60 protein-coding genes and 1 pseudogene (2 of these 61 cut by a window edge) are annotated in these 55,155 nt (G+C 72.2%); 39 read left to right on the top strand and 22 right to left on the bottom strand.

What is annotated here, in order from left to right; translation table 11 throughout:
• The 5 genes from FGW31_RS14725 to FGW31_RS14705 all read left to right on the top strand — a co-directional run.
• A protein-coding gene (locus FGW31_RS14725) for an FMN reductase (RefSeq protein WP_142193859.1) crosses the window boundary here: on the top strand, positions 1–483 show its 3' portion. The gene continues 168 nt to the left of window position 1, outside the view; only the last 483 of its 651 coding nucleotides appear in the window; the start codon falls outside the window, past its left edge; its stop codon occupies positions 481–483.
• A gap of 73 nt (positions 484–556) precedes the next feature.
• Positions 557–1,276, top strand: coding sequence for a response regulator transcription factor (locus FGW31_RS14720; protein WP_142193858.1), 720 nt, complete (start codon positions 557–559; stop codon positions 1,274–1,276).
• Positions 1,277–2,755: a HAMP domain-containing sensor histidine kinase gene (locus FGW31_RS14715; protein ID WP_142193857.1), complete on the top strand. Its 1,479-nt coding sequence runs from the start codon at positions 1,277–1,279 to the stop codon at positions 2,753–2,755.
• Between the two features lie 109 nt (positions 2,756–2,864).
• Entirely contained in the window at positions 2,865–4,130 is a 1,266-nt protein-coding gene (locus tag FGW31_RS14710) for an ArgE/DapE family deacylase (protein WP_142193856.1), read from the top strand.
• 52 nt (positions 4,131–4,182) lie between these two features.
• Positions 4,183–4,890 (top strand): AAA family ATPase, encoded by a 708-nt coding sequence (locus tag FGW31_RS14705; protein ID WP_142193855.1) that lies wholly within the window; start codon positions 4,183–4,185, stop codon positions 4,888–4,890.
• Positions 4,891–5,134: 244 nt separating this feature from the next.
• Here FGW31_RS14705 and FGW31_RS14700 read toward each other — a convergent pair whose 3' ends face one another.
• From FGW31_RS14700 to map, 4 genes are all read right to left on the bottom strand, one after another.
• Positions 5,135–5,758 carry a DUF4396 domain-containing protein gene (locus tag FGW31_RS14700; RefSeq protein ID WP_142193854.1) on the bottom strand — a complete coding sequence of 208 codons (624 nt, stop codon included), beginning with the start codon at positions 5,756–5,758 and terminating at the stop codon, positions 5,135–5,137.
• A 257-nt stretch (positions 5,759–6,015) separates the two neighbouring features.
• Complete coding sequence (locus FGW31_RS14695) at positions 6,016–6,672, bottom strand: DUF305 domain-containing protein (protein WP_142193853.1); 657 nt, start codon at positions 6,670–6,672, stop codon at positions 6,016–6,018.
• Positions 6,673–6,795: 123 nt separating this feature from the next.
• Entirely contained in the window at positions 6,796–7,425 is a 630-nt protein-coding gene (locus tag FGW31_RS35635) for a DUF6153 family protein (protein WP_142193852.1), read from the bottom strand.
• 98 nt (positions 7,426–7,523) lie between these two features.
• The gene (gene map / locus FGW31_RS14685; protein WP_142193851.1) at positions 7,524–8,306 is read right to left on the bottom strand and encodes a type I methionyl aminopeptidase; all 783 of its coding nucleotides are present in this window, start codon (positions 8,304–8,306) and stop codon (positions 7,524–7,526) included.
• A gap of 329 nt (positions 8,307–8,635) precedes the next feature.
• Between map and FGW31_RS14680 the strand changes: the two genes are divergently transcribed.
• Entirely contained in the window at positions 8,636–9,844 is a 1,209-nt protein-coding gene (locus FGW31_RS14680; protein ID WP_142193850.1) for an MFS transporter, read from the top strand.
• A 314-nt stretch (positions 9,845–10,158) separates the two neighbouring features.
• On the top strand, positions 10,159–10,899 hold the full coding sequence (locus FGW31_RS14675; protein WP_142193849.1) for a VOC family protein: 741 nt from the start codon (positions 10,159–10,161) through the stop codon (positions 10,897–10,899).
• A 91-nt stretch (positions 10,900–10,990) separates the two neighbouring features.
• On the opposite strand, the gene FGW31_RS14670 is transcribed toward FGW31_RS14675, so the two are convergent.
• Positions 10,991–11,410 (bottom strand): arsenate reductase ArsC, encoded by a 420-nt coding sequence (locus FGW31_RS14670; RefSeq protein WP_142193848.1) that lies wholly within the window; start codon positions 11,408–11,410, stop codon positions 10,991–10,993.
• 166 nt (positions 11,411–11,576) lie between these two features.
• Between FGW31_RS14670 and FGW31_RS14665 the strand changes: the two genes are divergently transcribed.
• The 3 genes and pseudogenes from FGW31_RS14665 to FGW31_RS36220 form a co-directional block, all read left to right on the top strand.
• Positions 11,577–11,885: an ArsR/SmtB family transcription factor gene (locus tag FGW31_RS14665; RefSeq protein ID WP_142193847.1), complete on the top strand. Its 309-nt coding sequence runs from the start codon at positions 11,577–11,579 to the stop codon at positions 11,883–11,885.
• Positions 11,882–12,979 (top strand): ACR3 family arsenite efflux transporter, encoded by a 1,098-nt coding sequence (arsB, locus tag FGW31_RS14660; protein WP_142193846.1) that lies wholly within the window; start codon positions 11,882–11,884, stop codon positions 12,977–12,979. The genes FGW31_RS14665 and arsB overlap by 4 nt, the downstream gene beginning before the upstream one ends.
• Positions 12,980–13,030: 51 nt before the next feature.
• Positions 13,031–13,105 (top strand): annotated as a pseudogene (locus FGW31_RS36220) (hypothetical protein); the annotation flags it as partial.
• A 411-nt stretch (positions 13,106–13,516) separates the two neighbouring features.
• Here the strand turns inward: FGW31_RS36220 and FGW31_RS14640 are convergent.
• Positions 13,517–13,882 carry an ArsR/SmtB family transcription factor gene (locus tag FGW31_RS14640; RefSeq protein ID WP_142193845.1) on the bottom strand — a complete coding sequence of 122 codons (366 nt, stop codon included), beginning with the start codon at positions 13,880–13,882 and terminating at the stop codon, positions 13,517–13,519.
• Positions 13,883–13,956: 74 nt separating this feature from the next.
• Between FGW31_RS14640 and FGW31_RS35010 the strand changes: the two genes are divergently transcribed.
• From FGW31_RS35010 to FGW31_RS14620, 4 genes are all read left to right on the top strand, one after another.
• Positions 13,957–14,127: a hypothetical protein gene (locus tag FGW31_RS35010; protein WP_167530066.1), complete on the top strand. Its 171-nt coding sequence runs from the start codon at positions 13,957–13,959 to the stop codon at positions 14,125–14,127.
• A 49-nt stretch (positions 14,128–14,176) separates the two neighbouring features.
• Positions 14,177–15,565: an NAD(P)-binding domain-containing protein gene (locus FGW31_RS14630; protein WP_142193844.1), complete on the top strand. Its 1,389-nt coding sequence runs from the start codon at positions 14,177–14,179 to the stop codon at positions 15,563–15,565.
• A 251-nt stretch (positions 15,566–15,816) separates the two neighbouring features.
• The gene (locus tag FGW31_RS14625; protein WP_308432321.1) at positions 15,817–16,503 is read left to right on the top strand and encodes a hemerythrin domain-containing protein; all 687 of its coding nucleotides are present in this window, start codon (positions 15,817–15,819) and stop codon (positions 16,501–16,503) included.
• A gap of 92 nt (positions 16,504–16,595) precedes the next feature.
• Positions 16,596–17,120 carry a hypothetical protein gene (locus tag FGW31_RS14620; RefSeq protein ID WP_142193843.1) on the top strand — a complete coding sequence of 175 codons (525 nt, stop codon included), beginning with the start codon at positions 16,596–16,598 and terminating at the stop codon, positions 17,118–17,120.
• 102 nt (positions 17,121–17,222) lie between these two features.
• Here FGW31_RS14620 and FGW31_RS14615 read toward each other — a convergent pair whose 3' ends face one another.
• Complete coding sequence (locus FGW31_RS14615; RefSeq protein ID WP_142193842.1) at positions 17,223–17,765, bottom strand: DUF1360 domain-containing protein; 543 nt, start codon at positions 17,763–17,765, stop codon at positions 17,223–17,225.
• 357 nt (positions 17,766–18,122) lie between these two features.
• Here FGW31_RS14615 and FGW31_RS14610 point away from each other — a divergent pair, with 357 nt between their 5' ends.
• Entirely contained in the window at positions 18,123–18,560 is a 438-nt protein-coding gene (locus FGW31_RS14610; protein WP_142193841.1) for an SPW repeat domain-containing protein, read from the top strand.
• A gap of 21 nt (positions 18,561–18,581) precedes the next feature.
• On the opposite strand, the gene FGW31_RS14605 is transcribed toward FGW31_RS14610, so the two are convergent.
• From FGW31_RS14605 to FGW31_RS14580, 6 genes are all read right to left on the bottom strand, one after another.
• Complete coding sequence (locus FGW31_RS14605; protein ID WP_142193840.1) at positions 18,582–19,289, bottom strand: phosphodiesterase; 708 nt, start codon at positions 19,287–19,289, stop codon at positions 18,582–18,584.
• Positions 19,290–19,296: 7 nt separating this feature from the next.
• Positions 19,297–20,472: a zinc-dependent alcohol dehydrogenase gene (locus FGW31_RS14600; RefSeq protein ID WP_142193839.1), complete on the bottom strand. Its 1,176-nt coding sequence runs from the start codon at positions 20,470–20,472 to the stop codon at positions 19,297–19,299.
• Positions 20,469–20,933, bottom strand: coding sequence for a hypothetical protein (locus FGW31_RS14595; RefSeq protein ID WP_142193838.1), 465 nt, complete (start codon positions 20,931–20,933; stop codon positions 20,469–20,471). The genes FGW31_RS14600 and FGW31_RS14595 overlap by 4 nt, the downstream gene beginning before the upstream one ends.
• Before the next feature lie 189 nt (positions 20,934–21,122).
• On the bottom strand, positions 21,123–21,713 hold the full coding sequence (locus tag FGW31_RS14590; RefSeq protein ID WP_142193837.1) for a hemerythrin domain-containing protein: 591 nt from the start codon (positions 21,711–21,713) through the stop codon (positions 21,123–21,125).
• A gap of 9 nt (positions 21,714–21,722) precedes the next feature.
• Positions 21,723–22,922: a hypothetical protein gene (locus tag FGW31_RS14585; protein WP_142193836.1), complete on the bottom strand. Its 1,200-nt coding sequence runs from the start codon at positions 22,920–22,922 to the stop codon at positions 21,723–21,725.
• A gap of 432 nt (positions 22,923–23,354) precedes the next feature.
• Positions 23,355–24,002, bottom strand: coding sequence for a hypothetical protein (locus FGW31_RS14580; protein ID WP_142193835.1), 648 nt, complete (start codon positions 24,000–24,002; stop codon positions 23,355–23,357).
• Positions 24,003–24,302: 300 nt separating this feature from the next.
• Here FGW31_RS14580 and hemL point away from each other — a divergent pair, with 300 nt between their 5' ends.
• The 8 genes from hemL to FGW31_RS14540 all read left to right on the top strand — a co-directional run bounded on the left by hemL (position 24,303) and on the right by FGW31_RS14540 (position 33,573).
• Entirely contained in the window at positions 24,303–25,619 is a 1,317-nt protein-coding gene (hemL, locus tag FGW31_RS14575) for a glutamate-1-semialdehyde 2,1-aminomutase (RefSeq protein ID WP_142193834.1), read from the top strand.
• A 38-nt stretch (positions 25,620–25,657) separates the two neighbouring features.
• Complete coding sequence (locus FGW31_RS14570) at positions 25,658–26,305, top strand: histidine phosphatase family protein (protein ID WP_142193934.1); 648 nt, start codon at positions 25,658–25,660, stop codon at positions 26,303–26,305.
• 471 nt (positions 26,306–26,776) lie between these two features.
• Positions 26,777–28,063, top strand: a complete 1,287-nt coding sequence (locus tag FGW31_RS14565) for a polysaccharide deacetylase family protein (protein WP_142193933.1) — start codon at positions 26,777–26,779, stop codon at positions 28,061–28,063.
• Positions 28,064–28,129: 66 nt separating this feature from the next.
• On the top strand, positions 28,130–28,768 hold the full coding sequence (locus FGW31_RS14560; protein ID WP_142193833.1) for a TlpA family protein disulfide reductase: 639 nt from the start codon (positions 28,130–28,132) through the stop codon (positions 28,766–28,768).
• Position 28,769: 1 nt separating this feature from the next.
• Entirely contained in the window at positions 28,770–29,543 is a 774-nt protein-coding gene (locus FGW31_RS14555; RefSeq protein WP_142193832.1) for a cytochrome c biogenesis CcdA family protein, read from the top strand.
• Between the two features lie 4 nt (positions 29,544–29,547).
• On the top strand, positions 29,548–31,299 hold the full coding sequence (resB, locus tag FGW31_RS14550) for a cytochrome c biogenesis protein ResB (protein WP_142193831.1): 1,752 nt from the start codon (positions 29,548–29,550) through the stop codon (positions 31,297–31,299).
• The gene (gene ccsB, locus FGW31_RS14545) at positions 31,296–32,405 is read left to right on the top strand and encodes a c-type cytochrome biogenesis protein CcsB (RefSeq protein WP_142193830.1); all 1,110 of its coding nucleotides are present in this window, start codon (positions 31,296–31,298) and stop codon (positions 32,403–32,405) included. The genes resB and ccsB overlap by 4 nt, the downstream gene beginning before the upstream one ends.
• 247 nt (positions 32,406–32,652) lie before the next feature.
• Positions 32,653–33,573, top strand: coding sequence for an RpnC/YadD family protein (locus FGW31_RS14540; RefSeq protein WP_142193829.1), 921 nt, complete (start codon positions 32,653–32,655; stop codon positions 33,571–33,573).
• A gap of 109 nt (positions 33,574–33,682) precedes the next feature.
• Here the strand turns inward: FGW31_RS14540 and FGW31_RS14535 are convergent, their stop codons facing one another.
• Entirely contained in the window at positions 33,683–34,027 is a 345-nt protein-coding gene (locus tag FGW31_RS14535) for a PLD nuclease N-terminal domain-containing protein (RefSeq protein ID WP_142193828.1), read from the bottom strand.
• Positions 34,028–34,093: 66 nt separating this feature from the next.
• Here FGW31_RS14535 and FGW31_RS14530 point away from each other — a divergent pair, with 66 nt between their 5' ends.
• The 3 genes from FGW31_RS14530 to mqnP are packed head-to-tail and all read left to right on the top strand — an operon-like array spanning position 34,094 to position 36,929.
• On the top strand, positions 34,094–35,545 hold the full coding sequence (locus tag FGW31_RS14530) for a menaquinone biosynthesis decarboxylase (protein ID WP_142193827.1): 1,452 nt from the start codon (positions 34,094–34,096) through the stop codon (positions 35,543–35,545).
• Positions 35,542–36,009: a hypothetical protein gene (locus tag FGW31_RS14525; RefSeq protein WP_142193826.1), complete on the top strand. Its 468-nt coding sequence runs from the start codon at positions 35,542–35,544 to the stop codon at positions 36,007–36,009. Before FGW31_RS14530 ends, FGW31_RS14525 begins: the two co-directional genes overlap by 4 nt.
• A complete protein-coding gene (gene mqnP / locus FGW31_RS14520) occupies positions 36,006–36,929 on the top strand; it encodes a menaquinone biosynthesis prenyltransferase MqnP (RefSeq protein WP_182675276.1) in 924 nt (307 codons plus the stop codon). The genes FGW31_RS14525 and mqnP overlap by 4 nt, the downstream gene beginning before the upstream one ends.
• Positions 36,930–37,017: 88 nt before the next feature.
• Here mqnP and FGW31_RS14515 read toward each other — a convergent pair whose 3' ends face one another.
• Positions 37,018–37,218: a DUF2191 domain-containing protein gene (locus tag FGW31_RS14515; protein ID WP_142193825.1), complete on the bottom strand. Its 201-nt coding sequence runs from the start codon at positions 37,216–37,218 to the stop codon at positions 37,018–37,020.
• Positions 37,219–37,320: 102 nt separating this feature from the next.
• On the opposite strand from FGW31_RS14515, the gene FGW31_RS14510 reads away from it, so the two are divergent.
• From FGW31_RS14510 to FGW31_RS14475, 9 genes are all read left to right on the top strand, one after another.
• Positions 37,321–37,995, top strand: coding sequence for a UbiX family flavin prenyltransferase (locus FGW31_RS14510; RefSeq protein WP_182675278.1), 675 nt, complete (start codon positions 37,321–37,323; stop codon positions 37,993–37,995).
• Between the two features lie 74 nt (positions 37,996–38,069).
• Positions 38,070–38,528 carry an Lrp/AsnC family transcriptional regulator gene (locus tag FGW31_RS14505; protein WP_142193930.1) on the top strand — a complete coding sequence of 153 codons (459 nt, stop codon included), beginning with the start codon at positions 38,070–38,072 and terminating at the stop codon, positions 38,526–38,528.
• Positions 38,529–38,634: 106 nt separating this feature from the next.
• A complete protein-coding gene (gene mqnE, locus FGW31_RS14500; RefSeq protein WP_142193824.1) occupies positions 38,635–39,798 on the top strand; it encodes an aminofutalosine synthase MqnE in 1,164 nt (387 codons plus the stop codon).
• 88 nt (positions 39,799–39,886) lie between these two features.
• The gene (locus tag FGW31_RS14495; RefSeq protein ID WP_142193823.1) at positions 39,887–40,540 is read left to right on the top strand and encodes a UdgX family uracil-DNA binding protein; all 654 of its coding nucleotides are present in this window, start codon (positions 39,887–39,889) and stop codon (positions 40,538–40,540) included.
• A gap of 16 nt (positions 40,541–40,556) precedes the next feature.
• On the top strand, positions 40,557–41,081 hold the full coding sequence (locus tag FGW31_RS14490) for a GNAT family N-acetyltransferase (protein ID WP_142193822.1): 525 nt from the start codon (positions 40,557–40,559) through the stop codon (positions 41,079–41,081).
• Positions 41,082–41,190: 109 nt separating this feature from the next.
• Complete coding sequence (locus FGW31_RS14485) at positions 41,191–41,496, top strand: DUF4229 domain-containing protein (protein WP_142193929.1); 306 nt, start codon at positions 41,191–41,193, stop codon at positions 41,494–41,496.
• Between the two features lie 150 nt (positions 41,497–41,646).
• Entirely contained in the window at positions 41,647–41,748 is a 102-nt protein-coding gene (locus FGW31_RS36080; RefSeq protein WP_325053529.1) for a putative leader peptide, read from the top strand.
• A 61-nt stretch (positions 41,749–41,809) separates the two neighbouring features.
• Positions 41,810–43,114 carry a dicarboxylate/amino acid:cation symporter gene (locus tag FGW31_RS14480; protein ID WP_142193821.1) on the top strand — a complete coding sequence of 435 codons (1,305 nt, stop codon included), beginning with the start codon at positions 41,810–41,812 and terminating at the stop codon, positions 43,112–43,114.
• 130 nt (positions 43,115–43,244) lie between these two features.
• The gene (locus tag FGW31_RS14475) at positions 43,245–43,973 is read left to right on the top strand and encodes a TetR/AcrR family transcriptional regulator (protein WP_233288637.1); all 729 of its coding nucleotides are present in this window, start codon (positions 43,245–43,247) and stop codon (positions 43,971–43,973) included.
• On the opposite strand, the gene FGW31_RS14470 is transcribed toward FGW31_RS14475, so the two are convergent.
• Positions 43,943–44,800, bottom strand: a complete 858-nt coding sequence (locus FGW31_RS14470; protein ID WP_142193820.1) for a MaoC family dehydratase — start codon at positions 44,798–44,800, stop codon at positions 43,943–43,945. The genes FGW31_RS14475 and FGW31_RS14470 overlap by 31 nt on opposite strands.
• Before the next feature lie 4 nt (positions 44,801–44,804).
• Positions 44,805–46,109 carry a 3-oxoacyl-ACP reductase gene (locus tag FGW31_RS14465; RefSeq protein ID WP_142193819.1) on the bottom strand — a complete coding sequence of 435 codons (1,305 nt, stop codon included), beginning with the start codon at positions 46,107–46,109 and terminating at the stop codon, positions 44,805–44,807.
• 121 nt (positions 46,110–46,230) lie between these two features.
• Between FGW31_RS14465 and FGW31_RS14460 the strand changes: the two genes are divergently transcribed.
• Together FGW31_RS14460 and FGW31_RS14455 are read left to right on the top strand one after the other, a co-directional pair.
• The gene (locus FGW31_RS14460) at positions 46,231–47,517 is read left to right on the top strand and encodes an acetyl-CoA C-acetyltransferase (protein WP_142193818.1); all 1,287 of its coding nucleotides are present in this window, start codon (positions 46,231–46,233) and stop codon (positions 47,515–47,517) included.
• 200 nt (positions 47,518–47,717) lie between these two features.
• Positions 47,718–49,658, top strand: a complete 1,941-nt coding sequence (locus tag FGW31_RS14455; protein ID WP_142193817.1) for an AMP-dependent synthetase/ligase — start codon at positions 47,718–47,720, stop codon at positions 49,656–49,658.
• A 226-nt stretch (positions 49,659–49,884) separates the two neighbouring features.
• On the opposite strand, the gene FGW31_RS14450 is transcribed toward FGW31_RS14455, so the two are convergent.
• The 4 genes from FGW31_RS14450 to FGW31_RS14435 form a co-directional block, all read right to left on the bottom strand.
• Positions 49,885–50,841, bottom strand: a complete 957-nt coding sequence (locus tag FGW31_RS14450) for an IS481 family transposase (RefSeq protein WP_142193816.1) — start codon at positions 50,839–50,841, stop codon at positions 49,885–49,887.
• Positions 50,842–50,942: 101 nt separating this feature from the next.
• A complete protein-coding gene (locus FGW31_RS14445; RefSeq protein WP_142193815.1) occupies positions 50,943–51,752 on the bottom strand; it encodes a class I SAM-dependent methyltransferase in 810 nt (269 codons plus the stop codon).
• A gap of 265 nt (positions 51,753–52,017) precedes the next feature.
• Entirely contained in the window at positions 52,018–52,332 is a 315-nt protein-coding gene (locus FGW31_RS14440; protein WP_142193814.1) for an AzlD domain-containing protein, read from the bottom strand.
• On the bottom strand, positions 52,329–53,051 hold the full coding sequence (locus FGW31_RS14435; protein ID WP_142193813.1) for an AzlC family ABC transporter permease: 723 nt from the start codon (positions 53,049–53,051) through the stop codon (positions 52,329–52,331). Before FGW31_RS14435 ends, FGW31_RS14440 begins: the two co-directional genes overlap by 4 nt.
• 68 nt (positions 53,052–53,119) lie before the next feature.
• On the opposite strand from FGW31_RS14435, the gene FGW31_RS14430 reads away from it, so the two are divergent.
• Entirely contained in the window at positions 53,120–53,686 is a 567-nt protein-coding gene (locus FGW31_RS14430) for a helix-turn-helix domain-containing protein (protein ID WP_142193812.1), read from the top strand.
• A gap of 124 nt (positions 53,687–53,810) precedes the next feature.
• Here FGW31_RS14430 and FGW31_RS14425 read toward each other — a convergent pair whose 3' ends face one another.
• Positions 53,811–54,014, bottom strand: a complete 204-nt coding sequence (locus FGW31_RS14425) for a cold-shock protein (RefSeq protein ID WP_004984723.1) — start codon at positions 54,012–54,014, stop codon at positions 53,811–53,813.
• A 345-nt stretch (positions 54,015–54,359) separates the two neighbouring features.
• On the opposite strand from FGW31_RS14425, the gene FGW31_RS14420 reads away from it, so the two are divergent.
• On the top strand, positions 54,360–55,155 hold the 5' portion of the coding sequence (locus tag FGW31_RS14420) for a menaquinone biosynthetic enzyme MqnA/MqnD family protein (RefSeq protein WP_142193811.1). The gene runs 53 nt beyond the window's last position; 796 of the gene's 849 nt are visible here — the first part of the coding sequence; the start codon lies at positions 54,360–54,362; its stop codon lies off the right edge, out of view.

The following is a 55,155-nucleotide window of genomic DNA, read 5'->3' as shown; positions in this document are numbered from 1 at the left end:
CTCGCCGTGGAGATCGCGCACACCTTCACCAACGGCTTTCCCGCGCCGGCGCTGGCCGACGCGTTCGACGCGGTGTCCGGCGCCGACGGGCTGATCGTGGTCACGCCGGTGTTCTCGGCCTCGTACAGCGGGCTGTTCAAGTCGTTCTTCGACGCGCTCGGCGTCACCGACCCCGACGCCCTCACCGGCAAGCCCGTGCTGATCGCCGCGACCGGCGGCACCGCCCGGCACTCCCTCGTCCTGGACCACGCGCTGCGTCCGCTCTTTTCCTACCTGAAGGCCGTCGTCGTCCCCACCGGCGTCTACGCCGCCTCCGAGGACTGGGGCGCCGAAGGGCTGGACGGGCGGATCGAACGCGCGGCCGGGGAGCTGGCGGCGCTGATGGCGGGGTCGCCCACGGTCCGTCCGGCACCGCGGCGGGACTCCTTCGAGGAGGTCGTGCCGTTCGAGCAGCGGCTCGCCGCGCTGCGCCCCGGCGGGTGAGAGCGCAGTAAGAAGCCGGGCCCCGGTGCTCCGCGCCGGGACCCGGCAGCGGCACGGTTGGCAGACTGGGTGCGTGCCCCACACCGTTCTGCTCGCCGAAGACGACCGCGCCATCCGCAACGCCCTGGAGCGTGCCCTGACCCTGGAGGGATACCGGGTGACGGCCGTCGCCGACGGCGTCGAGGCCCTCGCGCAGGCCCACCGCAGCCGGCCCGACGTCCTGGTGCTGGACGTGATGATGCCCGGCATCGACGGACTCCAGGTGTGCCGGGTGCTGCGTGCCGAGGGCGACCGCACTCCCGTGCTGATGCTGACCGCGCTGGTGGAGACCGCCGACCGGATCGCGGGACTGGACGCGGGCGCCGACGACTACGTCGTCAAGCCGTTCGACGTCGAGGAGGTCTTCGCCCGGCTGCGGGCCCTGCTGCGCCGCGCCGCCCCACCCGAACCCGCCCCCGCCCCCGCACCCGAGCCGGAGCCGGACACCTCCGGGCGGTTCCTGGAGGCGGCCGGGCTGCGCATGGACCCGCAGGCCCGCCGGGCCTGGCGCGGCGCACGCGAACTGGAGCTCACCCGCACCGAGTTCGAACTCCTGGAACTGCTGATCCGCCACGCCGGCGTCGTCCTGGAGCACTCCACCATCTACGACCGCATCTGGGGCTACGACTTCGGCCCCGGCTCCAAGAACCTCGCCGTCTACGTCGGCTACCTGCGCCGCAAACTGGACGAGCCCGGCGCGCCCCAGCTGATCCACACGGTGCGCGGGGTGGGTTACGTGCTGCGGGAGGGCTGAGTGTTCCGGCGCGCCGCCGCGGGCGGCCCGGGCCACGCGCACGGCCGGTCCGTCCCGCGCAGGCGGCTGCGGCTGCTGTCGCTGGGCACCACCTTCGCGGTGGCGTTCGCCGCCGTGACCGCCACCGTCACCGTCCTCGTCGGCATCCTGTCCTACAACGCGGCCGCCCGGCTGGTGCGGGTGGACCAGCTGTCCGTGTTCCACGAGGTCGTGCAGGACGTACGGGCCGAGGTGCGGGAGAACCGGATGGCGCCGGTCGACTTCTCCTCCGCCGCGCCCGGCCACGACCTGGTGCGGCCCGCACGCACCGATGTGCAGGTGCTCGGACCGGACGGCAGCGTCTACGACCCCGGCGACCCCGGCCTGCCGGTGGTGGACGCCGACCGCCGGATCGCGGGCGCCGCCACGGCCGGGCAGGTCGTCGAGCACGCGGACGTCGACGTCGGCGACGACGTCTACCGGGTGGCGACCGTCGCACTCGGTGGCGGCCGGGGCGCGGTGCAGATCGCGCAGGAGTTCAGCAACACCGAGGACCTGCTGCGGGCCCTGCAGCGCCGCACGCTCATCCTGATGGCGGCGGTCGTGGTCGGGGCCGGGCTGTTCGGCTGGTGGCTGGCCCGCCGCATCACGCGCCGGCTGGTCGTCCTCACCAACGCCGCCGAGGACGTCGCCCGCACCCGCCGCCTCGGCATCCAGGTGCCCGTCGCCGGCTACGACGAGGTGGGCCGGCTCGGCCGCGCCTTCGACCGCATGCTGGGCCGGCTCGCCCAGTCCGAGGAGGACCAGCGCCGCCTGGTCCAGGACGCCGGCCACGAACTGCGCACGCCCCTGACCTCCCTGCGCACCAACATCTCCCTGCTGCGCCGCATCGACGAACTCCCGCCCGGCACCCGCGAGGAACTCGTCGCCGACCTCACCCAGGAGGCCCGCGAACTCACCGACCTCGTCAACGAACTCGTCGACCTCGCGGCCGGCCAGTCCGACACCGAGCCGCCGCAGCGGGTCGACCTCGCGGAGATCGCCGAGGACGTGGCGGGACTGGCCCGGCGCCGCACCGGCCGCGAGATCGTGGTCAGCGCCTGCGGCGACACCACGACCGACGGGCGGCCCGGGATGCTCACCCGGGCGCTGTCCAACCTGGTCGAGAACGCCGTCAAGTTCGACCGGGACAGCCGCGCGCCCGTCGAGATCCGGGTCGCGGGCCCGGCCCGGCCCGGCACCGTGCGGGTCGAGGTCCGCGACCGCGGACCCGGCATCGCCGACGACGACCTCACCCGCGTCTTCGACCGCTTCTACCGCGCCGCCGACGCCCGGTCCCTGCCCGGCTCGGGCCTCGGCCTGTCCATCGTCCGCGAGGTCGCCCTCGCCCACGGCGGCGCCCCGTACGCCTTCCGCCGCGACGGCGGCGGCACGGTGACCGGGTTCACGGTGGGCGGCGCAGCGGCCGGCGCGGGAACGGACAGTCCGGCGGAGGGGTAGCGGCGGGCGCGGGAACGGACGGCCCGGGGGAGGCGTAGCGGACCGTCCGGGTGCGCAGGTATGCGTGCGGGGGCGGCGGGGTGCCGTCCCGTCGGTGAGGGGAGGGCTCGTGCTGACGGACGAGGAGCAGGCCGCGCTGGCGGCGGTCGACGAGGCGGCGCTGGGGCGCACGCTGCTGGAGCTGGTCGCGGTGCCGAGCGTCACCGGCAGTGCCGCCGAGTCGGAGCTGCAGCACCTGCTGGCCGGGCGGCTGGAACGGCTCGGCACGGAGGTCGACCTGTGGCCGCTGGACCTGCCCGCGCTGCGCGCCGACCCGGACTTCCCGGGCACCGAGGCGCCCCGCGAGGAGGCATGGGGCCTGGTCGGCACCACCCCGGACGGCGGTGACGGCCCGACCCTGATCCTTCAGGGCCACGTCGACGTCGTACCGCCCGGCGACCCCGCCGCATGGCACGGCGACCCGTTCGTGCCCCGGGTGACCGGGGACCTCGTGCACGGGCGCGGCACCTGCGACATGAAGGCCGGGCTCGCCGCGCACCTCGCCGCCCTCGCGGCGATACGCACGGCCGGCATACGGCTGCGCGGCCGCGTCGCCGTGCACTGCGTCGTCGGCGAGGAGGACGGCGGGCTCGGCGCCTTCGGCACGCTGCGGCGCGGCCACCACGGCGACGCCTGCGTCATCGCCGAACCCACCGCGGGCACTTTGATCACCGCCAACGCGGGCGCGCTGACCTTCCGCCTCGCCGTACCCGGCCGGGCGGCCCACGGCAGTGCGCGCGAGCAGGGCGTCAGCGCCGTCGACGCCTATCTGCCGCTGCACCGGGCGCTGGCCGCGCTGGAGACCGAACGCAACCGGGACCCGGCCCCGCTGCTCGCCGAGTACCCGATCCCCTACGGGCTGTCGGTGGGCACGCTGCGCGCCGGGGACTGGGCGAGCAGCGTGCCCGACCTGCTCGTCGCCGAGGGCCGGTACGGCGTGCGGCTGGGCGAGGACCCGGCCGAGGCGCGCGCCGCGTTCGAGGAGTGCGTGGCGCGGGCGTGCGCCGCCGACCCGTGGCTGCGGGACCATCCGGCCACGGTGAGCTGGCCGGGCGGACAGTTCGCGAGCGGCCGGCTGCCCGAGGGGCACCCGCTGGCGGACGTGGTCGGGACCGCGCACGCCGACGCGACGGGCAGCGCACGGCCCCGGCAGCGCGGGGCGACGTACGGCAGCGACCTGCGGCACTACGCCGGCGCCGGCATCCCCACGCTCCAGTACGGGCCCGGCGACATCGCGGTGGCGCACAGCGAACGCGAGCACGTGAACCTGCGTGAGGTGGCGCAGGCGGCGCGGACGCTGGTGCTGACGGTGCTGCGGACCGTGGGGACGAAGTGAAGGTGCCGGTGGCCGCCCGGCGACGGCCGCCGGCCCGTGGCAGACTCGACCCGTGATCATCGAACGTGTGTACGTGCACGGTGGTGGGTGCGACGAGGGGGAGTGGCCCTGGTCCGTTCCCTGCGTGCGGCAACTCCTCGACGGCGGGCTGCGGTTCACCGCCCCGGTGACGTTCGTCGTCGGGGAGAACGGCTCGGGCAAGTCGACCCTGGTCGAGGCCCTCGCCGAGGGCTTCGGCCTGGACCCCTGGGGCGGCTCGCACGAATGGCGCTACGCGAGCCACCGCGCCAAGTCCGTCCTGGGCGAACGCATCCGCTTCGACGCGGCCCCGCGCGGCCGCCGGATGATGGCCTCCTGGTCCGCCCGGCAGGGCTTCTTCCTGCGCGCCGAGACGGCACTGGACGCCCTCGGCCGGGAAGGTCTCGCGCCCGACGCGCGCAGCCACGGCGAAGGGTTCCTCGCGGCGTTCCGGGACAAGTTCCTGCGGCCCGGCCTGTATGTGCTGGACGAGCCCGAGGCGGCCCTGTCCTTCTCCTCCTGCCTCGAACTGATCGGCCACATCGACCAGTTGACGCGCGCGGGCGCGCAGGTCGTGTGCGCCACCCACTCCCCGCTGCTGACCGCGCTCCCCGGCGCGGACATCGTCGAGGTCGGCGACCACGGCATCCGCCGCACCTCCTGGAACGACCTGGCCCTGGTCGACCACTGGCGCCGCTACCTCACCGACCCGTCGGCCTACCTCCGGCACGTACTGGACTGACGCGCGGGCGGGACGGGCCGACGGGGGCGGCGGGGCGGTTCGGCGGCGGGGGCGGTGGGGCGGTGCGGCGGCGGGGGCGGTGGGGTTGTTTTCGGGCGGGTTGGCCCGGGGGGGTAATGGGGCTGGTTCCGGGTGGGTCGGCCCGGACGGGTGGTTGGGGTCGTTTCCCGGGTGGAGCGGCTCGGAGGGTGGATGGGGTTGTTTCCGGCGGGTCGGTCCGGAGGGGCGGTGGGGTCGGCGGGTGTCAGTGGTAGGCGTGGACCACGGCGTGGCCCTTGCCGCGGCCGATCATCCACTTGTTGACCGGTGTGGTGATCACGAACGCCACGGCGAAGCCGCCGAGCAGCGCCGACCAGAACAGCCCGTCCGACAGGTGCGCGTCCATCGCGCCCGGCGTCAGCGCGATGATCGCGTTGTCGACCAGTTCCATCACCGCGATGGAAACGGTGTCGGCGGCCAGCGCGACCTTGATCGCCGCCTTCAGGGACACCCCGGCGCGGACCACCGCGAAGAGGGTGAAGGAGTAGCCGAAGATGAAGGCGAGCGTGATCGCCAGGGCCATCGTCGGCACGTTGTCCCACAGCAGGGCGGTGCCGATGACCATGCCGAGGATCTCGCCGATCGCACACCCGGTGAGGCAGTGCAGCGTGGCCTTCACGGCGGTGCCCCACGTGGCGCCGTGCGTGTGGCCGGCCGTGTGTGCGGCGTGGTCGTGCGTGGCCTGGTCATGTGTGGCGTGGTCAGGTGTGGGGCCGTCGTGTGTGGCGTGGTCATGTGTGGCCCGGTCATGTGTGGTGCGGTCACGTGTCGTGCGGTCGTGCGCCGTGTGGTCGTGTGCGGCACCGGAGTGGTGCGTGCTGTGGTCCATGACCGTCATCCCCATTCGGCTTTTCTGTGGGACCCGTGCGGGACCTTGTCGGCCCCACGACGGAAACCGTATACCCCCCAGGGGTATTCCGGTAGGGGTCGGGAACGTACCCGGAGCGGGGTCGGCGGCGTACCGGAGCGTGCGGTGCGGGGCCGTACCGGCAGCGTGCGGGGCGGGCACCTCGGGTACCCGCCCCGCGCCGGGGCGATCGTGCGGCGACCGGGCCGCGGTGGAGTGGTGATCCGGGGATCGAGTGATCAGCCCTTGCCGAGGAACTCGTTCATCTGCTCGATCTCGGCGCTCTGCGAGGCGATGATCCGGGCGGCCAGCTTCCGCGCCGGGGCGTGCGCGCCGTCGGCCTGCTCGGTCTCCGCCATCTCGACCGCACCTTCGTGGTGCTTGATCATCATCTCCATGAAGGCGGTGTCGAAGGCCTCGCCGGAGAGGCCCTCCAGCTCGCCCATCTCCTCGTCCGTCATCATTCCGGCCATGCCGTGCGCGCCGTGCCCGGAGTGGTTCGGGGCGCCTTCCGCCGGGACCTCCTCGCCCCACGAGGTCAGCCAGCCGGAGAGCGTCCTGATCTCCGGGGCCTGGGCCTTCTTGATGTCGGCGGCGAGCTTCTTCACCTCGGCCGAGCGGGCCCGGTCGGGCGCGAGGTCGGCCATCTCGACGGCCTGGCGGTGGTGCGGGATCATCCCCTGCGCGAACGCCACGTCCGCGGCGTTGTGCCGCCCCTGCGAGGCGGACGGGGAAGCGGGCGTGGAGGCGGACTCGGACGCGGAGGCGTGGTGCCCGCCGTGTCCGGCCGCGCCGGTGTCGTCTCCGTCGCCGCCGCAGGCGGCCAGGACGAGCGCCGCCGCGCCCGCGGTGACGACGGCGGCGGTACGGCGGAGGAGGGAACGCTTGCGGATCATGGTGCAACTCCTTCTCCCGCGCGCCGTTCGTGAGGCGCGCGGTCGGTGCGGATCTGAGGACGTGCGCGGGCACGGCACCCGTCACCGGTGGTCACCGGGGCAGGGGGTGCCGGGCGGGTCGCTCTATATCCGCAGGAGTTGCAGTTCGGAGAGGTCGGGCGGCGCCCGGCCGTGACGAGGGGAGACCGCGGCCGCCGTGACGGCGGGTGCGGCGGCGGGTGCGTCCACGACGGCGCCCGCCTGCGCCGGCGGCGTGTACGTCGAACCGGTCCCGGCGGCGGCACACGCCCCGTCGGCGTGATCGAGGTGCCCCGAGCCGCCGTCCGTGTGCGCGCATCCGCCGTTCGCGTGCGGTACGCCGTCCGGCGCGGGCGCCACGCTGTCGTGGCTGCCGTACGTGTGCGGGCCACCGGAGTGCGTCGTGACCGAGTGCGCGGCACCGGAGTGCACGGGGCCGGTGTGTACGGGGCCGGCGTGTACGGGGCCTGTGTGCGCGCTACCGGCGTGCACGGCAGCGGCGTGAGCTGCACCGGCGTCCGTGGCAGCGGCGTGCGGGCCACTGGCGTCCGTGGCGGCGGCGTACGGGCCACCGGTGTACGTGCCACCGGCGTGCGGGCCGTTCGAGTGCGGTGTCGGGACTCCGCCCGGGGCGAGGCCGTGCATGCCGAGCACACCGGCGAGAACCGACAGCACCAGCAACACGAGCAGCCGCCCCGCGGGACGGCTGCTCGTCGTGCTGGTGCTCCTGGTCACGAGCCCATCGTAGGGGCACGCCCGCGTACGGCTCGGCGGCCGGTGCTCGGCGCGGTGGCCGTTCTGGCGGCGGAGCGCGTCCGGGCCCGGTCAACCGCTCACGGCCGCGCCCGTTCCGGGAGGGTGAGGATCTCCGCTCCGTCCTCGGTGACGGCGATCGTGTGCTCACTGTGGGCCGTCCGGCAGCCCGTCGCGCTGCGGAGCGTCCACCCGTCGGCGTCGGTGACGAGCCGGGCGGTGTCCGCCATGACCCACGGCTCCAGCGCCAGCAGCAGCCCCGGCCGCAGTTTGTAGCCCCGACCCGGCCGGCCGGTGTTCGCGACGTGCGGGTCCTGGTGCATCGTCGATCCGATGCCGTGGCCGCCGAACTCGGTGTTGATCCGGTATCCGGCCTCGCTGAGGACGGTGCCGATGGCGTGGGAGATGTCGCCGATGCGGGCGCCGGGTCCGGCGGCGGCGATCCCGGCGGCCAGCGCGCGTTCGGTCGCGCTGATCAGCGCGACGCTCTCCGGCGGCCGGGCGTCGCCCACGAGGAAGCTGATGGCGGCGTCCGCGGCGACTCCGTCCAGGGAGACGGCGAGGTCGAGCGTCAGCAGGTCCCCGTCGGCGAGGGTGTAGTCGTGCGGCCGTCCGTGGAGCACGGCGTCGTTGACGGCCGTGCAGATGTAGTGGCCGAACGGGCCGCGTCCGAAGGACGGTTCGTAGTCGACGTAGCACGACTGCGCCCCCGCCTCGACGATCATCTCCTTGGCCCACCGGTCGATCTCCAGGAGGTTCGTGCCGACCGCGCTGCGGCTCCTCAGCGTCTCCAGGATGTCGGCGACCAGGGCGCCGGTGTCTCTCGCCCGGGCCAGCAGGGTGGGGTTCAGGATCTCGATCATGCGGCGCCCTTCTGCGTCCTTCTCATGCAGCCAATTACTATACCGGCCATACTATACCGGTGATTAATTGGACCCCGGCCTCCAGGGAGCGGGAACGTGCGCACGCGACTGTCACTCAATGGCGCCTACAACTAAGGTCGGCTTTCGGCCGCGCCGGGATCGGACCGGAGACGGCCGGTGAAAGCCGGTGCCGGAGGAGGCCACGGACGACCGGTGCCGGTGGAGGCCACGGACGGCCGGTGACGGTGCCGGCCGGTGACGACCGGTGCCGGTGGAGGCCGGTGACGGCCGTAGGGGCAGGCCACGACTCGGTCCGAGGGGGCGCAACGGTGAACGTCGGGACGCAACGCGGTGCGATCGCCGCCGTGCAGGTGTTCGGCCTCGCGGTGTGGTTCTCCATGTCGGCGGTGGTGCCCAGCCTGCGGGCCGACTGGGGGCTCACCGCCGGCGGCGCGGTGTGGCTGACGGCCTCCGTGCAGTTCGGCTTCGTCGCCGGGGCGGTGGCATCGACGGCCCTGAACCTGGCGGACCGCGTCCCGGCCCACCGCCTGCTCGCCGCCAGTGCCGCGGCGGCCGCCGTCTGCACCGCGGTGCTGGCCCTGTGCGCCGACGGGCCGGCCGTCGCCGTCCCGCTGCGCTTCCTGACCGGCGTGTTCCTCGCCGGTGTCTACCCCACCGGCATGAAGCTCATGGCCTCCTGGGCGGGCAGCGCCGGACGGGGCCGGACCATGGGCGTCCTCATCGGCGCCCTCACCCTCGGCTCCACGCTTCCGCACCTCATCGCCGGGCTGGGCTCACTGCCCTGGCGCGGGGTGCTGCTCACCGCGGCGGCGGCCGGTCTCGCGGGCGCCGTCATCGCGCTGCTGCTGGTCAGGCTCGGCCCCCACGCGGCGCCGACCGCACCCGCCCGCAATCCCCGCTACGCGCTGACCATGTTCACCGAACGCGGCCCGCGGCTCGCCAACCTCGGCTATTTCGGCCACATGTGGGAGCTCTACGCCCTGTGGACGTGGATCCCGGCCTTCCTGCTGGCGGCCCCGGCCGCGGACGAACTCCCGGGCTCGGTCGCCGTCACGGTGTTCCTCACCATGGGGATCGGCGGCGCGGCCGGCTGCCTGCTCGGCGGCTGGGGCGCGGACCGTTTCGGCCGCCCGCCCGCCGCCATGGCGGCGCTCCTCACCAGCGGCCTGTGCTGCCTGCTCTCACCGTTCCTCTTCCAGGCGCCGCCGCCGCTCCTGTTCGCCTTCTGCGCGCTGTGGGGCGCCGCGGTCATCGCGGACTCGGGGGTGTTCTCGACGGCGTTGAGCGAGGTCGCCGACCACCGCTACATCGGGACGGCCCTCACCGGGCAGACCGCGATCGGGTTCGCCCTCACCGTCGTCACCATCCAGCTCATTCCGCTCCTGGCCGACGCCATCGGCTGGAACCTCGCCTTCCTCCTGCTCGCGCCCGGCCCTCTCGCCGGCGCCCTGGCCATGCGCGCCTTCGGCAGAACAGCCGCCCGCTCCCCGCGGGGCGCCGGCGGCTCCACGGCGTGACCCGTGCGCCGGGCAGTGCCGTACGGCCGTGAGCGGACCGGATGCCGGGACGAGACCGGTTACCCGGGCGCGACCGGTTGCCGCGGCGCGACGGGATGCCCGTCGCGGGGCCGGATGCCCGTCGCGGGGCCGGATGCCGCCGACGCGACCGGATGCCCTGAGCGGACCGGATGCCGCCGGCGCGACCGGATGCCGTCGCGGAGCCGGATGCCGTGACGCGACCGGTTGCCGTGGTGCGACCGGTTGCCGTGGTGCGACCGGTTGCCGTGGTGCGACCGGGTGCCGTCGTGTGGACGGTGCATAGGATCCCCGGCATGGCTGTGAGACCCGTGCAGGTGAACATCAAGGCCCTCGACGGCCTGGCGGTCGGCCGCTTCTGGGGCGCGGCGCTCGGCTGGAGCGTTTTCCGGCCCGGTGTCACCACCTACGTCGGACCCGGCGACGACGTCGTCTGGCCCGACCCGGTCTTCGTCTGCGTCGACGTCGTTCCCGTCCCGGAACCCAAGACGGCGACGAAGAACCGTGTGCACCTCGACCTCGCCACCACGTCCGCCGCTCAGCAGGCGGAGTTGGTCGCGCGGCTGCGCGCGCTCGGCGCGACGCCCGTCGACGTCGGCCAGGGCGACGTGCCGTGGACGGTCCTCGCCGATCCCGAGGGCAACGAGTTCTGCGTGCTGGAGCCCCGGGAGACCTACCGGGACACCGGGCCGATCGCCGCGGTGGTGGTCGACTGCGCGGATCCGCGGGCCATGGCCGGGTTCTGGGGCGAGGCGATGGACTGGACGCTGCACGAAGTGACCGACGACCGTGCGGTGTTCCGCTCCGCCGAAGGCACCGGCCCGTATCTGGAGTTCCTCCGTACGCCCGACGTGAAGACCGTCCCGGACCGCGTCCACCTCGACCTGCTGCCGTGTCCCGGTGACGACAAGGAGGCGGAGGTGGCCCGGCTGCGGGCGCTCGGCGCCACCGACATCGACCTGGGCCAGGGCGACGTGCCGTGGACGTGCCTGGCCGACCCGGAGGGCCACGAGTTCTGCGTCCTCGCCCCGTCCTGACACGGAGCGAGCCGGGCGCCGGGCGGGGTGCCGCCGCCGACCGGGCCGCGCCGCCGGCGAGCCCGTCGCCGGGCCGCGTGGCGCCGTTCGGTCAGGCCTGCCGCTGTGCGTCGATCTCGGCGACGAGGGCCTCGATGCGGGTCCTGATCTCGTCGCGGATGGGGCGGACGGCCTCGACGCCCTTGCCGGCCGGGTCCTCCAGGGCCCAGTCCAGGTACTTCTTGCCGGGGAAGACCGGGCAGGCGTCGCCGCAGCCCATGGTGATGACGTAATCGGACGCCTGGACGGCCTCCGTGGTGAGGACCTTCGGCCGGGCGTCGGCGATGTCGATGCCGACTTCCTGCATGGCCTCGACGGCGGCCGGGTTGACCCGGTCGCCGGGGACGGAACCCGCGGAGCGGACCTCGATGCGGTCGCCCGCGAGGTGGTGCAGGAATCCGGCGGCCATCTGGGAGCGTCCGGCGTTGTGGACGCAGACGAACAGCACGGAGGCGAGCGGAGCGGAGGACATGCGTTCTTCCTTCACGAAAGCGGTGGCAGACGGTGCGGCGGGGTTCAAGTGTTCAGGTGCTCGGCAAGCCGGCGAACGGGTCGGCGAACGGCCGGCGAGCAGGTCGACGGGCCCACGGGTCAGCCCCGGCTGGTATCAGCGCCGGATGATGTGACAGTATCAGCCCATGATGACGTCAGTCGACACTGACCTGATCCGGGTGCTGGCCGACCCGCTCAGGCTGCGGATCGTGACCCTGCTCGCCCGCGAGACCCTGTGCACCACCCACCTCGTCGAGGAGACCGGTGCCCGGCAGACCAACCTCTCCAACCACCTGAGGGTGCTGCGCGAGGCCGGGGTCGTGGAGACCGAGCCGTGCGGGCGCTTCACCTACTACAAGCTCCGCGCGGACGTCATCGCCCAGCTCGCCGGGCAGTTCGCCGACCTGGCCGAACAGGCCCGTACCGCCGCCGACAACAAGAGGGCCTGCCCGTGACCCGCACCGAAGCGCCCGCGACGGCCCGGGAAGCGTCCGTCGTCGCCAAGCTGTCCACGCTCGACCGCTACCTCGCGGTGTGGATCCTCATCGCCATGGCCGTCGGCCTCGGGCTCGGACGGGTGGTTCCCGGACTGAACGACGCGCTGGCGAAGGTGGAGGTCGGCGGGATCTCCCTGCCGATCGCCCTCGGCCTGCTGGTCATGATGTATCCGGTCCTCGCCAAGGTCCGCTACGACCGGCTGGACGCCGTCACCGGTGACCGCAAGCTGATGATCTCCTCGCTGGTCATCAACTGGATCCTCGGTCCCGCGGTCATGTTCGCGCTGGCGTGGATCTTCCTGCCGGACCTGCCCGAGTACCGCACCGGACTGATCATCGTGGGCCTGGCCCGCTGCATCGCCATGGTGATCATCTGGAACGACCTCGCGTGCGGCGACCGCGAGGCCGCGGCCGTGCTCGTCGCGCTGAACTCGGTGTTCCAGGTCCTGGCGTTCGGCCTGCTGGGCTGGTTCTACCTCGACCTGCTGCCCGGCTGGCTGGGCCTGGGCGACGGGGAGCGCCTGGACATCTCGACGGCGGAGATCGCCCTGAACGTGGCCGTCTTCCTGGGCGTCCCGCTGCTGGCCGGCTTCCTGACTCGCCGGATCGGCGAGAAGAGGATGGGCCGAGACGGCTACGAGCAGCGCTTCCTGCCGAAGATCGGACCGTGGGCGCTGTACGGGCTGCTGTTCACGATCGTCATCCTCTTCGCCCTCCAGGGCCGGACGATCACCTCGCAGCCGCTGGACGTCGCCCGGATCGCGCTGCCGCTGCTGGTCTACTTCGCGGTCATGTTCTTCGGCACCTTCCTCCTCGGCAAGGGCCTCGGGCTCGCCTACGACCGGACCACGACGCTGGCGTTCACCGCGGCGGGCAACAACTTCGAGCTGGCCATCGCGGTCGCCATCGCCACCTTCGGCGTCACCTCCGGGCAGGCCCTGTCCGGCGTCGTCGGACCGCTCATCGAAGTCCCTGTCCTGATCGGCCTGGTCTACGTCGCGCTCGCCTGGCGCAAGAAGTTCACCACCGACACGGTGCCGACGACTCCGTGACCCGGCACGTGGACGCGATGGTGGCCGTGCGGCGTCCGGGCAGGGCTCGCCGCCGGCCACCACCTGCGCCGCAAGGGCCTCGACTTCACCGTTCTCGACGCCGAACCGGTGCCGGGCGGGTCATGACCCCGTAGCGCCCTCGACGAAGGCCGCGGCGACACCGGCGGTGACGCCCCACTCGGAGACGTCACCGCCGTCCCGCCGGTCCGCGCCGCCGGACTGCTGCGAGCCCGTCCGATGTTCCGCACCGCCTGCGCCGCCGGACTGCTGCGAGCCCGTCCGAGGTCTCGCGCCGTCCGAGCCGCCGGATCCTGCGACTCCGTCCGAGGTTCCGCGCCGTCCGAGCCGGATTCCTGCGACTCCGTCCGAGGTTCCGCGGCGCCCGCGCTGCCCGACTCCTGCGGGCTCGTCCGAGGTTCCGTCGGCTCACCGTCACCGGCGTCCAGTGGTCCGACGGCGGCCGGTCGGACGCGGACGCGATGGTCTGGTGCACCGGCTTCCGGCCCGCTCCCCGGTGACGGGCCGGCTCGGCGGCGGTCAGCCGCGCAGGTCGAGCATGGCGGCCATGGCCGCCACCACGGACGGCGCCACCTGGTAGTACACCCAGGTGCCGCGCCGCTCGGACGTCAGCAGGCCGGCCTCGCGCAGCTTCTTCAGATGGTGGGAGACGGTCGGCTGGGAGACGCCGACATCGGCGATGTCGCACACGCAGGCCTCCCCGCCCGGATGGGAGGCCACCTTGGAGAACAGCCGCAGGCGCACCGGGTCCGACAGCGCCTTGAACATCGCGGCCATCTTCTCCGCGTCCGCCTGCGACAGCTCCCCGGCCGTGATCGGCGGGCAGCACGGCACCACGCCGCCCTCCTCCAGGACGCGCAGCTCCACAACCTCTGACTTCGACATGCGTCTATGTTGACACCCGTCTATACGAGTGGCAAGCTCCGTTGTATCGACAGACGTCGAAGCAAGGAGTCGTCGTGCCGACCACCCTCCGCGCCGCACTCACCGCCACCCGCGCCCGCCGCACCGCCCGCCACCGCGCCGGCGTCCGCTTCCGCGCCCGCCGCGCCCGGGTGAGCGACAGCGCCACCCGCGCCGCCGCACACCGCCGGCACACCCGTCCGACCGTCCTCACCCACGCGCGCTGACCCCTTCGCCTCCCAACAGACCGAACCTCATGCGAGGAGACCGAGCATCATGAGCACCGAGCAGCTCCCCGTCGTCGTCATCGGAGCCGGCCCCGCCGGACTCGCCGCCGCCGCCCACCTGACCGGACGCGGCATCGAGCACCTGGTGCTGGAGGCGGGCGACACCGCCGGCGCGGCCGTCCGCGAGTGGAGCCACGTACGCCTGTTCTCCACCTGGGGCGAGGTCGTCGACCCGGCCGCCGAAAAGCTCCTCGCCCCGACCGGCTGGACCCGGCCCGACCCGGCGACGTATCCGTCCGGCGGCGACTGGGCCGAGCACTACCTCCAGCCGCTCGCCGACGTCCTCGGCGACACGGTCCGTACCGGGGTCACGGTCACCGGTGTCTCCCGGGCCGGCCGCGACCGGATCGTGGACGCCGACCGCGAGTCCCAGCCCTTCGTCGTCCACGTCACGCACGCCGACGGCCGCGAGGACCGCATCCGCGCCCGTGCCGTGATCGACGCCTCCGGCACCTGGACCACCCCGTCCCCGGCCGGCGGCAGCGGCCTGCCCGCCCTCGGCGAGAAGGCGGCGGCCGACCGCATCACCTACCGCGTCCCCGACCTCGACCGGCCCGCCGTCCGCGCCCGTTACGCGGGCAGGCGCACCGCCGTCATCGGCTCCGGCGCCTCCGCGTTCACCGCGCTCGCCCAGCTCGCCGAACTCGCCGTGGCCGGCGACGGCGCCGGGACGCAGGCGCTGTGGGTGCTGCGCCGCGGCATCTCCGGCTCCACCTTCGGCGGCGGCGAGGCCGACCAGCTGCCCGCCCGCGGCGCCCTGGGCCTCGCGGCCAAGGCAGCCGTCGACGACGGCCACGCCGACGCCGTCACGGGATTCCGCACCGAGGCGATCGAACGGGACGGAGACGGACGCCTCGTGCTGGTCGCCGAGGACGGGCGACGCCTCGACGCCGTCGACGAGGTGATCGTGCTGACCGGCTTCCGACCCGACCTGTCCTTCCTCTCCGAGGTCCGCCTCCGCCTCGACGAGCGCCTCCAGGCCCCGGTGGAACTCGCCCCGCTCATCGACCCCAACCAGCACTCCTGCGGCACCGTCTACCCGCACGGCCACCGCGAACTGTCCCACCCCGAACAGGGCATCTACCTGGTCGGCATGAAGTCCTACGGCCGCGCCCCGACGTTCCTGGCCATGACCGGCTACGAGCAGGTCCGCTCCGTCGTCGCCGCGATCGCCGGCGACACCGAGGCGGCCGACCGCGTCGAACTCACCCTCCCCGAGACCGGAGTCTGCGGCGGCTCGGGCCTGTTCGACACACCCGACCCCCAGCAGGCCGGCGGCGGTTGCTGCACTCCCGCGCCGCAACTCGTCCCGCTCGGCACAACCGCGGCAGCGGGCGGCTCCACCGAGGAGGCCCCGGCAGGCGGCTGCTGCGGCTGACCCCCAGCACCCCCAGCCCTTCCCCCGCCCCCAGGAGGTACGTCATGTCCCGCGGGCAGCCGGCTCTCCGCGTCCCCGGCCTCCCGGCCGGTGGCCGCCACGCCACTGCCTGAGCAGCGCGGTGCGAGTGCGGCGTGTTGGTGATGGGCGCCGCGCTTCGTGGGGACTCGGACGGCACAGAGCCGAGGAGGAACCGACATGAACAGTCACCGTCCGGGCACCGAGGACACCACCGCAGGGCAGGAGCGACCGTGACCGTCTCGATCTCCCGTCGAGGAGCCGCCGCGCTGGGAGGCGGCGGCAGCATCCTCATGCGTCAGCGCCGGGACCACGCGCGGCTCGACGCGATGATGAACCGCTGGTCGGACGGCGGCGCCACGGACGACGAACGGGACGCCCTGTGGCGGGACATCGTCCAGTTGGTGTTCAGCCACGCCTTCGCGGAGGAGACCGTCCTGTGGCCGGTGCTGCGCCGTGTGGCTCCCCACGGCGAGGAACTCACCGGCCGGGTCGAAGCGGAGCACCAGGCGATCAACGACCTGATCGCGCGGGTCGAGAAGTCGCCCGACGACCCCCGCCGCGCCGAGTGGATCCAGGAGGCGTTCGCGCTCATCCGCCAGGACATCCGCGACGAGGAGGACGAACTGCTGCCCCGGCTGCGGGCCGCGTTCGGCGACCGCCGGCTGCGGAGCATCGGCGCGGCCTGGGAAGCGGTACGGGCAACCGCCCCGACCCGTCCCCATCCCGGCGTTCCCCGGCGCCCGCCGGGCAACGCCCTGCGCGGCGTCCCCCTCAGCGTCTTCGACCGCCTGCGCGACCGGGTGCCCGGCGGCGGCCCCGCCGCCCGCCGCGCCTCCCTGCTGGCCTGCGGCGCCGCAGCGGCCGCGGTCGCGGTCGTCCTGGCGGTCCGTACCGCCCGCCGCCCGGCGCGCACCTGACCTCGGCGGCCCTCCGTGACCGTCCGCCCCGGCTCCTTCTCGGAGGCAGGAGCCGGGGCGGTGAGCCGTGGCGGCACGGGTACTCGCGCGGCATGATGACGCGCGCGCTGTGGCAGGGACTGGTGGCCGGCACGGCCGGAGTGCTGGTGATGACGTTGGGCGAGAAGGTGGAGCAGCGGCTGACCGGCCGCCCCGACTCGCACGTGCCCGCCCGCACCCTGGAACGCCTCACCGGCCTGCCGGAGCATCCCGGCCGCCGGTCCGTGCCGGTGAACCTGGCCATGCACGTGGGGCAGGGCGCGCTCCTCGGCGTGCTCCGGTCGGTGATGTCGCAGGCCGGACTCCGTGGGCCCTGGGCGTCGGCGAAGTTCGCCGTCGTCCGGCTCACCAACGACCAGATCCTGGAGAACGCCACCGGCGTCGGCGCCCCGCCCTCCACCTGGCCGCGCCGCGAACTCGTCGTCGACCTGCTCCACAAGACGGTGTACGCCTTCGCCACCGGCGCCGTGGCCGACGCCCTGGCCGACCGCTCGGGCCCCGGCCCCGGGCAGCGCCACGCCGCGAAGCGGCCCGGCCGCCACGCCGACGTGGGCCCCCTGCCCCGGGAACAGGCCTGATGGCGTCGGACCACCCACGCCACGCCACCGCCGCCGGCCGGCACCTCACCGGCGTACGGCCCCTTGCGTCCCGTACGCCCTCACGGCGCGCGTGGCCCGGGATCACTCACCGGTCGTCTTGTCCACCAGCGCGCCGTAGGCCAGCTGCAAGGCGTCCGCGCCGGCCAGCGCGGTGAGCGCACCCATGGTGGTGCGGGTGGCGCGCGGCCAGAGCAGCTGCCCGGCGGTGAGGGTCGAGACCACCCAGACGCTCATGCAGAACGGGCAGGTCACCAGCTCGCCGACCGTGTCCTTGCCACCCCCGGACCGTGCTTCCTCGTGCAGCTCGGCCGGCCCCTGCGGGCCCTGGAACGTGGTGAACGGAGCCCTCAGCGGGCTGGTCACCGACGCCTTGCTCACCAGCCGGCTCAGCCGGAACGTCGCCACCGCGGTCAGCGCCACGTCCCAGGGCACGGGCCGGTCCGGCAGCGGACGCCCGCGCATCTTCACCACCGTCGCCCAGGAAGCCGTGTACACGCCGAAAGCCGCCATGGCCGTCAGATAGCCCCGCAAGGGGCGCTCTTCCCCCGCCGCGTAGGTGCGTTCGGTGTGTCGCAGCCGCCGCCGCAGGCGATCGGCGAAACGGCCGTCAGTCGCTGTGCCCATGACCCCTGCCCTCTCCGACCCTCGTCATCGCGTCGATCACCGCATCGGCCCCGGGATCACACTCCAGACCGTCCGGCAGCCCCGGCATCACGTTCTGCCCTGCACGGCGACGACCTGGCTTTTTGCTCATGGCCGCAGGGTCCCCTCAGGGACGGCGGGCAAACAGCAGCTTTCGCACACCCGGCCCGAGTGCCAGGTGCGCCAGGACCCCGGGCTCGGATGCACCTCCCGGACCGCCTTCACACGCGCCGTACCCGTGGCCGTCGACCGACCGTTTTTCGCCAGGTGCCGGGCGATGCCTGTGCGGGTGCGGGGTACCCGCCGCGCAGTTGTCTCCGCCAGTTGGGAATCGCCGACATGACAACCGTGCACAAGTCAGAGTCCGCCCGGGCCGGGCGCCTCAACGCCCGGCGGTCGTTGATGAGGGCGCAACGGCAACAGATCATCGGGTTGCTGCTGATCGTCAGCGCACTGGTGCTGTTCGTCGCTCCCTGGATCGCGGGATACCCCGACACTGCCAAGGACGCCCACCGGAACGAGCTGGGCGTCGGGGTGATCGTGCTGATGATCGCGATGGCCCGGTTCATCTGGTACCCGGGGAAGTGGCCCGATCTCGCCGTGCTGCTGGCCGGGGCGTGGATGGTCGCCGCCCCGTGGGCGCTCAGTCTCCAGAAGACAGCGGTGTTCGACGGCACACAGGTGATCGACGTGGCCGTGGGGACCGTCCTGATGGTGCTCGTCGGCATCTCCTTGCTGATGCTGAAACTGTCGAAGCACCACGACACCCACCGGTAGCCCACCGCCGGAGCACTCACCTCACTCGGTGCGATCGTCGCCGGTTCGTCCGTGGCGGGAACCGGCGTACGCGGAGTCGCGGAGGCGGCGCAGCCGCTCGGTGGGGTGCAGACCGGTCAGGTTGTGGGCGTACGGGTCGAAGGGGACGGTGCGGGAGGCCGGAGCGGTGCGCACGGCCTCCAGGCTCAGGGTGGCGAAGGTGCGCCAGGGCTCGTCCGGGGCGGCCGCCCGCAGTTCGAACCGGACGGGCCGGCGGGCGAGCTCCTGCCACAGGGTCGGCCGCACGTCGCCCCGGCGCCCGTCGAGGCCGTGCACCGGGAAGGCCGCCAGCACGCGCTCGCGTTCACCCACCCGGTACGACAGCAGGGTCGAGTACGGGCCCGTCAGGGCGTCGGGCCGCGGAAGAGGCAGATGGCGGGCGAACCGGCCGGGACGGCTGGACGTGAACAGCAGGTCGAGCGCGCTGCCCGGCCCGTCGGGATCCTCGACGCGGACGGCCAGCCCCAGGCCGTCCGGCAGCCCCCGGGGCAGACCCAGGGCCCGCGACCAGCGCACCGTCACCCGGTAGGAGCCGGGCCGGTCCAGCCACGGCACACCCCACTCGGTGCCCGAGCGGGCGGCAACGGTCAGCGTCCCCGTGCACAGCACCCCGTGCGGGTGCAGGGCCGGTGCCGACCGCCACCGGGCCAGGCGTTCGGCGACTCCGTGAGCGACCCGGCTGATGATCATGCGAACCTCAGGGCTGGGGGCGGATGACAGCGCGGACGCAGCCGTCGGTCTTCTCCTTGAACATGTCGTACGCCGTCGGCGCCCGGTCGAGCGGAAGGGTGTGGGTCGCCAGGTGGGACGTCCTGATCTCGCCGGCGGCCATCCGTTCCAGGAGCATGGGGATGTACCGCTGCCCGTGCATCTGCGCGCCGCGCACGGTGAGCCCCTTGTTGATCACCGCGCCGAGAGGGAACTTGTCGACGGCACCCGCGAAGACGCCCAGAACGAAGACGGTGCCGGCCTTGCGGCAGGCGTGGACGGCCTGGCGTACGGCGGTGGGCCGGTCGGTCTGGAGGCGCAGCTGCTGCTTGGCCTGGTCGTACAGGTGCATCGGTCCGTCGCTGTGGGCTTCCATGCCGACGGCTTCGATGCACACGTCGGGGCCGCGTCCGCCGGTGCGTTCGCGTAGTTCCGCGGCGACATCGGTGGTCGTGTAGTCGATGGTCTCCGCGCCCACGTACCGCTCGGTCATGGCCAGCCGTTCGGGGATGCGGTCGATGGAGATGACCCGCTCGGCGCCCTTCAGGACCGCCGCCCGGGCGGCCATCTGCCCCACGGCGCCGCAACCCCAGACGGCGACCACGTCACCGGGCTTCACCCCGCCCAGGTCGGCGCCCATCCAGCCGGTGGGCACCGAGTCGGAGAGGAACAGGGCGCTGGTGTCGTCGATGCCCTCGGGGACCTTGAAGGCGCCGTAGTCGGCGAAGGGCACGCGGACGTACTCGGCGTGGCTGCCGCGCAGTCCGCCCATGGCGTGCGAGTAGCCGAAGATGCCGGCGGACTCGTAGCCGAAGAGGGCCTGGCCGATACCGGGGTTGGTGTTGCTGTTGTCGCACAGGGACCACAGGTCGTTGGCGCAGTACCAGCAGCGTCCGCAGCCGACGAAGGAGCAGACTACGACCCGGTCGCCGACCGCGTGCCTGCGCACCGCGGACCCGGTCTCCACGACCTCGCCGACGAACTCGTGGCCGATCACGTCACCGGCGCGCATCGCCGGGATGTAGCCGCCGATGAGGTGCAGGTCGGAGCCGCAGGTGGTGCCCGCGATCAGCCGCACGATGACGTCCTGGTCGTTGCGCAGCTCCGGATCGGGGACCTGCTCGACGGACAGCTTGTTCACGCCTTCCCAGCACAACGCCTTCACAGCACTCCCTCCCCGCCGGAGCGACGGGTGAACACCTCGACCAGCCGGCCGCCCGCTGTGGGGCGGGTCGTGGGCGGGGCATCGGGCTGCAGCACCTCACCGGCCTCCAGCAGGGACTTGGCGTCACGCAACGCGCGCCGCAGCTCCTGACGCGGGTCCTGCCCGGCCAGGCGCGCGGGCACCGAGGTGGACGCGGCAGGCACGGGCTCGGTGAACCGTGCGGCCAGTTCCGTGCCGCGGTCGCCCGGCGCCGGCCGGATCCGCACGTCGATCCGTTCCGCCAACTCGTCCAGGGGCGGTGGCAGCTTCCCCTCCGACCCCACGTCCGTGGGCGGCCGGTTGATGGTCACGGTGAGCCAGCGGTCGCCCGCCCGCTCGTCGCTCCGGTGCGCCGACCGGGACCGCCGCACAGCCGCCGCCCCGGCGGCCACGACCGGAACCGCCCACCACAGCTTCTTCATCGAACGCCCTCCGCTCCGGTGCCCCGGCGGCCACCGTCGGGCGTCGGGTTTCCGTGGCCATCCGCATGAAACGGTGACGACCGGGGCAAACCGTGGGCGCGAGTGCGCGGAACCCTCCCGCATGCCACCCGCCCCGCTGGAACGCGCGGCCGTCCGGCCTGCGCCCGACCGTGTGCGGGCGCGGTCGGATCAGCCTTTGCCCATGGCTTTGCGGACGGTGTCCTTGGTGCGGTCCATGAGCGCGGCGACGGGGCCCAGGGCCATGTTCTTCGCCGCGGACTCGACGCCCGGGTGGGGCCGGGTGGGAGCCATGGCCTCGGCGGCCTTGATGGCCTTGGCCATCGCGGCCAGGTCGGTGACGTCGGTGCTGCGGCGGATGTGCGTGAACTCGTAACGTTCCTCGGCCCGGGCGTGGGCCTGGACGTCCGCACGCAGCCTGAGCAGCTGAGGCATGAACTGCGGGTCGTCGGTGTCCATCTCGTCGAGGGCGGCCAGCGTCTCCTTGGCCGCCTTCTCCTCCGCGAGACGGTCCTTCACCACCTGCTCGCCACCGGAAAAGCCCTGCCGGGCGAAGGGGTGGACGACCTCTTCCTCGGCGGTCTCGTGCACGGCCAGCAACCGCACCAGGCGGCGGAAGGCGTCCCGGCGTTCCTCACCGCTGGTGGCCTCGACCTCGTCGAAGAGGTTGCGGATGTCGCCGTGCTGGCGCATCAGCAGCGCCACCACGTCGTCGTCCTTCGCCCGGTCGTCCCCGGCGTGCGGCGTGTGCAGCTCGGACATCCCGGCCTCCTACTTCTCGCGCTGCGCGGGATCGGGGTGCTCGCCCTCGGTCTGCACGCGGTACTCGCGACCGAACATCTCGTCGTGCTCGGCCATGACCCGGTCGCTCGGCGGTGCCTCCCCGCCGTGGATCTGCTCCTGCATCTTCTCGAACCGCTCGTGCGCCTCGCGCACGTAACCGGCGCCCAGCGTCGTCAGGTCCATCTGGGTGTCGAGCAGTTCCCGCAGATAGCCCTTGTTCGGCTCGAAGGTGAGCACGTTGGGCAGCTCGGGGGCCAGCACCGAGGCGGGATCGCGGCCGTCGTGCCGGCGCATCAGGTCGCAGGCGGCGTGCAGGTGCTCCAGCTCCATGTTCAGGTGCAGCTCCCAGATCGCCTTGACCTTGGGGTCGCTCTCCTGCTCCATGAAGGAGTAGTACAGGTAGCACTCGTTGTACTCGTGATTGACCAGCTGCTCCCACCACGTCTCGCCCGGGTCCACGAGGGACTCGTAGTGCGTGACGTGCTCCTCCTCGATCAGCCCGATCTCCTGGTAGAGCTGACGGGCGATCGGCTCCATGTAGGTCGGACCGGTGTTCATGTAGAAGTTCATGGTCTGCTGCTCCGCCGACATGATCGTCAGCGCGTGCAGCTTGGACAGCGGGTCGGTCCGGTCCTTCGCGTACGGGTCGCGGACGTTGTCGACCGGGTCGCGGTGGTGGAACCGGGTGGGCCGGCCGGGCATCACCTCGGTCAGGTCGTCGACGATCGCCTCCGCCTTGCGGTGCTCGATCATCTCGTACAGGTTCGCGTACCGGTACAGGTGGTCGAAGTCCTCCAGCACACCGAACTCGTACGCCTGCCTCAGGTACGGGTCCGGCTCCATCCGTGCCACCCACGCCGTCAGGTCCACGGCCACCTGCTCGTAGGCGATCGTCGTCTCCAGTACCGAGGAGACACCCGGGAGCAGCCAGTTCACGACCTTCTGCTGCTGCGCCTCGATGTACCGCACCCGCGCCAGCTGCCGCTTGACCTCGGGGTCGACCGTGTTGCGGGCGAGCTGGTGGCTGAACAGGATCGCCTCCACCTCGATCCCGTTCATCGTGATGATCCGGCACCGGGTGTACGGGTCGCAGTGGTCCGGGTCGATCGGGTCCACGTTCAGCTCACGCCAACTGCGGAGCTGACGGTCCAGCGGGATGCCCCGCTGCTCCAGGGGATTGAACGTCATGGAGGGTGCCTCCTGAGGACGAGGGGGACTCGTGCGCCGCTGGGGTACCCCGTTTCGGGCGACGAGCGCAGACGCGGTCCTCAGTCTGTTCACGACGGGCGCTTTCCAGCCACCGCACACACCCTTCAGGCGGCACGGTTCCCTCCTGCTGGGTCAACGGAGCGGGCAGACGCCGTGCTCGTCGGCGAGCGTGTCCTCGTTTCGCCTCGCCGGACCGGACGGCACGGTGGCAGGCGACAGGCGACGGCGACCGCCCGCCACCGCGGGCGTCAGCGGCGGTAGGGGTCGGGTGGGCGGACGCCTCTGTGCTACCCCAGCACAACCCATGTGCCGTCAATGTGCCCTGGTCGCCCGACGGCTCCTGGCCGACACGCAAAAGGGCGAGGTCCGAAGACCCCGCCCGAATCCCGCGAACCCTCAGGTCGGACCAGCTCAGGGCCAGACCAGGCAATAAGCCTGATGCCCCGCCTCGTGCAGCCGGTGGCTGAAGTCCTGCCATTCGTGGAGCAGTTGGTAGACGTTGAACGCGTCGCGCGGGCCGCCGCGGTCCGGGACCGTGGACCAGATGAACGCCGCCGCGCCGACCGCTTCCTCGCCTATGCCGCGCAGGGGGTCGACGACGGTCATGGGGAGCTTCACGACCGCGTAGTCCGGGTGCAGGACGACCAGTTCCAGCGGCGGGACCTTGTGCAGGGGGACGCCCTCGATGCCCGTGAGGACCATCGCGGCCATCGTTTCCGGCTTGATCTTGGTGAACATGCCGTTCATGCCGAGCTCGTCGCCGCCGAGTTCCTCGGGGCGCATCGAGATCGGGACGCGGGCCGCGGTGGCGCCGTCCGGCGCGCCGAAGTACTTGTACGTCACCCCCACCCGACCACCATTCCTGCTCCCCGCCCCTCGCAGAGGGCCGATCCGCCGGTCGATCCGCTCGGACTCGTGCGGGACGCCGCGTGCCTGGCGGGCCTCGTCCGTACTGTCCGTGCCGTTAGCGTTCTCCGCTTCGCGCCGGTGCCTTCCCCGCCGGGCACGTCGAGGACCCAGGTCGTCAGTCCCCTCGCCCAGTCCGCCACCGCGATGCATATCTCCACCCGACTGCTTTTCTAGGACGCGTGGCCCCCGCCGCGCAACCCGATCATCGTGTCAGTGACCTCCCCCACGGCCGCCCGCCGAAACGTGCGGTGAAACATCTGCCCGCGGGATCTTCGCAGCCTCCGGCCGGCCCGGCCGTGTGAGCTGTGTGTCTCGACGCCAGTTTCGCAGATCACGGCGGATCGGGGGCCCGATGCCCGAGGCCGCCCCTGGCCTACCCTGAACACGTCACTCGCACCCGTAGCCCGGCACCGGCCGGGACGTCGGAGAAGGTCGGAGAAGTCGCAGGTCATGAGCGAACTGCCATATTCATACGAAGCCCCCGCCTCGCAGGCGCTGTTCGACCGTGCCGCGGCCGTCACTCCCGGAGGCGTGAACTCGCCGGTGCGCGCCTTCCGCGCCGTCGGCGGTACGCCCCGGTTCATGGTGTCCGGCAGCGGTCCGTATCTGACCGACGCCGACGGACGGGAGTACGTCGACCTGGTCTGTTCCTGGGGGCCGATGATCCTCGGGCACGCCCACCCCGAGGTAATCGCCGCCGTCCAGGAGGCCGTCGCGCGCGGTACGTCGTTCGGTACGCCCGGTGAGGGCGAGGTCGCGCTCGCGGAGGAGATGGTCGCCCGGATCGAGCCGCTGGAGCAGGTGCGGCTGGTGTCCAGCGGGACCGAGGCCACCATGTCAGCGATCCGGCTCGCCCGCGGGTTCACACAGCGCACCAAGGTGATCAAGTTCGCCGGCTGCTACCACGGCCACGTCGACTCGCTGCTCGCCTCCGCCGGCTCCGGTGTCGCCACGTTCGCGCTGCCCGACACCCCGGGTGTCACCGGCGCGCAGGCCGGCGACACCATCGTGCTGCCGTACAACGACCTGGAGGCCGTGCACGCCGCGTTCGCCGCGCACCCGGGTGAGATCGCCTGCGTGATCACCGAGGCGTCGCCGGGCAACATGGGCGTCGTCCCGCCGCAGCCCGGGTTCAACCAGGGGCTGAAGGACGCGTGCGCCGCGAACGGCGCGCTGTACATCTCCGACGAGGTCATGACCGGCTTCCGTACCAGCCGCGCCGGCTGGTACGGCGTCGACGGGGTGCGGCCCGACCTGATGACCTTCGGCAAGGTGATGGGCGGCGGCTTCCCGGCCGCGGCCTTCGGCGGGCGGGCCGACGTCATGGCGCACCTCGCCCCGGCCGGGCCCGTCTACCAGGCCGGCACCCTCTCCGGGAACCCGGTCGCCACCGCCGCCGGTCTCGCCCAGCTGCGGCTGCTCGACGACGCCGCGTACGAGCAGGTGAACGCCGTCTCGGCGCGGATCCAGTCCCTCGTCACCGAGGCGCTGACCAAGGAGGGCGTGGCGCACACGCTGCAGAACGCCTCCAACATGTTCTCCGTGTTCTTCACCGACCGGCCGGTGCGCAACTACGAGGACGCCAAGGCGCAGGAGTCGTTCCGCTTCACCGCCTTCTTCCACTCCCTGCTGGCGAACGGCGTCTACCTGCCGCCGTCGTCCTTCGAGTCGTGGTTCGTGTCCACCGCGCACGACGAGCGGGCCCTTCAACGGATCGCCGACGCCCTTCCGGCGGCGGCCCGGGCGGCGGCGGAGGCGACGGCGTGAGCACCGTGAAGAAGGACGACGTCACCGTCGTCCACCTGATGCGGCACGGCGAGGTGGAGAACCCCGACGGCATCCTGTACGGGCGGCTGGCCGGCTACCACCTCTCCGAGCTGGGCCGGCGCATGGCCGACCGGGTCGCCGAGCACCTCGCCCCGCGCGACATCGTGCACGTCGGCGCCTCGCCGCTGGAGCGGGCCCAGGAGACGGCCGAGCCGATCGCCAAGGCGCACGGCCTGGACATCGCCACCGACGACCGGCTGATCGAGGCCGCGAACGTCTTCCAGGGCAAGACGTTCGGCATCGGCGACGGCGCGCTGCGCCGCCCGGGCAACTGGCGGCACGTCGTCAACCCGTTCAAGCCGTCCTGGGGCGAGCCGTACGTCGACCAGGTCATCCGCATGATGGGCGCGCTGAACGCGGCCAAGGACGCGGCCCGCGGACACGAGGCGGTGCTAGTCAGCCACCAGCTGCCGATCTGGATCGTGCGCTCCTACGTCGAGAAGCGGCGGCTGTGGCACGACCCGCGCAAGCGGCAGTGCACGCTGGCGTCGCTGACCACCTTCACCTACCAGGGCGACCGGATCGTCTCCGTCGGCTACAGCGAGCCGGCCCGCGACCTCGTCCCCGCGCACCTGCTGGCCGGCGCCAAGCCGGTGAAAGGGAAGGGGAAGGCGTTCGGAGCGTGATCGCGGTCGCCGCGCCGAGGGTGATCGCGGTCGCCATGCCCCGGCGTGATTCCGGGCGCCACGCCGAGCGTGATCCCGGTCGCCACGCCGGGCGGGGTGCCGGCCGCCACACCGGAGCGTGATGGCGGTCGCCACGCCGAGGGTGATCGCGGTCGCCATGCCGAGGCGTGATCCCGGTCGCCGCGCCGGGACGTGATCCCGGTCGCCACGCCGAGCGTGATCGCGGTCGCCATGCCGAGGCGTGATTCCGGGCGCCACGCCGAGCGTGAGCCCGGTCGCCGCGCCGAGGCGTGAGCCCGGTCGCCGCGCCCGGGGACATGATCCCCGGGCCCCGCGCCGTGCCCCGCAAACGCTTCCTCGCGAAACCTCCGCAATTGGCGGGAACCCGCGCCTCCGTCGCGTCCTCTGAGTGAGTGACCACCAGAGGACGTGACGATCGGACTTGTCATGCGCGCTCTCACTCGCAGAGGAATGCTCGGGCTCGGCGCGGGTGCCGCGGCCGCCGTGTCACTGGCCGGCTGCGGCGGCCACACTGGTCCGGACGGCGCCGCGCACGCCGGCGGTTCCGGCGCGGACGGCGACGGCCGGCCCGGGGCGCCGGAGCCCGCCCCGACGAAGACGGCCCGCCCGATCGGCGACGGCTCCACCTCCTTCACCGGCAAGCAGCCCCACCAGCCCGGCCCTCCGGTGCCGCTGGAGCCGGGGCAGGCGCCGCCGCAGTTCGTGGTCTTCTCCTGGGACGGCGCCGGCGAGGTGGGCAACGGGCTCTTCCCACGCTTCCTGGACCTCGCCCGGGAGCACGGCGCGCACATGACGTTCTTCCTCTCGGGCCTGTATCTGCTGCCCGAGTCGAAGAAGCGCCTCTACGACCCGCCGAACAACCCGCGCGGCGCCTCCGACATCGGCTACCTCACCGACGACCACATCAAGGACACGCTGCGGAACCTGCGCCGCGCCTGGCTCGACGGGCACGAGATCGGCACCCACTTCAACGGCCACTTCTGCGCCGGAACCGGCAGCGTCGGCAACTGGACGCCGCAGCAGTGGCGCAGCGAGATAGATCAGGCCAAGTCGTTCGTGAAGCAGTGGCGGACCAACTCCGGCTGGACCGACGTGGAGTCCCTGCCCTTCGACTACGACAAGGAGCTGGTCGGCGGACGCACGCCGTGCCTGCTCGGCCAGGACGGCCTGCTGCCCGCCGCCCGCGAGCTGGGCTGGCGCTACGACGCCTCCTCGCCGGGCGGGCGTCAGGTCTGGCCGGTCAAGAAGCAGGGCATATGGGACCTTCCGCTCCAGCAGATACCGTTCCCCGGACGCTCCTTCGAGGTCCTGTCGATGGACTACAACATGCTCGCCAACCAGTCGCTCAACTCGACCAACGCCCCGGCCCACAACCACCCGGCCTGGCGGCGGCAGGCGGCCCAGGCGTACATATCCGGATTCCGGCGGGCGTACGAGACGAACCGGGCGCCGTTCTTCGTCGGCAACCACTTCGAGCAGTGGAACGGCGGCATCTACATGGACGCCGTCGAGGAGGCGCTCCGGCACATCGCGCGGGAGAAGGAGAAGGGCGGTGACGTGAGGCTCGTCTCCTTCCGGCAGTTCACCGACTGGCTGGACGCGCAACGGCCCGAGGTGCTCGACCGGCTGCGCACCCTGGACGTCGGCCAGGAACCGGCCGGTGGCTGGAAGGACTTCCTGAACGACGGGGGCGCCGGGGGCGCCACGGCCGGGACGGAAGCGCCGAACGCCGCCTGATATGCGGGTTTCCGCCCGCACGGGGGGTGCGCAAGATCCCCAGAACGGGCATGCGAAACTTTTCACATGAGTGCCGCCAGCCGCGCCCCCCAGCGCTCGAACCGCACCACCCGCGCCCTCCGCGTACGCCGCCGCGCCACCCTGGCCGCCGGTGCCGTCGCGGCCGCACTGCTCGTCTCGGCGTGCGGCTCGGGCGGAACGTCCGGCGGAGGCGGCGACACCAACTTCGTCACGGGCAGCGACGGCATCGCCACGGTCGCCAAGGGCGAGCGCGACGCCGCCCCCGACCTGTCCGGCGAAACCCTCGAGGGCGAGCAGCTGGACGTCGCCGACTACCGGGGCAAGGTCGTCGTCCTCAACGTCTGGGGCTCCTGGTGCAACCCGTGCCGCGCGGAGGCCAAGTACTTCGCCAAGGTGTCCGAGGAGTACGCCGACAAGGGCGTGCAGTTCATCGGCATCAACACCCGGGACACCAGCACCGGCGCCGCCCTCGCCTTCGAGAAGGACTTCGGCATCACCTACCCGAGCCTGTACGACCCCACGGGCCGACTGATGCTCCGCTTCGAGAAGGGCACCCTCAACCCGCAGGCCATCCCCTCCACCCTGATCCTGGACCGCGACGGGAAGATCGCCGCGCGCACGCTCTCCCCGCTCAGCGAGGAACGCCTGCTGAAGATGCTCGACCCGGTCGTCGCGGAGAAGTGACGTGACGGCCCTGCACACGCTCGCCGCCGAGACGGGCTACAACGGCACGGTGCTCAACGGCGCCCTGCTGGTCGCCCTGCCCGTCGCGCTCCTCGGCGGGCTCGTCTCCTTCTTCTCGCCCTGCGTGCTGCCCCTGGTCCCCGGCTACCTCTCCTACGTCACCGGCGTCTCCGGCACCGACCTGGCCGAGGCCCGGCGCGGCCGGATGGTCGCCGGCGCCTCGCTGTTCGTGCTCGGCTTCACCGCCGTGTTCGTCTCCGGCGGCGCCTTCTTCGGCTACTTCGGACAGACGCTGCAGGAGCAGTCCGGTGTGCTGTCCAAGGTGCTCGGCGTCCTGATGATCCTCATGGGTGTCTTCTTCATGGGCCTGATGCCCTGGCTCACCCAGCGCGAGTTCCGCTTCCACAAGCGCCCGGCGACCGGACTGGTCGGCGCCCCCGTCCTCGGCGCCCTGTTCGGCATCGGCTGGACCCCCTGCATCGGCCCCACGCTCGCCTCCGTACTGACCCTCTCCGCACAGCAGGAGAGCGCGGGACGCGGCGCGATCCTGACCGTCGCGTACTGTCTGGGGCTGGGCGTGCCCTTCGTGCTCGCCGCCGTGGCCTTCCGCAAGGCGCTCGGCGCCTTCGGCTGGATCAAGCGGCACTACGTCTGGGTGCTGCGGATCGGCGGCACCATGATGATCGTGACCGGTGTGCTGCTGCTGACCGGCGCGTGGGACAGCCTCGTGGCGCAGATGCAGACCTGGTCCAACGGCTTCACTGTGGGGATCTGACCCGATGAGCGACACCACGACCGACACGACCCCGGCGACCGGTGAGGACCAGGACCTCGGCGCCGCCGGCGCCCAGCTGTCCACCGCCCCCAGGGAAGAGCCGCCGAACCTGCCCGCCCTCGGCGTCGTCGGCTGGGCCCGCTGGTTCTGGCGGCAGCTCACCTCCATGCGGGTCGCACTGCTGCTGCTCCTGCTGCTGTCGCTCGGCGCGATCCCCGGCTCGCTGATCCCGCAGACCGGCATCGACGAGACCAAGGTCGCCGACTTCCGCGACCAGCACGACATCCTCGCGCCGATCTACGACAAGCTCGGCCTCTTCAACGTCTACAGCTCGGTGTGGTTCTCGGCGATCTACATCCTGCTGTTCGTCTCCCTCATCGGCTGCATCGTGCCCCGCACCTGGCAGTTCGTGGGCCAGCTACGCGGCCGCCCGCCCGGCGCGCCCCGGCGGCTGACCCGGCTGCCCGCGCACACCACCTGGCGCACCGAGGCCGAACCCGAGCAGGTCCGCGCCGCCGCCCTCGACCTGCTGAAGAAGCGCCGCTTCCGCGCCCATGTCGTCGGTGACGCCGTCGCCGCCGAGAAGGGCTATCTGCGCGAGGTCGGCAACCTGCTCTTCCACATCGCGCTGATCGTGATGCTGATCGCGTTCGCCTGGGGCCAGTTGTTCAAGTCCGAGGGCAACAAGCTGATCGTCGAGGGCGACGGCTTCTCCAACACGCTCACCCAGTACGACGACTTCAAGTCCGGCAACCTCTTCACCAACGACGACCTGGTGCCGTTCAGCTTCGACGTGAAGGAGTTCACCGGCACCTACGAGCGCAGCGGCCCCAACAAGGGCACCCCGCGCACCTACGAGTCCGAGGTCACCTACACCGAGGGCGCCGACGGCGCGCGGAAGTCGGCACTGATCGAGGTGAACAAGCCGCTGGAGATCGGCGACGCCAAGGTCTACCTGGTCAGCCACGGCTACGCGCCCGTCGTCACCGTCCGCGACGGCAAGGGGAAGATCGTCTACCAGGACGCGGTGCCGCTGCTGCCGCTCGACGCCAACGTCACCTCCTCCGGCGTCGTCAAGGTCCTCGACGGCTACCGCAACCCCGACGGCAAGAAGGAGCAGCTCGGCTTCAACGCCTTCTTCGTGCCCACCTTCGGCGGTTCGGCCAGCGGCACGATGCTCTCCCAGTTCCCGGCGCTGGACTATCCGGTGCTCGCCCTGTCCGCCTACCACGGCGACCTGAAGGCCGACTCCGGCATTCCGCAGAGCGTGTACCAGATGGACAAGAGCAAGATGAAGGAGTTCAAGGACGCCAAGGGCGAGCTGTTCAAGAAGCTGCTCATGCCCGGCGAGACCATGACCCTCCCGAACGGCGCCGGCTCGGTCACCTTCGAGAAGGACATCAAGGAGTGGGCCGGCTTCCAGGTCGTCCAGGAGCCGGGCGGCGGCTGGGCGCTGGCCGGCGCGGTCGTCGCGATCGCCGGACTCGCCGCCTCCCTGTTCATCCAGCGCCGCCGCGTCTGGGTGCGCGCCGTCGAGGGCCCCGACGGCGTCACCGTCGTCGAGATGGCCGGGCTCGGCCGCAGCGAGTCCGCCAAGGTGCCCGAGGAACTCGGCGAACTCGCCGAACTCATCTACGACCGGGCGCCGGGCGCCCCCGACCCGCGACCGGACGACGACACGACGTCCGGCCCCACCGACACCGACACCGACACCGATCCGGAAGCCGTTCCTGCCGAAGGGGCTGAGCAGCAGTGACTCTCGCCGCCGCGACCAACGAGAACCTCGCGGAGATCAGCAATGTGCTGATCTACTCCGCGATGGCGGTCTACACCCTGGCGTTCTTCGCGTACATCGCGGAGTGGCTCCTCGGCAGCCGCAGCAAGGTCGCCCGCACCGCGTCCGCCCTCACCCCGGCGGCCGAGCCGAGGAAGGTGCCGGCCGTCACCGTCAACCAGGCCGGCGGCACCGCCGTACTGGAGCGGCCCAAGGTCGTCGTACGGGCCGCGAGCGGGACCCGGGACGTGCCGGACGGGCCCGGCGCGCACGGCGGTGACGAGCAGGGCGACCTCTACGGCCGGATCGCCATCTCCCTCACCGTGCTGGCGTTCGCGCTGGCGTTCGGCGGGGTGCTCACCCGCGCGCTGTCCGTGGAGCGGGCGCCGTGGGGCAACATGTACGAGTTCAACATCACCTTCTCCACGACCGCGGTCGGCGTGTACCTCCTGCTGCTGGCGCTGAAGAAGAACGTGCGCTGGCTCGGACTGTTCCTGACCACCACGGTCCTGCTCGACCTCGGTCTCGCCGTCACCGTCCTGTACACCGAGAGCGACCAGCTGGTCCCCGCGCTCCACTCGTACTGGCTGTACATCCACGTCTCCACGGCGATCCTGTGCGGCGCGGTGTTCTACGTCGGCGCGTTCGGCGTGCTCATGTACCTCTTCAAGGACTCCTACGAGAACAAGCTCGCGAACGGCGGCAGGCCCGGCACCTTCGCCACGTCCGTCCTGGAGCGGCTGCCCGCCTCCGCCTCGCTGGACAAGTTCGCCTACCGCGTCAACGCGGCCGTCTTCCCGCTGTGGACGTTCACGATCATCGCGGGCGCCATCTGGGCCGGCGACGCCTGGGGCCGCTACTGGGGCTGGGACCCCAAGGAGGTCTGGTCCTTCATCACCTGGGTTGCCTACGCCGGTTACCTGCACGCCCGCGCCACCGCCGGCTGGAAGGGCCGCAAGGCCGCCTACCTGGCCCTGCTCGCCTTCGGCTGCTGGCTGTTCAACTACTACGGCGTCAACATCTTCGTCTCCGGCAAGCACTCCTACGCCGACGTCGGCCTGGGCGCGCTCCAGTCCGTGGGCTTCTGACAGACCGCGTACCACCGAGGCCGGTTGCCGTGACCCAGGTCACGGGAACCGGCCTTCGTCGTGCGGCACACGGCGGCCGGTCGCGTTCCACAGCTGTGGGCTTCGGCCGACGAAGTCGGTCAGCATGACCTGAATCGTGCACGCTCACTCGCACGGGTGAACATCACCGGCAATCCGGATATCGACTGCCGTACCTCCCTTACGCTCGTCGCACATTCACACGTCATATGCACGAAGCAGGAATCGCATGGTCAGCCCGCCCCATGAGGCGATGCACCGCATCTTCCAACACGATCCAGGACTCTTCAGCCGTGTCTCCCGCTACCTCGGCGTCGACATGCCGCCTCCCGTCAAAGCGACCGCGCTGCCGACCGACCTGACGGAAACCATCCCCGTCGAACGACGTGTCGACACGCTCCTGCGCCTGGAGACCGCGGAGCGGGACGCGTTCCTGCTGGCCGTCGAGGCACAGGGCAGGAAGCATCCGGACAAGCCGGCGGCCTGGGCGTACTACGCCGCCCACCTGTGGACGAAGTACAAGCTGCCCACGGCCCTCCTGGTCGTCTGCCAGGACCACGCCACCGCCAGATGGGCCCAGCAGCCAGTGAGCAGCGGGCCACCCCAGATGCCCACGCTCACCCTTCGCCCCCTGGTCGCCGGCCCGCACAACATGCCGGTCATCACCGACCCGGAGGAGGCCCGCGCCGATCTCGTCCTGGCCAGCCTGGCGGCCATCACCCACGCCGCCGAGCCGGTCATCAATGGAATACTGAAGGCCCTGTCCACCGCGTTGCGGGACACACAGGAATCCATCGCGGACCCCATCATCGAATTCACCGCACAGGGCCTGGCGAGGAGCCCGGCCAAGCACCTCTGGAGGAATCTGGTGGCTGTGGACCTTTCCTTCTACAAGTCGTACATCGCCGAGGAAATCCGCGACGAGGGCCGTGAGCAGGGCCGCGAGCAGGGCCGCGAGCAGGGCCGTGAGCAGGGTTGTGCCCAGCGTGGTGCGGAGGACGTGCTGCTGGTCCTGGAGCAGCGGGGTCTTGAGGTGTCGGAGGGGGTGCGGGGGCGGATCATGGAGTGTCAGGATCCGGAGGTGCTGCGCCGTTGGCTCGCGCGTGCCGTCAGCGCGCCGGTCGCGGAGGAGATCTTCGGCGAGGAGTGACCCGCCGCACCTCCACTGCCGCGGCTCGGGGCGGCGCGCAGGGCCGCCCGCGACGCTTCCCCGGCCGGAGAGACGCCGGACGCGAACCTGAGGCGCGGGGCGCGGCGGGTCAGGCCCCGTCGCGCCCGCCGTCCTCCGGCTTGTCGTCCTTGTCCCTGCCCTGATCCTCGTCGAGCGACTTCAGGAAATCGGGGTTGTCGTCCGGCGCCACCCACTGCCGCCGCCCGCCGCCGCGGCTCCACGCGGAGCCGATCGCGCCGCCCGCGCCCGCCGGGTGCCGCTTCTTGCCCGCGATGATCCAGGAGATCGAACCGACCAGCGGGAACACCAGCACGAGGATCGCCCACAGCGGCTTGGGCATGTGCCGGATGTCGTCTTCCTCGGTGCTGATGCAGTCGATGAAGGCGTACACGCTCAGGGCCAGCGGCACGAGGAACATCAGCACCCGCAGCATGGGCCTCTCCAGCGAAAGCGGTGGGCGGTACAGGGCCAGGGTAACCGCTCGGGGATACTTGACCGCATGGCTTACGACGATCTTCGCTCCCTGCTCAGGGCGCTGGAGCGCGAGGGCGACCTCAAGCGCATCAAGGCCGAGGTCGACCCGTATCTGGAGGTCGGTGAGATCGTCGACCGGGTGCAGAAGGCCGGCGGTCCCGCCCTGCTCTTCGAGAACGTGCGCGGCTCGCGCATGCCCCTGGCGATGAACGTGTACGGCACCGACCGCCGCCTGCTGAAGGCGCTGGGGCTGAAGTCGTACGCGGAGATCTCCGACAAGATCGGCGGACTGCTCAAGCCGGAGCTGCCGCACGGCTTCGTCGGGGTGCGCGAGGCCTTCGGCAAGCTCGGCGCGATGACGCACGTACCGCCGAAGAAGGTCAAGGACGCGCCCGTGCACGAGGTCGTGCTGCGCGGCGAGGACGTCGACCTCGACGAGCTCCCGGCGCTGTTCACCTGGCCCAAGGACGGCGGCTCCTTCTTCAACCTGGGCCTGACCCACACCAAGGACCCCGAGACCGGCATCCGCAACCTCGGCCTGTACCGCCTCCAGCGCCACGACAAGCGCACCATCGGCATGCACTGGCAGATCCACAAGGACAGCCGCAACCACTACCAGGTGGCCGCGCGCCGCGGTGAGCGGCTGCCCGTCGCCATCGCCTTCGGCTGCCCGCCGGCCGTGACGTACGCGTCCACCGCGCCGCTGCCCGGTGACATCGACGAGTACCTGTTCGCCGGGTTCGTGCAGGGCAAGCGGATCGAGATGGTCGACTGCAAGACCGTCCCGCTCCAGGTGCCGGCGCAGGCGGAGGTCGTCCTGGAGGGCTGGCTTGAGCCGGGCGAGATGCTGCCCGAGGGCCCGTTCGGCGACCACACCGGCTTCTACACGCCGCAGGAGCCCTTCCCCGCCCTGAAGATCGACTGCGTGACGATGCGGAAGCGTCCGCTGCTCCAGTCGATCGTGGTCGGCCGCCCGCCGACCGAGGACGGCCCGCTGGGCCGCGCCACGGAACGCTTCTTCCTGCCGCTGCTGAAGATCATCGTCCCGGACATCGTGGACTACCACCTGCCCGAGGCCGGCGGCTTCCACAACTGCGCGATCGTCTCGATCGACAAGAAGTACCCCAAGCACGCGCAGAAGGTCATGCACGCCATCTGGGGCGCCCACATGATGTCGCTGACCAAGCTGATCGTGGTCGTCGACTCCGACTGCGACGTGCACGACCTGCACGAGGTCGCCTGGCGGGCGCTCGGCAACACCGACTACGCCCGTGACCTCACCGTCGTCGAGGGCCCCGTCGACCACCTCGACCACGCCTCCTACCAGCAGTTCTGGGGCGGCAAGGCGGGCATCGACGCGACGAGGAAGTGGCCCGAGGAGGGGTACACGCGCGACGGCGGCTGGCCCGACATGGTCGAGTCCGACCCGCGGACGGCCGCCCTCGTCGACCGCCGCTGGAAGGAGTACGGACTGTGAGCCCCGCCGTGGCCGGACCGGCCCTGTTCATCGGCGGCGACACCGACTACGTGGCCCTGGTGCGCCCCGAACTCGACCCCGCCGACCCGGGCGTGCGGCGCGCCGCCGAGCAGGCGGGCGTCGCCCCGGAGGAACTCGCCGGCCCCGGTGACACCTGGGCGGTCCTCTACGAGTACGGCGGAGAGGGCGACGGCTTCGAGCTGCCCGGTGTGCGCGACGCGGAACCCGCCGACTTCGCCGAGCGGCTGCGCGCCGAACTCGCCGCGGCGAGCGGGCCGTTCACCGTCGACGGCGGCGCGGTCCTGCGGCTGGACGCCCGCCCGGCCGGGACGGACCGGTACGCCTTCACCGCACACCTCACCCCGCCCGCGGACGCCGGGACGCCGCTGACCGTGGAGACGGGCCCGCTGCCCGTGGCCGAGCTGCTGGCCGACCTCGACACGTTCCTCGGGAGCCTCGCATGATGACCACCGCCGACGGGATCGTGGGTCCGGGCCCGGCACCGCGGCCGACCGGGAAGGTGAAGGCCTTCCTCCGCCTGGTCATGATCGAGCACTCGGTGTTCGCGCTGCCCTTCGCCTACATCGCCGCGCTCACCGCGATGTACGAGTGGGACCGCAACATCCACTGGGGCCGGCTGCTGCTCGTCACCCTCGCCATGGTCGGCCTGCGCACCTTCGCCATGGCCGCCAACCGGATCATCGACCGCGAGATCGACGCCCGCAATCCGCGCACCGCGCACCGCGAACTGGTCACCGGCGCCGTGTCGGTGAAGCACGCCTGGACCGGCGCGCTCATCGCCCTCGTCGTCTTCCTGGGCGCGGCGGCGCTGCTCAACCCGCTCTGCCTGGCCCTCGCGCCGGTCGCCGTGATCCCGATGGTGGTGTATCCGTACGGCAAGCGGTTCACCCACTTCCCGCAGGCCATCCTCGGTCTCGCGCAGGCCATGGGCCCGGTCGGCGGCTGGCTGGCGGTCACCGGGTCGTGGTCCTGGGACGCGGCGGTCCTGGGTCTCGCGGTCGGCATCTGGATCGGCGGCTTCGACCTGATCTACGCCTGCCAGGACGTCGACACCGACCGGGAGATCGGCGTGAGGTCGGTCCCGGCCCGCTTCGGCATCCCGGCCGCCATCGTCGGCGCGCGGGTCTGCCACGCCGTCACGACGGCCCTGTTCGTCTGGTACGCGGTCCTCACCGGTGCCGGCGTCTTCTTCTGGCTGGGCCTGCTGATCGTCGCCGCCGCGTTCGTCTACGAGCACACCATCGTCCGCCCCCACGACCTGAGCCGCCTGAACCGGGCCTTCTTCAGCGTCAACGGCTTCATCGGCATCGCCCTGTTCGTGTGCGCGCTGCTCGACCTGCTGGTACGCGGCCTGACGCCGTGACGCACTCCGGCCGGCCCGCGGGCCCTGCTCGTGCCCGCGTCCGGCCGGACGGCGGACGGCGGACGGCGGCGGGTGGCGGTGCGGCGGCTCAGCCCTGCGGCTCCTGCGGCTTGGCGTCGACCTCGCGCAGGCCCTGGTCCCGGAGTTCCGTGCGGGCCTCCGTGCGGTGGCCGCGGGCGATGTAGTCCCGTACGACCGCCTCGACCGCGTCCTGCGGCGAGCCGGCGCCCGCCAGGACCATCACCTCCACCACGAGTTCGGCGTCGAGACTGACGTTCACCTTGGCCATCGTTTCCCCCCTCTTCGCCCTGTGACCGCACTGTAGCCGCCCCCGCGGGTCTCCGACCGGTCCTCGGCACGGACACGGACCGTCCACCGGTAGGCTCAAGATGTGAACGCAGGAGAAACGCCGCGCAAGCCTTGGATCGTGGGGGTGTCCGGGGCATCCGGGACGCCCTACGCAGCCGCTGTGCTGCGGGCGCTGCTCGCGGCGGGCGAGAGCGTGGACCTCGTCGTCAGCCGGGCCTCGCGGCTCACCCTGCTGGATGAGACCGGCATCTCCTTCCGTGACGCGCACTGGCGGGACGACCTGCGGGAATGGCTGTCCCGCGGCGCGGACGGGAAGCCGGACACCTTCACCGTCGACCTCGACGGCGTACGGCACTGGGCCGCCGGTGACCTCGCGGCCGGGCCGTCCTCGGGGTCGTACCCGAGCAAGGGCATGCTGATCGTGCCGGCCTCCACGGCCTGTGTGGCCGGGGTGGCGCTCGGACTGTCCAAGGACCTGCTGCAGCGGGCGGCGAGCGTGACCCTGAAGGAGGGACGCACGCTGGTGGTGGCCGTGCGGGAGACCCCGCTGAACGGCCAGACGCTGCGGCACCTGGTGACCCTGGACGACGCGGGCGCGCACGTGGTGCCCGCCTCCCCGGCCTTCTACGCGGGCGCGACGCACATCCAGGACCTGGTGGACTTCGTCGCCGGGCGGGTCCTCGACGCGGCGGGCGTCGAACACCGCCTCTACCGCCGCTGGCAGGGCGAACTCGGCGGTGGGTCCCGCACCGACTGAGCCCGCCGGCACGGCCGTACAGCACCACGCTTTTCAGGAACTTTCATACCTCTTCAGTGGAAGGCTTCGATTCGATGGACGCGGTGGACAGGCAGCTCATCCAGGCCCTCAGGGAGAACGGCCGGGCCTCCTACGCGGAGCTGGGACGCCTCGTCGGCCTGTCGGGCCCCAGCGTCACCGACCGCATCAACCGGCTGGAGGCGGCCGGTGTCATCACCGGCTACCGCGCCACCGTGGACGCCGCCTCGCTCGGCCTCGGCGTCACCGCGCTGATCGGCATCTCGCTGTCCGACGCCGCCGACCACGAGGACGTGGCGCAGCGGCTGCGGGACCTGAAGGAGATCGAGGACTGCTGGTTCATCGCCGGCGACGACTCGTTCATGCTGAAGGTGCGGGCCACCGACGTGGACGGCCTGGAGAAGATCATTCGCCGGCTGTCCGGCACCAAGGGCGTCTCCCGTACCCGTACCACCATCGTGCTCTCCACCAAGTGGGAGAACCGGGTCGGTGAGCTGCCCGAAGAGGTGCAGTGACCAGGCGCGGAGCGCCTTGTGGGGGTCCCCCCGCCCGAAGGGTGGGGGAGTACGGTTGACGGGGTCTGCCTGAAGAGATCGAAGAGCCGAGGGAAAGAGGGACGGCATGGACGTCGGGCTCAAGCGCGAGCTGGAGGAGAAGGTCCGGGCGGGTGTGCGGCTGACCCGTGAGGACGGCATCGCGCTGTACGAGTCGGACGACCTGGCCTGGCTGGGCGGGCTGGCGCACGAGGTGCGCACGCGGCTGAACGGCGACGTGGTGCACTTCAACGTCAACCGCCACCTCAACATGACGAACGTGTGCACCGCCTCCTGCGCCTACTGCTCCTTCCAGCGCAAGCCGGGGGAGAAGGACGCGTACACGATGCGCATCGAGGAGGCGGTGAAGCTCGCCAAGGCGATGGAGTCGGAGAACCTGACCGAGCTGCACATCGTCAACGGGCTCCACCCGAACCTGCCGTGGCGTTACTACCCGCGCTCCCTGCGGGAGTTGAAGGCCGCGCTGCCGGACGTCTCGCTGAAGGCGTTCACCGCCACCGAGATCCACCACTTCGAGACCATCTCCGGGCTGAGCGCGAGCGAGATCCTCGACGAGCTGATCGACGCCGGTCTTGAGTCGCTGACCGGCGGCGGCGCGGAGATCTTCGACTGGGAGGTGCGGCAGCACATCGTCGACCACCGCACCCACTGGGAGGACTGGTCGCGCATCCACCGCCTGGCGCACGAGAAGGGCCTGAAGACCCCGTGCACCATGCTGTACGGCCACATCGAGGAGCCCCGCCACCGCGTGGACCACGTGCTGCGGCTGCGTGAGCTGCAGGACGAGACCGGCGGCTTCCAGGTCTTCATCCCGCTGCGCTACCAGCACGACTTCGTGGACATGAAGGACGGCAAGGTCCGCAACCGGCTCCAGGCGCGCACGCAGATGGCGACCGGCGCGGAGGCGCTGAAGACGTTCGCCGTGTCGCGGCTGCTGTTCGACAACGTGCCGCACGTCAAGGTGTTCTGGGTGATGCACGGCGTGCAGACCGCGCAGCTCGCGCTCCAGCACGGCGCGGACGACATGGACGGCTCGGTCGTCGAGTACAAGATCACGCACGACGCGGACAACTACGGCACGCCGAACAAGCTGACCCGTGAGGACCTGCTGGACCTGATCCGCGACGCCGGCTTCCGCCCGGTGGAGCGGAACACCCGCTACGAGATCATCCGCGAGTACGACGGCCCCGACCCGGCGCGCCGGGAGTCGCCGCAGCCGATGCGGGTGTGAGGCACCGGGGCGCCGGGCCCCGCCCGGCGCCTCCGCGAAAGGGCCACGCCCGGTGCTCGCCGGGCGGGAAGCGGGGTACTCGGCGTCCGTGAGCACACGGACGACCGCCCCCGAGGACCGCTACACCGCCCAGCCCTTCGTGCCGGAGCGCGGCGGTCTGTCCGCCCTGCGCGAGGCGGCCGCCGGCTGCCGGGGCTGTCCGCTGCACCGGGACGCGACACAGACCGTGTTCGGCGCGGGCAGCGCCGACGCGCGCGTCATGCTCGTCGGGGAGCAGCCCGGCGACCAGGAGGACCGGCAGGGCCGGCCGTTCGTCGGGCCCGCCGGAAGGCTGCTCGACAAGGCGCTGACCGAGGCGGGCATCGACCCCGGCGACGCGTATGTCACCAACGCGGTCAAGCACTTCAAGTTCACGCAGGCCGAACCGCGCAAGCGCCGCATCCACAAGGCGCCCACCCTCCGCGAGGCGGCCGCCTGCGGCCCGTGGCTCGCGGCCGAGCTGGCCCTCGTCCGGCCGGAACTGATCGTCGTCCTGGGCGCGACCGCGGGGAAGGCGCTGCTCGGCTCCTCGTTCCGGGTCGGCCGGGTGCGCGGCACGGTGCTGGAGGAGGAGATCCACGGACGCCGCGAACGGCTGGTGCCCACCGTGCATCCGTCGGCGGTGCTGCGGGCGGACGACCGGGAGACGGCGTACCGGGGCCTCGTCGCCGATCTGAACGTGGCGGCACGCGCCCTCGGGTAATGCTTACGATGGGCCCATGCCCCTTACCTTCACTCTCGACCCCGCCGTCACCCCCGAGCTCCGCGACGGGATCCTCGACCTGTGGGCCGACGTCACCGCCGCCGGCGGAGCGGTCGGCTTCGTGCCGCCCGTCACGCGCGAGCAGATCCGTCCCGAGCTGACGCGGCAACTGGTCGCCATGGAGGAGAAGCGCTCCCGGCTGCTCGTGGGTCACGACGAGGAGGGCCGGGTGGCCGCGACGACGTTCCTCACCTTCAACACCCACCGCCTGATGACCCACTGGATCTGGCTCTACACGGTGATGGTCCACCCCCGTCACCAGGGCCGGGGCTACGGCCGTGACCTGCTGGCCGCCGCCGAGCGGTCCGCCCGCGGCTTCGAGGGCATCGAGGCGATACGGCTCACCTGCCGCGGCGGCCTCGGCCTGGAGCACTTCTACGCCTCCTGCGGCTACAAGGAGGTCGGCCGCGTCCCCGGCGCGATCCGCGTCGCCCCGGGCGACGAGCGCGACGACATCATCATGCTGCTGCCCCTGACCTGAGGCCCGCACCCCCCTGCGGGACCGGTGGCAGGGGCGTGCTTCACTGGAGGATGTCCCTTTGGGATGTTCTGGTGGGAAGTTCTGGCCGTACGTAGGAAGAGTGGATGAGATGCTCCGCTACACGCTGATGCGCCTCGGGATCTTCGTGGGCTGCCTCGTGGTCGTCTGGGGCCTCGTCTACTCCGGCCTCGCCCCGCGCGGCCTCGGTGACTCCAACGGCCTGTGGATCGTGCTGCTCGCGCTGCTGATCTCGGCACCGATCAGCCTGGTCGTGCTGCGCAAGGAGCGGGACCGGGCCTCCGAGCGGATCGTGCAGCGCGTGGACCGGGTCAAGGCCAACCTCGAGGCCAACCGCAACCAGGAGGACGTGGCCGACGACGCCGCCCGCGCGCAGGCGCAGGGCCAGACCTCGTAACCTCCGTCACATCCGCGCACCGTACGTCGGGCGCCCCGGACTCCAACCTCCTTGGAACCGGGGCGCTTTGCGTTGTATGGGCGCCTTTGCGTCCTCGCCTGTCAAAGTAAGGCTTTGAGGTTCTCAAAGTTCAGGTGTTACGGTCTCCGGGTGAAGTCAGCAGCCGTGTTCCCCACGCCCCGGAGTGTTCCGCTCGTGGCGCGCCTGCACGTGGACCTCTGCCGGGTCACCTCGGCGAACTGTCGTCACTGACGTTCCGCCACCCGAGTCCACGTCACCTTCCCCCGCGTCCCCTTCAAGGATCCAACGGAGCATGTCCGTGTCCACGAACACGAAGTCCTCTCGGCTGCCCATACGCGCGCCCTTCTGGGCCCAGATACTCGCCGGCCTCGTCCTCGGCGTCCTGCTCGGCTGGCTCGCCCGCAGCCAGGACGTCTCCTGGCTGGTCACCACCCTGGAGAAGGTCGGCGGTACCTTCATCGGCCTGCTGAAGCTCGCCGTCGCCCCGCTCGTCTTCTTCGCGATCCTGGTCTCCATCACCAACCTGCGGAAGGTCAACAACGCGGCCCGGCTGGCCTCGCGGACCCTCCTCTGGTTCATGATCACCTCGCTGATCGCGGTCGCCATCGGCCTCGTCATCGGCCTGGTCACCAACCCCGGCGCCGGTACCGGCCTCACCCCCGCCGACGGCGCCGCGCCCGAGCGCACCGGCTCCTGGATCGACTTCCTCACCGGCATCGTGCCGACCGACGTGATCACCCCGTTCACCGAGCTGAACGTGCTGCAGATCGTCTTCATGGCCGCCGTCGCCGGCATCGCCGCCCTCCAGCTCGGCGAGAAGGCGCAGCCGATCCTCACCCTGAGCGAGTCCGTCCTCGAACTCCTCCAGAAGGCCCTGTGGTGGGTCATCCGCCTGGCCCCGCTCGGCACGGTCGGTCTCATCGGCAACGCCATCGCCACTTACGGCTGGGACCTCATCGGCAAGTACGCCACCTTCACCGCCGACATCTACATCGGCTGCGCGATCGTCCTCTTCGGCGTCTACCCGGCGCTGCTCGCGACCGTCGCCAAGGTCAGCCCCGTGCAGTTCTTCAAGGGCGCCTGGCCCGCGATCCAGCTGGCCTTCGTCTCCCGCTCCTCCGTCGGCACCATGCCGCTGACCCAGAAGGTCACCGAACGCCTCGGCGTGCCCAAGGAGTACGCCTCCTTCGCCGTCCCGTTCGGCGCCACCACCAAGATGGACGGCTGCGCCGCGATCTACCCGGCCATCGCCGCGATCTTCGTCGCGCAGATCTTCGACATCCAGCTCGGCATCGGCGACTACCTGCTGATCGCGTTCGTCTCGGTCGTCGGCTCCGCCGCCACCGCCGGACTCACCGGCGCGACGGTCATGCTCACCCTCACCCTGTCCACGCTCGGCCTGCCGATGGAGGGCGTGGGTCTGCTCCTCGCCATCGACCCGATCCTGGACATGATCCGCACCGCGACCAACGTCGCCGGCCAGGCCCTGGTGCCGGTCGTCGTCGCCGCCCGCGAGAACCTGCTCGACCGTGACGCCTACGACTCGGTCCACGCCTCGCCCGTCGAGGAGCCCGACCGGGTCCCCGCGGCCGCCTGAAACCCGCACCGCCCGCCGCCCGCGCCGGTCCCGCTCCCGGACCGCCGCGGGCGGCGGCGTGCCGGCGGACGGACGGCGCCGGGCCGTCGTCCGTCCGACCGCGCGGCAAGGGGCCCGTACGCTACGTCATATGGGTGCCGTGAAGACGAAGCGGATGCCGCGTGCGGTCCGTGAGCAGCAGATGCTGGACGCCGCCGTGCGGACCTTCGGCCAACGCGGGTACATGGCCGCGTCGATGGACGAGATCGCCGAACTGGCGGGCGTGTCGAAGCCGTTGGTGTACCTGTACCTGAACTCCAAGGAAGACCTGTTCACCGCGTGCATCCGGCGCGAGGCGAAGGCCCTCACCGAGGCGGTGCGCGCGGGCGCCCGCCCGGGACTGCCCGCCGACCGCCAGCTCTGGTCCGGGTTGACGGCGTTCTTCACGCACACCGCGCGCAACCCGGACGGCTGGGCCGTGCTGCACCTCCAGGCCCGTACGCACGGTGAGGTGTTCGCCGCCGAGGTCGCCGCGGTGCGCGCGGAGCTGGTGGCGTTCGTCACCCAGCTCATCCTGGCCGCCGCCCGCGAGGCGCACCGCGACCCCGACCTTCCCGAACGCGAGGTCGCCGGGCTCGCGGAGGCCCTGGTCGGGGCCGCCGAGTCGCTCGCCGACTGGGCCAACGCCACCCCGGGCGTCACGGCCCGGCAGTCGGCGACCACACTGATGAACTTCGCGTGGGCGGGGCTGGGCGACCTGATGGCCGGCCGCCACTGGACCCCGCCGGACGAGGCGGGCGAGCCCGCCGCGACCGACGGCGCCACGGACACCGCCGGCGTCCCGGTGGCTCACGCGGGGCGGACGTCCCCGGTCAGGTGAAGCCGGTCGCCGGCGCCGCGCAGCTGGAAGCGCCCGCCCTTCGCCGCGTACGCCACCGTCCCCGGCAGCAGCACCGGCGCCCGGAAGTCGGCCCGCACCTCGACGGCGTCCGGGGTGCCGTGCGCGGCCAGGCAGCGGGCCACGGTCCACATGCCGTGCGCGATGGCGCGCGGGAAGCCGAACAGGCGGGCGGTCAGCGGGTGCAGGTGGATCGGGTTGCGGTCGCCGGACGCGCCGCCGTAGCGCCGCCCCACGTCACCCGCCAGCTGCCACTCCTCGACCACGGGCAGCAGCTCCGGGCGCCCGTCGTCCTCCCGGGTCCCGGCCGGCTGCGCGGCGGTGCGGTGCCGGGCCAGAAACGTACTGCGTGACTCCCAGACCAGCTCCCCGCCGGCCCGCAGCTCGGTGACCACGGCCGCCTCCGTGCCGCGCCGGTGCGGGGCCAGGCCGTCGACGTACACCGTCAGTGCGTACGCGCCGGTGGACGCCACCGGCCGGTGCCGGGTGATCCGGACCGACGTGTGCACCAGCCCCAGCAGCGGCAGCGGGAAGGCGCGCGCGCTCATCAGCCGCATCGCCGCCGGGAAGCCCAGCACGTGCGGATACGTCACCGGCAGCGCCTCCTCGCCGGTCGGGAAGCCGCACACCCGCTCGTACCGCGCCAGCCGGGCGGAATCGATCCGCAGGGCGGGCAGCACCAGCCGGGTGCGGGGGAATCCGGCGTCGGGGCGGGGCCGTTTGAACGGCGACAGCAGGGCGCCGCGGGCGAGGAGCGGGGCGAGGGCGGGGGAGCGGGTGAGTTCGACCGGGGGCGGTGCGGACGCCATGGCCTCACGCCCCCAGCAGGCTCTGGCCGCAGACCCGCACGACCTGTCCGTTGACCGCGCCCGAGGCCGGGTGGGCGAGCCAGGCGGTGGTCTCGGCCACGTCCGCCGGAAGCCCGCCCTGCGCCAGGGAGTTCATCCGGCGCCCGGCCTCCCGGATGAACAGCGGAACGGCGGCGGTCATCTTCGTCTCGATGAAGCCGGGCGCGACCGCGTTCACCGTCACACCGTGCTCGGCCAGCGCGCGCGGCGCGAGGCAGCGGACCAGCCCGGTCACTCCGGCCTTGCTGGCGCCGTAGTTGGTCTGCCCGGCGTTCCCGGCGATGCCCGCGATGGAGGCCGTCGCCACGATCCGTCCGCCCTGCTTCAGGGACCCCGAGGACAGCAGCGCGTCGGTCGTGCGCAGCACGCTCGCCAGGTTCACCTCCAGCACCTGGATCCAGCGCTCGGCGGACATGTTGACCAGCCGCCGGTCCCGGGTGATGCCCGCGTTGTGCACGAGGACGTCGATCCCGTCGGGCAGCGCCTCGGCGATCCGCGCGCCCGCGTCGGGCGCGGTGATGTCGAGGGGCAGCGCGGTCCCGCCGAGCCGGTCCGCGACGCGCCGCGCGTCCTGTTCGGCGCCCGGCACGTCGAGGACGACGACCTGAGCGCCGTCCCGGGCCAGCGTCTCGGCGACGGCCTCGCCGATGCCGCGCGCGGCCCCGGTCACCAGGGCGGTGCGCCCGGCGAGGGGCCGGTCCGGGTCGTCCGGGACGACCGGGTCGTGCCCGCCCACCTCGATCACCTGGCCGCTGACGTAGGCGGACTTGGGGGAGAGCAGGAAGGCGAGGGTGGACTCGGCGGCCCGGGCGTCGGTGAGGCGCACCAGGTTCACCGTCCTGCCGCGGCCGATCTCCTTGCCGAGGGAGCGGGTGAAGCCCTCCAGGGCCTGCTGGGCGGCGGCCTGGTGGTGGTCGGCGGGGTCGAGCGGGGCGCCGAGCACGACGATCCGGCCGCTCGCCGCGACCGACCGGACGACGGGGTGCAGGGCCGCGTGGACCTCGGCGAGCCCTTCGACGTCCCGGATGCCGGAGGCGTCCACGACGACGGCGGCGGGCCGTCCCGTCTCGTCCTCGCCGAGGCCCGCGCGGGCGAGGACGGGCGGCAGGTCGAGGTCGGACTTGCCCGCGGTGAGGTGGAGCAGGCCGCCGTCCAGGCCGGGCCGCTCGGCCGACCAGCGCCGCAGCTCCGCAGGCTGGGGCAGGCCCAGCCGGCGGGTCAGGAAGCGGCCGGGTGCGGTGCCGGTGAAGGTCAGGTAGCGGTCGGCCATGGGGGACTCCCAGCGGGGTGAGGAAGGGCTCACGGTGTTCTCGCACGGCCCTCACCCCAGTACTGACTCTGGAGTAAGGTTACCGGAGGTAAGACTATGTCACGGTGAGGAGCAGGTCGAGATGAGCACCCTGAAGCCGGCGACCGTCCGGCGCGTCGCGATCATCGGCGGCAGCCGCGTCCCCTTCGCCCGCTCCGACGGCCCCTACGCCACCGCCTCCAACCAGGAGATGCTCACCGCCGCCCTGAACGGCCTCGTCGAGCGGTACGACCTCCAGGAGCCGGGCGCGGTCGGCGAGTTGGTGGCCGGCGCGGTGCTCAAGCACAGCCGCGACTTCAACCTCGCCCGCGAGACCGTCCTCGGCTCCCGCCTGGACGCCCGCACCCCCGCCTACGACATCCAGCAGGCCTGCGGCACCGGCCTCCAGGCCGTCGTCGCCGCCGCCAACAAGATCGCCCTCGGGCAGACCGAGGCCGCGATCGCCGGCGGCGCCGACACCGCGAGCGACGCGCCCCTCGGCGTCAACGACGACCTGCGCAAGGTGCTGCTGGAGGCCCGGCGCGCCACGTCCCTCGGCGCCCGCCTCAAGGCCCTGGCGAAGGTCCGCCCCGGCCACCTCGTCCCCGACATCCCGCGCAACGCCGAACCGCGCACCGGCCTGTCCATGGGCGAGCACGCCGCCGTCACCGCCCGCGCCTGGGGCATCACCCGCGAGGCCCAGGACGAACTGGCCGCGACCAGCCACCAGCGGCTGGCGGCGGCGTACGAACGCGGCCTGTTCCAGGACCTGGTGGTGCCCTTCCGCGGCCTGGCCCGCGACCAGAACCTGCGGCCCGGCTCGACCGTGGAGAAACTCGCCGCCCTCAAGCCGGTGTTCGGCCTCGACCACCCGCAACCCACCATGACGGCGGGCAACTCCACGCCCCTCACCGACGGCGCGGCACTGGTGCTGCTGGCGAGCGAGGAGTGGGCACAGGAGCGCGGACTGGAGCCGCTGGCCTACCTGACGGCGTACGAGACGGCCGCCGTCGACTTCGTGCACGGCGACGTCGCCGACGGCGAGGACGGCCTGCTGATGGCACCGGCGTACGCGGTCCCGCGGATGCTGGAACGCACCGGGCTGGACCTGGCGGACTTCGACCTGGTCGAGGTGCACGAGGCGTTCGCCTCCCAGGTGCTGGCCACCCTCGCCGCCTGGGAGAAGCGAGGACTGACACCGGTCGACCGCGCCCGGCTGAACGTGGCCGGCTCGTCGCTGGCGACCGGCCACCCGTTCGCCGCCACCGGCGCCCGCATCGTGGCGACCCTGGCGAAGCTCCTCGCCGAACGGGACGCCCCCGCACGCGGGTTGATCTCCATCTGCGCGGCGGGCGGACAGGGCGTCACGGCGATCCTGGAACGTACCTGAGTAACCCTCACGTAACCTCCGACACTGCACATCCCCGGTCCGGTTACCTTCCGGTACCCGCACAGACCCCTCACCTGAGCGCCGTACGATCCCGACACCGGTGGCGTTTCCCTCCCGGGTCCACCGGTGAGCGCCTCGGCGTGCGAGGCACGTACGTCGTGGCACCCAGCAGTTCCACTGCACCGCCTCAGGAGCCGCCCGTGTCCACCGCGTATTCCTCCGCCCTCGACGACGACGCCTACGGAGCGCCCGTTCCGGTCGAGCCCGAGACCAGGCGTCTGGACGGAGTCGTCAGGGAAGCCTTCGTGCCGCCGTTCGCCAAGCCGGTGCGGCGCGGGTCGCTCGCCGACCTGCCGTTCGACAACGCGAACGCGGCACCCGACACGGTGGTCCTCAGCCGCAAGACACCGGACGGCAGTTGGCGCGACGTCACCGCCGCCCGGTTCGCCGACGAGGTGATGGCCGTGGCCAAGGGGCTGATCGCCGAAGGGCTGATGCCGGGCGACCGGATAGCCGTCATGGCCCGCACCATCTACGAGTGGACGGTCCTCGACTTCGCCGCCTGGGCCGCCGGACTGGTCACCGTCCCCGTCTACCCCACCTCCTCCGTCTTCCAGACCCGTTGGATCCTGCACGACTCGGGCGCGGTCGCCCTGATCACGGAGACCGCCGCGCAGGCCGCCGCCCTCGGCCCCGAACTGCCGCACCTGCCCGACCTGCGGCACGTGTGGACCGTCGACAAGGGCCACGTCGAAGCGCTCGCCCAGGCCGGCACACACCTCCCGGACGCCGAGGTGGAGGTCCGCCGCGGCATGCTCGTCCCCGACACCCTCGCCACCCTGGTCTACACCTCGGGCACGACCGGCCGCCCCAAGGGCTGCGCCCTCACCCACGGCAACTTCTTCGCCGAGGTCGACAACGCGATCGAACTGCTCTACCCGGTCTTCAAGGCACGCACCAGCGAAGAGGCGTCCGTCCTGCTCTTCCTGCCCCTGTCGCACGTCTTCGGCCGCATGGTCGCCGTCGCCTGCGTCCGCGCCCGGGTCCGCCTCGGCCACGCACCGAGCCTGAACTCCGAGGACCTGCTGCCGGACCTGGCGAGCTTCCGCCCCACCTGCCTGCTGGCCATCCCCTACATGCTGGAGAAGGTCTTCAACGCCGCCCGCGCCAAGGCGGAGGCCGGCGGACGGCTGACGACCTTCGACCGCGCCGCGTCCGTGGCCCGCCGCTACGGCGAGGCCGTCGAGGCCCGCCACGCCGGCACCGGCCCCGGCCCGTCCCGCGCCCTGAAGACCGCCCGCGCCTTCTACGACCCCCTGGTCTACCGCCGGATCCGCAACGCCATGGGCGGCAGGGTCCGTTACGCCATCTGCGGCGGCTCCCCGCTCGGCCGCCGCCTCGCCGCGTTCTACGCCGGCGCCGGCATCGAGATCTTCGAGGGCTACGGCCTGACGGAGACCACCGGCGCCTCCACGGTGACACCGCCGCTCAAACCCCGCCTGGGCACGGTGGGCTGGCCACTGCCCGGCACCCGGATCCGCATCGCGGCGGACGGCGAGATCCTCGTCGCCGGGGACCACGTGCTGCGCGGCTACTGGGACCCGCAGTCCGGCGGCGTCGTCCCCGCGTCCCCCGACGGCTGGCTGCACACCGGCGACATCGGCGAACTGGACGACGAGGGCTACCTGACCATCACGGGCCGCAAGAAGGAACTGATCATCACCGCCGGCGGCAAGAGCGTCGCCCCGGCCCCGCTGGAGAACTGGCTGCGCGCACACCCCCTGATCTCGCAGGTCATCGTGGTCGGCGACAACCGCCCCTTCGTCTCCGCCCTGATCACCCTCGACCCGGCCGGCCTCACCCACTGGCGCCGCATGAACGGCAAGCACCCGGTGCCGCCGCGCCTCCTCGCCGACGACGAGGAACTGCACGCCATCCTCCAGCGCGCGATCGACGACGCCAACCGGATGCTCTCCCGCCCGGAATCCATCCGCCGCTTCACCGTCCTCCCCGTCGACTTCACCGAGGAGGCCGGCCACCTCACCCCGTCGATGAAACTGCGGCGCGACCGCATCCTGCGCGACTTCGCGGAGGAGGTGGAGGCGCTGTACGCGGGGCCGGGCTGGGTCACCGGGAACTGAGCGGCACGGACGGGAGCAGCAGCACGGGAGGCGACGGGCGGGACCGGACGGGAGCACCAGCACCGGAGGCGAGGCGACGGACGGGACCGGACGAGCAGCAGCACCGGAGGCGAGGCGACGGGCGGGACCGGACGAGCAGCAGCACGGGAGGCGACGGGCGGCACCGGGCGGGAGCACCAGCACCGGAGGCGAGGCGACGGGCGCACCGGTGCGGTACCCGGCGGGGCTAGTTGTATCGACCCGCAGCGTTGTTCACGCGGCTGATGGGTGGCTGGCCGCCGAGTGCGGTGTGGCAGCGGTGGTGGTTGTAGGTGTGGAGGAAGTCTGCCAGGGCGGCGGTGCGTTCGGTGTTGCTGGTGTAGGGCCGCAGGTAGGCCCCTTCGTCGAGCAGGGTGCGGTTGAAGCGCTCGACCTTGCCATTGGTCTGCGGCCGGTATGCGCGAGTGAGCTTGCCGGCCGCATCCAGGTCGGCCAGGGCCTGCTGCCAGGCGAGGCTTTTGCGGTAGGGCCAGGCGTTGTCGGTCAGGACCCGCTCGATGCGGTCGATGCCCGACGCTGCGAAGAAGGCGGCGGCCCGGCGCAGAAAGGCCGCGCAGGTGGCGGCTTTCTCATCCGGGTGGACCTCGCTGTAGGCGAGGCGGCTGTGGTCGTCGACCGCAGAGTGGATGAAGTCGAAGCCCATGCCGTTGCGTGTGGCGCGGCCGGCCTGGCGGCCCAGGACCCTGTGGCCGCCGCCGTCGGGGATGCGGCCGAGCTTCTTGACGTCCACGTGGACCAGCTCGCCGGGGCGGGCGCGTTCGTAGCGTCGGATGACCTGGCCGGTGGGCCGGTCCAGGAAGGACAGGCGGGTCAGGCCGTGACGGACCAGGACGCGGGGCACGGTCGAGGCCGGCAGGCCCAGGATCGGACGGATGCGGGCCGGGCCGAGCTTGCGGTCCTGGCGAAGACGGCACACCCGGGCCTCGATCGCCCCCGCCGTGCGGTGCGGCGTCGTGCGCGGACGGCTGGACCGGGCGTGCAGTCCCTTCTCGCCTTCGGCCCGCCAGCGACGCACCCACTTGTGAGCGGTGACGCGGGAGATGCCCATCTCCGCGGCAACATGGGCGACAGGGCGTCCGGTGCGGACACGTTCAACCAGCAGCCGCCTGCCGTGAAGGGGCAGCCGGGCATTACGGGGGGACACGAAGGCCTCCGTGCGGTGAAGATTCGCCACCTCCACCACACACGGAGGCCTTCGCCATGATCAAGCCCGGCCAGCGTTAACAACGCTCGTGATCAATACAGCTAGTCGGTGCCGGTGCGTGGTGCGCGGGCGATCAGGAACGCCTGCGGGGTCGGCTCGCCCAGTTCCGCGTCGGCCGCGCGCACGCTGCGCAGGACCACCGTGAAACCGGCCGCCTCCAGCAGTGCGGCGACCGGCTCGGGCCGGCGGCGCAGGAAGTCGAGGGAGACCGGGTGGCCGAACGGCTCGTGGTGGTGGCGGGGCTCGTCACCGACCTGGAACGCCACCACCAGATGCCCGCCGGGCGCCAGCACCCGGCGGAACTCGGCGAAGGCGGCGGGCAGTTCCTCGTCCGGGAGGTGGATCGTCGAGTAGTAGGAGACGGCACCGGCGAGTGAGCCGTCGGGGAGGTCGAGGTCCAGCATTGAGCCCTGCTCGAACCGCAGTCCGGGGTTCTCGCGGCGGGCGATCGCGAGCATCCCCTCGGACAGGTCGACGCCGAACACGGAGAGGCCGAGCGAGGCGAGGTGCGCGGTCACCGACCCCGGACCGCACCCCAGGTCGGCCACCCGGCCGCCCGGCCCGACCAGTTCGGCGAACCCGGCCAGCAGCGCCCGGTCCAGCGGCATGGCGGCGAGCAGGTCACGGAAGAGACCGGCGTAGTCCTCGGCGATGGCGTCGTAGAAGGAACGGGTGGTCGCGATGTGATCGGGCACGGAAGTGGGCGCGGGAGTGGGCGCGGGCGCGTGCGCGGCGGCGGGTGCGTGCGCGGTGGCGGTGCCGCGGGCCGGGGTGTGGCTCGGCTCGGGAGTGGTGGCGGGGGCCGGGGTGCGGTCGGGATCCGGGGTGGTGGCTGCATGGGGCACGGTCATGGGCGGGCACCTTAGCCGCGCCCACTGACAGCCCGGGGCGGTCCCGGCTGTGACGGGCGGGAAGCGGCCGGCGGGCCTCGCGCTCACCGACAGCCCGGGGCGGTCCCGGCTGTGACGGGCGGAAAAGCCGCCGGCGGGCCTCGCGCCCACCGACAACGCGGGGGTCCCGGCTGTGATGGGCGGGAAGCCGCCGGCGGGCCTCGCGTCCACCGACAACGCGGGGCGGCCCGAGCTGCTGCAACTGGCGGGAAGCGACCGGTGGGCCTCAGGCGATCCCGGCCGCCCGCAGGGCCGCCGTCGTGGCCGCCGCGCCGAGGACCACCACCACGAACGGCGCCTTCCGCCAGGCCAGGACCCCGCCCACCAGCACCCCGGCCGGCCGCGCCCACCCCGCGAACCCCCCGCCCTCGGTGAGCGCCCCCGTGGCCAGCAGCGCCACCAGCAGCACCACCGCACCCGCGGTCAGCAGCTCCTGCACCCGGACCGGCAGCTCCACCCGCCCGTGCAGCGCGGGCCCCACCAGCCGGAAGGCGTACGTCCCGGCCGCCAGCACCAGGATCATGGCCACCGTCGCACTCACACCGACCGCCTCCCCGCGCGCCGGCGCCCGCGCCCGTGCAGCACCAGCCCCGCCAGCGCCACCAGCACCGGCACCCCCGCCGGCACCGCCGGGGTCACCGCCAGGGCCAGCGCCGCGCCGGGCAGCGCGGCCCGGCGGATGTCCGCGTCCCCGCGCAGGGACGGCAGCACCAGCGCGACCAGTACGGCCGGGAAGGCCGCGTCCAGCCCGTAGCGCGCGGTGTCGCCCAGCGCGCTGCCGGCCAGCGCACCCGCCAGCACTCCGGTGTTCCACACGGCGAACATCCCGAGCCCCGAGATCCAGAACGCGGCCCGCCGCCGTGCCGGGTCCCGCTGCGCGAGCGTGAAGGCCACCGTCTCGTCGGTGACCAGGTGCGCCCCGACCAGCCGGGCGAGCCGTCCCCGGCCGATGTGCTCGGCGACGGCGAGGCTGAAGGCGGCCGTGCGCGTGTTCAGCAGCAGCCCCGTGGCCGCCGCCGCGACCGGTCCGCCCCCGGCGAGCAGCACGCCCACCGCGCTGAACTGGGCCGACCCCGCGTACACCAGCAGCGACATGACCACCGGCACCCACACCGGCAGTCCGCCGGCGACGGCGATCGCCCCGAACGACACCCCGACCACGCCCCCGGCCAGACAGACCAGGGACACGTCCCGGAACAGCCCGGGATCACAGGAGGAGGCGACGGCGGTGGACGCCGGTGTTCGCTGTACCGAACGCATGTTTTCTACCATGGACAGAAGACCGTCCGTTCGTCAAGACGAACGATCAGACCGCTGGAGCGAACGACATGACCGAAGGCCCTCCGCCCCGCCTCCCCCTCGACTGGATCGCCGCCGCCCTGCGCCGCGAACGCACCCGCGTCGGCCTTTCCTTGTCGGAACTGGCCAAACGCGCCGGAATCGCCAAGTCCACGCTGTCCCAATTGGAGGCGGCGAGCGGAAACCCCAGCATGGAGACCATCTGGGCGCTGGCGGTGGCGCTCGGGGTGCCGTTCAGCGCCCTGGTGGAGCCGCCGGCGCCGGCCGTCCAGGTCATCAGGGCGGGCGAAGGGCCGACCGTCCACTCCGAACAGTCCAGCTACGTCGCCACGCTGCTGTCGGCGAGCCCGCCGGGCGCGCGGCGCGACATCTACGCCGTCGGCCTGGAGCCGGGAAGCGTACGCACCTCGGAGCCGCACATTCCGGGGACCGTGGAGCACATCGTGGTCAGTGCCGGGCGGGTGGAGGCCGGGCCCGTGGGAGAGAGCGTGGAACTCGGCCCGGGGGACTACATGTCGTATCGCGGAGATGTGCCGCACACGTACGAGGCCCGGGAGGCGGGCACGAAATTCGTGCTCATCATGCAGCACGTATGAGAGAAATTCGCCGGAGATTCAACACCGGCGATCGGTGCCGCCGGGGATTCACGAAAGGCAGGAGCCCCGTCGCCGGACGGCGCGGGGCTCCTTGGGTACTGCTAGTCGTTCCCGGATCGGAGGATCAGACCGGGGTGACGTTCTCCGCCTGCGGGCCCTTCGGACCCTGCGTGACGTCGAAGGACACCTGCTGGTTCTCCTCGAGGGACCGGAAGCCGGTCGCGTTGATCGCGGAGTAGTGGACGAAGACGTCGGGGCCGCCGCCTTCCTGGGCGATGAAACCAAAGCCCTTTTCGGCGTTGAACCACTTCACGGTTCCGGTAGCCATAAGCCCTCCTTGGGCCCAAAGGGTTGCCCTGCTCCAGAACCAGCAAGTGTGAAGACCAATTCCGCACAAGTGCATCCGTCTGAGAACGACGAGAGCCCGCGGTCACATGCTCCGCAGGCTCTGTACTGCAAGGGAAACCAAACTGCAACTTGCGAACGAGCCTAGCACGCGGGCGCCCGAATGCAATAGAGGTCAAGATCACTTCACCCGAATGTTTGAACACCCCGCCCGTCACATATGTCCGGCCGGTCCGTCCGTCCCGCAACACCAGCCGTTCGGCCGTACCACCGGTCGTACCAAGGGGCCGGAGCCCGTCCCCCTCCGGGTGAGGGCTAGCCTCACGATGTGGACAATCCTCGCACCCGGCCGCGCGTCGGCCACATCCAGTTCCTGAACTGCCTGCCCCTGTACTGGGGGCTCGCGAGAACGGGCACGCTCCTCGACTTCGAGCTGACGAAGGACACCCCCGAGAAGCTCAGTGAGCAGCTGGTGCAGGGCGACCTCGACATCGGTCCGATCACCCTGGTCGAGTTCCTCAAGCACGCCGACCGACTGGTCGCCTTCCCCGACATCGCCGTCGGCTGCGACGGCCCGGTGATGTCCTGCGTGATCGTCTCGCAGGTCCCGCTGGACCGGCTGGACGGCGCCCGGGTGGCCCTCGGGTCGACCTCCCGCACCTCCGTACGCCTCGCCCAGCTCCTGCTCGCCGAGAAGTACGGCGTCCGGCCCGACTACTACACCTGCCCGCCCGATCTGAGCCTGATGATGCAGGAGGCCGACGCGGCCGTCCTCATCGGCGACGCGGCGCTGCGCGCGAACATGGTCGACGGGCCCCGCTACGGCCTCGACGTGCACGACCTCGGCGCGCTGTGGAAGCAGTGGACGGGCCTGCCGTTCGTCTTCGCGGTGTGGGCGGCCCGGCGCGAGTACGCCGAGCGCGAGCCGGTCATCACCCGCAAGGTGCACGAGGCCTTCCTCGCCTCCCGCAACCTCTCCCTCGACGAGGTCGGCAAGGTCGCCGAGCAGGCCGCCCGCTGGGAGGCGTTCGACGAGGCGACCCTCGCCCAGTACTTCACCACCCTCGACTTCAGCTTCGGCGCCCCGCAGCTGGAGGCGGTCGCGGAGTTCGCCCGCCGGGTCG

The organism is Streptomyces calvus (genome assembly GCF_006782915.1).
In the GTDB taxonomy this organism is placed as follows: domain Bacteria; phylum Actinomycetota; class Actinomycetes; order Streptomycetales; family Streptomycetaceae; genus Streptomyces; species Streptomyces calvus.
The sequence above is the reverse complement of the archived record's forward strand: the minus strand, read 5'-3'. Positions and strand labels throughout refer to the sequence as shown.

Bases quoted from the DNA above. Each gene is read 5' to 3' on its own strand.
- hemL (WP_142193834.1), top strand. From the start codon at position 24,303: ATGAGCGAACTGCCATATTCATACGAAGCCCCCGCCTCGCAGGCGCTG.
- FGW31_RS14505 (WP_142193930.1), top strand. From the start codon at position 38,070: ATGGACGCGGTGGACAGGCAGCTCATCCAGGCCCTCAGGGAGAACGGC.
- FGW31_RS14480 (WP_142193821.1), top strand. From the start codon at position 41,810: ATGTCCGTGTCCACGAACACGAAGTCCTCTCGGCTGCCCATACGCGCG.
- FGW31_RS14700 (WP_142193854.1), bottom strand. From the start codon at position 5,758: ATGGACCACAGCACGCACCACTCCGGTGCCGCACACGACCACACGGCG.
- FGW31_RS14435 (WP_142193813.1), bottom strand. From the start codon at position 53,051: ATGCGTTCGGTACAGCGAACACCGGCGTCCACCGCCGTCGCCTCCTCC.
- FGW31_RS14490 (WP_142193822.1), top strand. From the start codon at position 40,557: ATGCCCCTTACCTTCACTCTCGACCCCGCCGTCACCCCCGAGCTCCGC.
- FGW31_RS14430 (WP_142193812.1), top strand. From the start codon at position 53,120: ATGACCGAAGGCCCTCCGCCCCGCCTCCCCCTCGACTGGATCGCCGCC.
- FGW31_RS14465 (WP_142193819.1), bottom strand. From the start codon at position 46,109: ATGGCCGACCGCTACCTGACCTTCACCGGCACCGCACCCGGCCGCTTC.
- map (WP_142193851.1), bottom strand. From the start codon at position 8,306: ATGATCGAGATCCTGAACCCCACCCTGCTGGCCCGGGCGAGAGACACC.
- mqnE (WP_142193824.1), top strand. From the start codon at position 38,635: ATGGACGTCGGGCTCAAGCGCGAGCTGGAGGAGAAGGTCCGGGCGGGT.
- FGW31_RS14540 (WP_142193829.1), top strand. From the start codon at position 32,653: ATGGTCAGCCCGCCCCATGAGGCGATGCACCGCATCTTCCAACACGAT.
- FGW31_RS14670 (WP_142193848.1), bottom strand. From the start codon at position 11,410: ATGTCCTCCGCTCCGCTCGCCTCCGTGCTGTTCGTCTGCGTCCACAAC.
- resB (WP_142193831.1), top strand. From the start codon at position 29,548: ATGAGCGACACCACGACCGACACGACCCCGGCGACCGGTGAGGACCAG.
- FGW31_RS14605 (WP_142193840.1), bottom strand. From the start codon at position 19,289: ATGATCATCAGCCGGGTCGCTCACGGAGTCGCCGAACGCCTGGCCCGG.
- FGW31_RS14560 (WP_142193833.1), top strand. From the start codon at position 28,130: ATGAGTGCCGCCAGCCGCGCCCCCCAGCGCTCGAACCGCACCACCCGC.
- FGW31_RS14675 (WP_142193849.1), top strand. From the start codon at position 10,159: ATGGCTGTGAGACCCGTGCAGGTGAACATCAAGGCCCTCGACGGCCTG.
- FGW31_RS14610 (WP_142193841.1), top strand. From the start codon at position 18,123: ATGACAACCGTGCACAAGTCAGAGTCCGCCCGGGCCGGGCGCCTCAAC.
- FGW31_RS14485 (WP_142193929.1), top strand. From the start codon at position 41,191: ATGCTCCGCTACACGCTGATGCGCCTCGGGATCTTCGTGGGCTGCCTC.
- FGW31_RS14620 (WP_142193843.1), top strand. From the start codon at position 16,596: ATGATGACGCGCGCGCTGTGGCAGGGACTGGTGGCCGGCACGGCCGGA.
- FGW31_RS14695 (WP_142193853.1), bottom strand. From the start codon at position 6,672: ATGATCCGCAAGCGTTCCCTCCTCCGCCGTACCGCCGCCGTCGTCACC.
- mqnP (WP_182675276.1), top strand. From the start codon at position 36,006: ATGATGACCACCGCCGACGGGATCGTGGGTCCGGGCCCGGCACCGCGG.
- FGW31_RS14535 (WP_142193828.1), bottom strand. From the start codon at position 34,027: ATGCTGCGGGTGCTGATGTTCCTCGTGCCGCTGGCCCTGAGCGTGTAC.
- FGW31_RS14665 (WP_142193847.1), top strand. From the start codon at position 11,577: ATGATGACGTCAGTCGACACTGACCTGATCCGGGTGCTGGCCGACCCG.
- FGW31_RS14565 (WP_142193933.1), top strand. From the start codon at position 26,777: ATGCTCGGGCTCGGCGCGGGTGCCGCGGCCGCCGTGTCACTGGCCGGC.
- FGW31_RS14570 (WP_142193934.1), top strand. From the start codon at position 25,658: ATGCGGCACGGCGAGGTGGAGAACCCCGACGGCATCCTGTACGGGCGG.
- FGW31_RS14460 (WP_142193818.1), top strand. From the start codon at position 46,231: ATGAGCACCCTGAAGCCGGCGACCGTCCGGCGCGTCGCGATCATCGGC.
- FGW31_RS14580 (WP_142193835.1), bottom strand. From the start codon at position 24,002: ATGCATCGCGGTGGCGGACTGGGCGAGGGGACTGACGACCTGGGTCCT.
- FGW31_RS14615 (WP_142193842.1), bottom strand. From the start codon at position 17,765: ATGGGCACAGCGACTGACGGCCGTTTCGCCGATCGCCTGCGGCGGCGG.
- FGW31_RS14590 (WP_142193837.1), bottom strand. From the start codon at position 21,713: ATGTCCGAGCTGCACACGCCGCACGCCGGGGACGACCGGGCGAAGGAC.
- FGW31_RS14445 (WP_142193815.1), bottom strand. From the start codon at position 51,752: ATGACCGTGCCCCATGCAGCCACCACCCCGGATCCCGACCGCACCCCG.
- FGW31_RS14425 (WP_004984723.1), bottom strand. From the start codon at position 54,014: ATGGCTACCGGAACCGTGAAGTGGTTCAACGCCGAAAAGGGCTTTGGT.
- FGW31_RS14630 (WP_142193844.1), top strand. From the start codon at position 14,177: ATGAGCACCGAGCAGCTCCCCGTCGTCGTCATCGGAGCCGGCCCCGCC.
- FGW31_RS14530 (WP_142193827.1), top strand. From the start codon at position 34,094: ATGGCTTACGACGATCTTCGCTCCCTGCTCAGGGCGCTGGAGCGCGAG.
- FGW31_RS14475 (WP_233288637.1), top strand. From the start codon at position 43,245: ATGGGTGCCGTGAAGACGAAGCGGATGCCGCGTGCGGTCCGTGAGCAG.
- FGW31_RS14515 (WP_142193825.1), bottom strand. From the start codon at position 37,218: ATGGCCAAGGTGAACGTCAGTCTCGACGCCGAACTCGTGGTGGAGGTG.
- FGW31_RS14470 (WP_142193820.1), bottom strand. From the start codon at position 44,800: ATGGCGTCCGCACCGCCCCCGGTCGAACTCACCCGCTCCCCCGCCCTC.
- FGW31_RS14585 (WP_142193836.1), bottom strand. From the start codon at position 22,922: ATGACGTTCAATCCCCTGGAGCAGCGGGGCATCCCGCTGGACCGTCAG.
- FGW31_RS14595 (WP_142193838.1), bottom strand. From the start codon at position 20,933: ATGAAGAAGCTGTGGTGGGCGGTTCCGGTCGTGGCCGCCGGGGCGGCG.
- FGW31_RS14640 (WP_142193845.1), bottom strand. From the start codon at position 13,882: ATGTCGAAGTCAGAGGTTGTGGAGCTGCGCGTCCTGGAGGAGGGCGGC.